This is a genomic window from Streptomyces sp. NPDC102270 (genome assembly GCF_044766405.1).
Taxonomy (GTDB): Bacteria; Actinomycetota; Actinomycetes; order Streptomycetales; family Streptomycetaceae; genus Streptomyces.
Genome location: NZ_JBIWLX010000016.1, coordinates 57,672 through 112,363, shown reverse-complemented (window position 1 = coordinate 112,363; position 54,692 = coordinate 57,672). Strand labels below are relative to the sequence as shown.

Here is a 54,692-nt window from a genome sequence, read left to right as displayed (position 1 = left end):
GGCCGCCTTCTCGGCCGTGGACACCGCTCACTGCTTGGCCTACGCCGGGACGTTCGGTGTACGCCCGCCGCTCAGTACCAGTTCCTTCGCCCTGCGGAACTCGTCCTCGGTGATGTCACCGCGAGAACGGATCTCGGACAGCCGGGCGAGTTCGTCGACGCTGCTGGGCCGGCTGTCGGCACTGCCCGCCGTCTGCCGGATGTAGCTGTCGAAGGACTCCTGCTGAGCCCGCGCCTGCGCGACCTCCCGGCTGCCCATGTGCTTGCCGCGTGCGATCACGTACACGAAGACGCCCAGGAACGGCAGGATGATCACGAACACGAGCCAGCCGGCCTTCGCCCAGCCGCTCATGGCGTCGTCCCGGAAGATGTCGACCACGATGCGGAAGAGCAGGACGAACCACATGATCCACAGGAAGAACAGCAGCATGCTCCAGAAGACGCTCAGGAGCGGGTAATCGTACGCGAGGTACGTCTGGGCGCTCATGTCTCTCCCCTTCTCTGCCGGGCGACCGCCCGGTAGGAGTTGTCTCCTGTCACAGCGTGCGCATGGCGAGAACGGACCTGCCTCACCCGAGGCGGGTGAGCGCGCTCGCCCAGTCGTTCACGGCGCGGGACCGACCGTCTTCACGCCGGGTGACCTGCGGGCGGCGGCTCGCAGTGCGAGGGCGAGAAGGAGCTCGACGACGCCCAGCAGGACGAGCCACAGTCCCAGCAGCCGGGTCAGCGCACGAGCCGATTCGGCGGGCAGGGCCAGCACCACGATCCCGGCGACGACGGCGAGCGCCGCGGCCCCGAGGACCAGGCCGCGGTGCGGCAGATCCTCGGCGACCAGCGCGGTGTAGGCCGTCAGCACGCCGGAGAGCAGCCAGACGACGCCGACGATCAGGGACAGCGCCGTGATCGTCTGGAGCGGATTTCGCAGGCACAGCACTCCGGCCAGCAGGTACAGCACGGCGAGGATGAGCCGCGCGACCCGTTCACCGGGTCCCCCTGCAACGAAGGCCGTGACGAAACGGAACGCCGCGACCGTCAGCAGGTAGAGGCCCACCAGGACCGCCAGGACGTGCAGGGTCTCGTCCGGCCACACCAGCACCAGGATGCCCGGCACCAGGGTGGTGAGCGCCGCCCCCAGGATCCAGGTCCATGAACCGCCGACTCCGGCGAGCAGCTCCCCCGGCTCCCGCCCGGTGGCGGGGGCCGGCCCGTCGGACATCCGCTCCGGCCCGAACGGCCGTGCGGGGTCATGCGGTGCGGTCATGACGCCTCCTCGCGTGATCACGCTTCCTCGCGTGATCGCTTCACCGCGTCACCGTCCCCCGTGGCCGCAGGCCGCCGCGTCACCCATGACGGGTGATCCATACGCACGGCGGCGGGGATGAGGTGAGGTCGGACGTCACCGACGGACCCGGAGGCCGGACCATGACCGTATTCAGCGAGTTCACGGCCTCCCTGTCGGCCACCGAGAGAGCGGCCCACGGCCGCCACGCCCGTACGCACACGCCACGCTCGCTCCACGGCGGCTTCGAGGCCGGGCCGGACCGGGAGGACCCCGTGGAGGTGCTGGTGCGCCAGTCGGACACCCGGGTGCCCGAACTGGTACCGATCCGCTACGGCCGGATGCTGGAGTCGCCGTTCCGCTTCTACCGCGGGGCGGCCGGCCTCATGGCGGCGGACCTGGGTCCCCTGCCCCGGACCGGGCTTCGGGTCCAGCTGTGCGGTGACGCGCATCTGCTGAACTTCCGGCTCCTCGCCTCACCCGAACGGCACCTGGTATTCGACATCAACGGCTTCGACGAGACGCTGGCCGGACCCTTCGAGTGGGACGTCAAGCGGCTGGCGGCCGGCTTCGCCATCGCGGCCCGGGCCAACGGCTTCTCGGTCGAGGAGCAGGACGACGCCGTACGCCACTGCGTGAAGGCCTACCGCAAGCGCATGCGGAAGTTCTCCGGCATGCGGACCCTCGACATCTGGTACGCCCAGGACGACGCGGACCGGATGCGGGAACTGCTGGCGTCCTCCATGGACCGCGAGGCCAGACGCCGTACCGCCCGTGCGACGGCACAGGCGCGCACGCGCACCCACCTCCTGGCGTTCGGCAAGCTCACCCGGCAGACGGACGAGGGCCGCCGGATCGCACCGGACGCGCCGCTCATCACCCCGCTCGCCGACCTGCTGGCCGACCCGGCCGAGCAGGGCAGGGAGAAGGAGGTCCAGGCCGTCGTGGACGAGTACGCGCGGACCCTGCCCGCCGAACGCGCACAGTTGCTGAGCCGGTTCACCCTGGTGGACATGGCACGCAAGGTGGTGGGCGTCGGCAGTGTCGGCACGCGCTGCTGGATCCTGCTCCTGCTCGGCCGCGACGACGACGATCCCCTGCTGCTCCAGGCCAAGGAGGCGCAGGAGTCGGTGCTCTCCGCCCACGTGGGCGGAGATCCGTACGACAACCAGGGCCACCGTGTCGTCGCGGGACAGCATCTGATCCAGACGACCAGTGACATCTTCCTGGGCTGGACGCACGTCGTGGGTCTCGACGGCAGGGCCGGGACTTCTACGTACGTCAACTGCGGGACTGGAAGGGAATCGCACAGCCCGAGAGCATGGAGCCCCGCCTACTCTCGTTCTTCGGGCGGTTGTGCGGGGCCTCCCTGGCCCGCGCCCACGCCCGCTCGGGCGACCCGGTCGCGATCTCCGCCTACCTGGGCAGCGGCGACCGCTTCGACCGAGCGCTCACGGAGTTCGCCCAGTCCTACGCCGACCAGAACCAGCGCGACTTCGAAGCCCTGGGAGCCGCCGCCCGGTCCGGCAGGATCACCGCACTACGGCTCTGACGGCACCGGCGGGTGAACCGTCCGGGTCGGCGCGCCGGGTCAGTGCGTCAGCAGGATCTTGAACAGGACGATCAGCAGACCCAGCAGCAGATTGACGAAGGCGGTGACCGCCATCAGGCGCCGGCTGGCGCCCGCGCGATGTGCCGCGAGGGTCGACCAGCCGACCTGTCCCGCCACGGCGACGACGAGCGCGAGCCAGAGACCGCCTTGTACGCCGATGCCGAGCAACGGGCTCACGGCCACGGCGACGGCGGGCGGCACGGCGGCCTTGACGATCGGCCATTCGTCCCGGCACACCTGCATCACGACCCGGCGGTCGAGGGCTTGCCGGGCCAGCCGTGCCCCGAACAGCTGGGCGTGCACATGGGCGATCCAGAACACCAGCCCGGTGAGCAGAAGCAGCAGGACCAGTTCCAGGCGTGGAAACTCGCCGAGTGTGCCCGCGCCGATCACCACGGAGGCGGCCAGCATGGACCCGTAGACACCGCCGGTGTAGTCGGTGTGCCGAGGATCCCGGACGCCGCTCTCGGGTCGTCCCGTATCGATCTCGCTCCTGGGCATGCTCACCTCCCTCCGCACGGTGTCCGCTCCGTGCCGACCGGCCCATCGCAGCCGATGGGAAGCGCCGTCCGCCTCACCCGCCGCGGGCGAGCCGGACGGCGCGCGGTTCACAGCAGCCCGAGCTCTCGCGCCCGGCGCACCGCGTCGTTGCGCCGGTTCACCGCCAGTTTTCGGTAGACGCTCTTGAGATGGGTCTTCACCGTGTTCACGGAGACGAACAGCTCGGCGGCGATCTCCTCGGTCGACATCATCAGGGCCAGACGCTGCAGCACGTCACTCTCCCGCCCGCTCAGCTCCTCCACCACCAAGGGCGGGGACGGGTCCAGGAACTGGGGATGGCTGCCCGGACGCGGTGGTGGCCCGGCTGTCAGCCAGCCTGCCGCCAGGCCCTGGCAGGGCTCCGTGGTCAGCAGGCGACGCATCCAGGGGCCGGCCTCGAGGAAGGGCCGCCGCAGCCGCTCGTGCCGGGCTGCGGTGAGTGCCTGGACGACGAGCCCGCGGGCGGTGACGCGGTCTCCGCTGTCCTCCGCCGCCTGCGCCCGCACCAACAGGGCCCCGACGGTCACCGCGGGGCCGCTGGGGCCTTTGGCGCGCAGCCCGTTCAGCGTGTCGATGGCGGCACGGGCATTCCCCGTGGCGAGCTGAGCCCGAGCGGCTTGCACGGCACAGACCTGCTGGTCCTCGGGGGCGTCCAGCAGCACCTTCGCGGCCGTGTCCGGCCGTCCCTCGGCCAGATGCACGGCCGCGGTGGCGAGGGCCGACTGCCCGCGTGCCCAGGGCGAGACCTCGACGGCGGGGACGAGGTGGTCCAACGCCGCCGCGGCCGCGGCCGGTTCGCCCTTGGCGAGCAGCAGACGCGCGGTGGCCACCGACCGGCCGGCCAGCGTCACCGGATCCCGCAGCGCCCCGGCCGAGTGAGCCGCCTGGTCCAGATAGGCCTGCGACTCGGTCAGTTCGTTGCGGTCGGCGGCCACGGCGGCCAGGACCAACTGCTCGATACCGGAACCGGACGGCGTGGCCAGGCCGTACCGCGCCGTCTCGGTCATCGCCGCCAGAGCTTTGCGCTCCGCCCGGCCGAGCCAGCCGTTCAAGTAGTCGATCAGCGCCAGATGCCCCAGGGACTCCTCCCGCAGCGGCGCCGTCAAGGCTCCGCCGGCGGAGTCGGCCACGGTACGCAGCGCGGCGCGCGCCTCCTCGAACCGTCCGGCCCACAGCCGTGTGGAGCCCAGGTGGGTGAGCAGGAGAGCGGTGAGTTCGGGATGCTTGTCCAGAAGGTGGGCGGGCACCTCCTGCCGCAGTTCCTCCGCGGCCTCCGCCGCCTTCTCCGCCTCGCACGGCGAACCGGTCAGCCGGGCCGCCAGGGTTTCCAGCAGGGCACAGCTGAGCCGGCCCGTCGCGGGCTCGGACTCTTCCGCGGCCAGCCCCGCCTCGGCATGGCGCAGGTGGGCCAGGCCGTGGTCGATGTCGGACCGGGACAGGTCCCGGGCCGCGCGGACCAGGTCCGTCGTGGGGCTCGACGACTCGGGACCCATCCGGGAGAACAGTTCGGTGATGTCGTCGGCGCCCCGTCCGGTGAAGAGCCGGCCGATCGCGAGATCCTCCACGAAGGCGCGCGTGGTGAACTCCCAGTCGCCCGCGGCGGCTCCGTGCACCAGGGTCTCGGCGAGTGATCCGGAACTGCGCAGCCAGTGTGCGGCCCGCCGGTGCAGCTCCGGCTCCAGGCCGGGAGAGCGCAACCGCAGACGGGCCCGCAGGATTTCGCCCAGCAGCGGATGAAGACGGTGCCATCCGTGCCCGAGATCCTCGACGAACGCGTTCTCGCGCCGCAGCCCTTCCAGAAGGGGTGCGGCGTCGGTGCGGCCGGTCAGGGCGTTCGCCAGGTCGGGGCAGAACCGGTCCAGGACGCTGACGCGCATCAGGAGGTCCTGGGTCTCGGCAGGCTGCCGGCCGAGCACCTCGGCCAGCAGGAAGTCGGCGACCGTGGTCCGGTCCGCCTCGAAGTCCTGCAGATAGGCCTCCGGATCCCCGCTCTCCTGGGCGGCCAGGGCGCAGAGCCTCAGTCCGGCGGCCCAGCCACGGGTGCGGTCCACGACGGCACGCACGGCAGGCGGGGGCAGGCTCAGGCCGTGGAGATCCAGCAGCTCGGCGGCTTCCTCGGGGGTGAAGGCCAGTTCGCCGTCACGGATCTCGGTGATCTCGCCGGCCATCCGGTAGCGGTGCAGTGGCAGCAGTGGTTCGGTGCGGGTGATGAGGACCAGGCGGAGTCCGGATCCCGCGTGGTGCAGAACGAACTGAAGCTGTTCCTGGGTCTGCGAGGCGGTCACCCGGTCGTACTCGTCGAGCACGACGATCGCGGGAAGGGGACGACGGCTGAGGTCGGCGGCCAGTCGGGCCAGCAGCTGGTGGTCGATCCGGTTCGCGTCCAGCGGGCAGCCGACCTCGTCGGACACCAGCAGGCCCGAGGCACGCAGGGCTTCGAGCAGGTACGCCCAGAACATCCCGGGGCCCTGCCGGCCCGCGTTCGCGTCGAGCCAGGCGACGGGCCGGTCCAGGTTCTCGGCCCAGTCGGCGACCAGCAGGGTCTTGCCCGCGCCGGCCGCGCCGTTGACCATCGTCAAGGGAGTCCGGAGTGCCTGGTCGAGGTGCCTGGCCAGGCGCTCGCGCCGCAGGAAGGTGGGCGGTCTGGTCGGCACGGCGAACCGCATGCGCAGATAGGGTTCTCCCAGGGGATCGAGACAGGGAGCCGTCGGTTCCCGGGCCTTGTCGTCCCTCGTACTCATGGCGCTCACTCCCAGTGTCCTTGGGTGGCGCTCCCCCTCAGCAGCTCTCAGCATTACCGTACATATGCTTTCTGCATAGGGCCTCCCGGGAAGGGATCGGCTCATCCCCTCACCCGTGACGGATGATGTCCTCGCGGCGCCGTGCTGGTGCGATGGCGGGGTGACCGGAAACAACGGTGTGGGACTGGCGAGGGCGCTGGCGCGGCTGCCGCTTCGCGTGCTGGGTGTCCTCGCCGGGGGCACGGATGTGTTGACGCGCAGGCTAGTGACCGCCGTCGTGGACCGGATCGACCTGGACGACGTGGTCTCCCGGGTGGACGTGAACAAGGTGGCCGACCGAGTGGACATCGCGCGGGTCGCGGACCGGGTGGACGTGAACCGGATCGCGGCCCGGATCGACGTGGACGACATCGCCGGCCGGATGGACGTCGACCGGATCGCGGCCCGGATCGACCTCGACGGCATCGCCGGCCGGATGGACGTGAACCGCATCGCCGACCGGATCGACGTGGACCGGGTCGCCCGGCGGCTGGACGTCGACGCGGTCGCCGGGCGTATCGACGTCGATGCCGTGATCGCCCGCGTCGATCTGATCCCGCTGACCTTGGGAGTGCTGACGCAGATCGATCTGGGGCGAATCGTCAAGGACACCGGCGGCGGAATGGCCCAGGAGACGATCGACGCCGTCCGTGTCCGCGGTCTTCGTGGCGACCGGCTGGTGAACCGGGTGACGGACCGGCTGCTGCGCAGGACGGGGCTGCCCGAGGTGCCGACCGAGATGCCGACGCCGCCGTGACGTCTGCCGGGCGGGCGCGGCCACAGGGGCTCCTGGGGTATCCGGCCGGACTGGTCTCCCGTGCGGTCGCGGCCGGTGTCGACGCGGTCGTGGTGGCCGGACTCGGACTCGTCGCCCAGCTGTGCGTCGGGGCCGCCAGGCTGCTGGTCACCGGACCGCCGTTCCGGTACCCCGACCCGCCGGACTGGCTCACCGCGACGGGCGGCACGCTGATCGCCGTCCTGTATCTCACCGGCAGTTGGGTGTCGTCCGGGCGTACCGTCGGAGACCGGTTGATGGGCCTGCGCGTGACCGCCCGTACGGGACGGGAACTCGGTGTCCCGCGCGCCTTGTCGCGTGCGCTGCTGTGCCTGGTGTTCCCGCTGGGACTGCTGTGGGTCCCGGTCAGCGCAACCCGTTCGTCGGTGCAGGATCTCCTCGTCTCCAGCGCGGTCCGCCACGACTGGCGCTGAGCGCTCGCCCACCGCCTCACCCGCGCCGGGTGGTGCGGTCACTTCCCGCCCACCGCAGCCTGATCCTGGCGACCCCGACGAAGGAGTGACGGTGAACACCTATCCGAACATCGCAGACCACGGAATGGTCGGCGATCTCCAGACCGCCGCCCTGGTGTCCTCGGCGGGGACGATCGACTGGTGGTGCACGCCCAGGTTCGACTCGCCCAGCGTGTTCGCCGCTCTCCTGGACGGCGAGCGTGGCGGCCACTGCCGGCTCACGGCTGATGTGGCCGACGACGGCCGGGCGACCGTCCGCCAGCTCTACCTGTCGGACACGGCCGTGCTCGTCACCCGCTACATGGCGCCTGAGGGCGTCGGTGAGGTCGCGGACTTCATGATCCCGCTGGAGACCACGGTGCCGACCGAGCGGCACCGGCTGGTGCGGGTGGTCAGGGTGGTGCGGGGCCGACTGGACTTCACCCTGGCGTGCCGTCCGCGCTTCGACTACGGCCGCGCCCCGCACGACCTGTCCAGGGTCGACGACCGGTCCGCGGTCTTCCAGGGACCCGGCACGGACCTGCATCTGCAGACCCTCGGCCCGTTCGTGCTCCAGCCCGACGGGAACGACATCACGGCCCACTGCACGCTGTCCGCCGGCGAGGTGGCCGCTGTCGTCCTGACCACCGACGCGAGCGGCGGCCCCGTCCCGGATCCGCTGTCGGCGGACGGCATCCGGGACGAGCTGGAGTCGTGCAGGGGCTTCTGGCACCGATGGCTGCGCTCCTCCACGTACCACGGCCGCTGGCGGGACATGGTCAACCGCTCGACGATCACGCTGAAACTGCTCACCTACGCCCCTACGGGCGCTCCGATCGCCGCCGCCACCATGGGACTCCCCGAACAGATCGGCGGAGAGCGCAACTGGGACTACCGCTACACCTGGGTCCGCGACGCCTCGCTGTCCGTCCGGGCGCTGGCGGGTCTGGGGTTCACCGACGAGGCCGCCGCCTTCCGCCACTGGATGCGCGACCGGCTCGACGCCGGCCGTACCGAGACGGGCGAACCGCTGCAGATCATGTACCGGGTCGACGGCGAACCCCGGCTGACCGAGGAGGTCCTGGACCATCTCGAGGGATACCGGGGCTCCGCGCCGGTGCGGGCCGGCAACGCGGCGGCCGACCAGATACAGCTCGACATCTACGGCGAGGCGGCGGACGCCCTGGCGCAGGGTGGTGACATCGGGGCCATCCAGGGCTGGAAGTCTCTCGCGACCCTGCTGGACTGGCTGGCCGACCACTGGGACCGCCCCGACGAGGGGATCTGGGAGACCCGGGGCGGCCGGCAGGAGTTCACGTACAGCCGCCTCATGACCTGGGTCGCCTTCGACCGTGGTGTCCGGCTGGCCGCCGAGCACTCCAGGCCCGCGGACATCGACCGCTGGCGGACGGCGCGCGACACCGTGTTCGAGCAGATTCTGCAGCGTGGCTGGAGCACCAAGCGGCAGGCTTTCGTCCAGCACTACGCCACCGACGTCCTGGACGCCTCGCTGCTGCTCATGCCCCAGGTCGGCTTCCTCTCGCCGAAGGATCCCGCGTGGCTCAGCACGCTGGACGCCATGGACGAGGAGCTGGTCACCGACAGCCTGGTCTACCGCTACGACCCGGAGGCCTCGCCGGACGGGCTGCGCGGCTCGGAGGGCACCTTCAGTCTGTGCAGCTTCCTCTACGTCGAGTCACTGGCCCGGGCCGGCCGGTTGCAACAGGCGCGGTACGCCTTCGACAAGATGCTCACCTACGCCAACCATGTCGGTCTTTTCGCCGAGGAGATCGGCCCCTCGGGTGAGCAACTGGGCAACTTCCCGCAGGCGTTCACCCATCTCGCGCTGGTCGAGGCGGCCCTGGCGCTCGATGAGGAACTCGACCGGGCGCAGCGGTAGGACCTTGCGAAGGAGCTCGCGAAAGCGGGGCGTACGGTCAGCGAGGGGGCCCGGTCCGCGGCAGCTTCGCCGCCGCGACGAGCCCCCCGCACCCGATCACGATCAGCACGATCAGTGCCGCCGCGTACGCCCCGAAGGCGGGGTCGGCGACGAGGATCGTGCCGGCGATCGCGGTGCCGAAGGACGATCCCAGGTTGGACACGCTGCGCGAGAGGCCCGAGATCTCGCCCTGCTGCTGCTCTCCGAAGCTGGACTGCACCACGTTGACCGACGGGGTCAGCATGACGCCCAGTCCCAGCCCGATCAGCAGCAGCCCGGGCACGAAAGCCCAGGCGCTCGTCCAGGCGTTCACCAGGACGATGAGCAGCCCGATCCCGCAGATCGTGACGGCGAAGCCCGTCATGACGAGCGTCCGCTGCGACCACTTTTTCGCGAGGCGCTCGGCGCCGAGCGACGCCGCGAGGAGGCCGGCCGTGGCCGCCGTGAAAACCACGCCGGTCCGGATCGCGTCGTACCCGCGGACGACCTGGAGGTAGGCCGCCGCCACGAACGACACCCCCATGAGCATCAGCCACTGGGCGTTCTGTGTGATGAGGCCGAGATTGGACGTGCGGTCGCGGAACAGGCTCGTCGACAGCAGCGGCTCCGCGCCGGAGCGTTCCCTGGCGCGTATCCACCGGTAGAACCAGACGAGCACGAGCGCGCCGAGGACGAACAGACCGGCCGCCAGCCAGCCGTTGTCGTCGGTGGCCAGGATGCCCATGACGACGAGGACGAGCCCGACGGCCGACAGGACGGCACCGCCGGTGTCGAAGACCCGCGTCGGGTCGGGCGGCAGCGGATCCGTGATCCGCCGGCTCAGCAGGATGATCACCACGATGACCAGGGCCTGAAAGAGAAAGGCGGCCCGCCAGCTGAGTGCCGAGGTGATGAGCCCGCCGATCAGCGGTCCGGCGGCGGCACCTATGCCGGCGAATGCCATGACTGTTCCGAACGCGCGGGCCCGGGCCACCACGTCCACGAACAGGAGTGTGGTCAGGATGTAGACGGGCGGGATGAGCAGGGCCGTACCGACGCCCTCCAGCAGGGAGTTGCCGAGGATGAGGACACCGAGGTTGGGCGCGGCCGCGCTGAGGAGGGCTCCGACGCCGTAGACGGTGAGACCGATCAGGAGGCACCGCTTGCGGCCGAGGCGGTCGGTCAGTTTGCCGCCGGGGATCATGAGGGCCGCCATGACCAGCAGGAAGAGCGTGATCGCGAGTTGTACGCCCTGCACGGTGGTGTCGAGGTCCTCGCTGATGTCGTTGATCATCACGTTCATGTTGGAGCCGGCGAAGCTGCACACGAACTGGGCGAGCGCGAGCGGCGCCAGCACCGCGCGCGCGGTGGCCGGTGACCGGCCCGCCGTACCGCCTCCGGTGGGGCTGTGCTGTACCCGCATGTGTTGCCTCCGGCTGCTGGGTTCGCCTCATCGTCGCCAGTCGGCGGCCCACCGGTCGTCACCCCCCGGGGGTGAGGACAGGGGCGCCCCACCTGGAGCGACACTCGTGGGCGTAGCGCTGCAACCAGTGCCGGAACCGAAGACGGAGGTATCTTCCATGGCCACTACGACCGCTTCGCACCACCGTTCGGCAACCACCGTTTCCGCCGCCGGCGGCTTGACGGTCTTCGCCGCCGTGATGCTGTTCCTGACCGGCGTCCTCGGCATCTTCCGGGGGATCATGGCGATCGCCGAGGACGAGGTCTTCCTGAACACCCGCAACTACGTCTTCAAGTTCGACCTGACGAGCTGGGGTTGGATCCACCTCGCCCTCGGGGTGATCGCGGTGGCGGTGAGCCTGGGCCTGTTCTCGGGGGCCACCTGGGCCAGGGTGTGCGGGGTGGGCATCGGCGGGCTGGTGATCATCGCCAACTTCCTGTCCCTGCCGTACTACCCGTTCTGGTCGCTCACGCTGATCACGATCAGCGGATTCATCATCTGGGCGCTGTGCGTGGTGAGGCCGGACGACCTGCACGACTAGCGGTCCGGCTGCGGTCCGGTGGTCCACGACCCGGGGGGAGGTGGTGAGCGTGCGCGACTTCGTGCCGGGGCTGCGGACGTTCTCGGCCTACCGGCGGGAGTGGCTCCTCAAGGACGCCGTCGCCGGGGTCGTCCTCACCACACTGCTGGTGCCGCAGGGAATGGCGTACGCGGAGCTGGCGGGGCTGCCGCCGATCACCGGTCTGTACACCTCCGTGCTGTGCCTGCTGGCCTACGCGGTGTTCGGCCCGTCGCGGTTCCTGGTGCTCGGTCCCGACTCCTCCCTCGGGCCGATGATCGCCGCGACGGTCCTGCCCCTGATCGCCGCCGGCGGGGACCCGGGGCGGGCGGTCGCGCTCGCCTCGGTGCTGTCCCTCATGGTCGGCGCGATCACCCTCCTGGCCGGTGTCGCCAAGCTCGGCTTCATCGCCGACCTGATCTCCAAGCCGACCATGATCGGTTACATGAACGGCCTGGCTCTGACCATCCTGATCGGCCAGTTGCCGAAGCTGTTCGGCTTCAGCACGGACGCCGACGGGCTGGTGCACGAGCTGGACGCCTTCGTGCGGGGCGTGGCCGACGGTGACACCGTGCCCGCCGCGCTGGCGGTCGGTGGCACCGGCATCGTGCTGATCCTGCTGCTGCAACGCGTGCTGCCGAAGGTGCCGGCGGTGCTCGTCATGGTCGTGGCGGCCATCGGGGCGACGGTGTTCTTCGACCTGGGCGAGCGCGGGGTCGACCTGGTCGGCACCCTGCCCGAGGGGCTGCCGCCGCTCACGATCCCCCACGTCGGCCTGGACGACCTGGGGCCGCTGTGCGTCGGCGCCCTGGGCATCGCCCTGGTGTCCCTGGCCGACGGCATCTCCAACGCGACGGCGTTCGCGGCCCGCACCGGGCAGGAGGTCCACGGCAACCAGGAGATGATCGCGATCGGTACGGCGAACGCGGCGGCCGGTCTCTTCCAGGGCTTCCCGGTCAGTACCAGCGGATCACGTACGGCCGTGGCCGAACGGGCGGGCGCCAGAACGCAGTTGACCGGTGTGATCGGGGCGGGGTTGATCGTCCTCATGCTCGTGCTGGTCCCCGGTCTGTTCCGCAACCTGCCGCAGCCCGCGCTCGCGGCGGTCGTCATCACGGCGTCCCTGTCGCTGGCCGACCTCCCGGGCGCGGCCCGGCTGTGGCGGCAGCGCAAGGCGGAGTTCCTGCTGTCGACGGCGGCCTTTCTCGGGGTGGCGCTGCTCGGTGTACTGCCCGGGATAGCGGTCGCGGTGGGCCTGTCCATCCTCAATGTCTTCCGGCGGGCCTGGTGGCCCTACAGCACGGTCCTGGGGCGGGTGTCGGGTCTGGAGGGCTACCACGACATGCGCTCCCACCCGGACGCCCAACACCTGCCCGGCCTGGTGATGCATCGCTTCGACGGCCCCTTGTTCTTCGCCAACGCCAAGGCCTTCCGCAACGGTGTCGTTGGGCTGACCCGCTGCACGCCACCGCCCCGGTGGGTGCTGCTCGCCGCCGAGCCCGTGACCGACGTGGACACCACCGCTTCCGACGTGCTGGAGGATCTCGACGAGGCGCTCGACGAGCGCGGCATCAGCCTGGTCTTCGCCGAGCTGAAGGATCCGGTGCGGCGCAAGATCGAACGCTACGGGCTGACCCGCACCATCGACGCGGACCGCTTCTATCCCACCGTCGAGGCCGCCGTCGCCGCGTTCCGGGAGCAGACGGGCGCCGAGTGGGCACCGGCCCCGCCGTCGCCCGAGGAGCTGAGGGACCAGGACCCGAACACGGGCGAGCCGACACCCGGCAGGTCGCGGGCCGCGTGGTAGCTCCTCGCCCCGGCGGCCAGGCACGCGAGCGGGCGTGGTCGTGCCGTCCCCGCAGCCCCGATGGGCCCGGCCGCCTCCTCACGCGCTTTCCTCACCCTCCGCGGGCGCTGCGGTCCGGCGTGCCACGTGGGTGACTGTGGCCTCGTACGACGCCGGTAGCGCCGCCACCACGAGCAGACCGGTCCACGAGGACGTCAGCAGCGCACTCAGGGCCACGACGGCGATCCCCGTTTCCCTGGTACCGACGAGGTAGGTCACCGCGGCGAACGGCCGTCGGTGCCCGGCATCGGGACGCAGGTCCTCGACCTCGGCGCGCCTGGTCGGATGATCCACGGCGGGTTTGCTCACCTGTCGCGGGTGACGGGAGGGCGGGCGCGCTGCTGCTGGATGAGGGGGATGGTTCCGCCGAAGGGAGTTGTCGTGAACAGCATCGGACCGGTCCAGCTGTTGACCGTCGAGTTCGGCCCCGACGCGAAGTTCGAGCGCCGTATCGTCGAGGAGCTGGACATTCTGGAGGCGAACGGGCAGATCTGCGTCCTGGACATGCTCTTCGTGGGGAAGGAGCCCGGAGGCGCTCTGTTCGCCCTGGACTACCAGGCCGAGGGCATGGGCGACACCGTGGCCGCGCTGCTCGGACTTCCCAGCGAACGCATCCGGTCCACCGTGGGCACCTACCCGTCGCCGGCCGAGGGCAACGCCTTCAAACTCACCCCCGACGAGATCAGGCAGACGGCCGAGGCCCTGGACCCCGGGAGCTCGGCGGGGTTCATCCTGCTCGAACACGTCTGGGCGAAGTACCTGAGGAGGGCGATCCGCGACGCGGGTGGCGTGCCGGTGGCCGAGGGGTTCCTCACCGAGGAGGCGCTGCGACCGGTGACCGCGGAACTCGTCGCCTCGGCCCGACGGCTGGACTGACCCGCTCGCCGGGTGATCCGGCAGCCGGTCCGGTCAGGGCCGTCGGTGATGCCCGCCGGCGGACCGGGCCAGTCCGAGCCCGGCGACCCGGCGCCAGTCGAGCGGCGGCCGGACCCGGCGCAGGCCCGGCCGCTGTCGGGGCACGATCACCCGCAGCGCCCGGGGCCGCAACTCACAGCGCACCGGCACGGGCAGCCGTACCGCCTCTCCGTCGATGCCGACCGGGATCCACGCCTGGTCGGCATCGACGACGACGTCCCGGGCCGCGGCCCGCGTCAGTTCGGTGGACTTCCGTGTCCGCAGCAGCCCTACGACCCTGACCGCACCGGTCACATGGACACCGACCACGCCCAGCTCGCCGCCGTCAAGCCGTCCCCGGCGGCCGAGGCCGGCGAAGTCGCCGGTGCCGTAGGGATTGTTGCTCACCAGCAGGGCCTGCGGGTCGGCGATGGTGAGCTCGCCGACCCGGGCGCTGAGGTGTGCGCCCTGATGACCCGTGAGGAGGTCGGGGAGCAGTCCCAGGGTGGTGCGGGTCTTGTCGTCACGGTAGGAAGGGCTCTGGACCACCTCCGCGTAGGCACCGAGCGACACGTTGTTGACGAAGGGGCGGCCGCCCGCGCGACCGAGGTCGACGTGGAGTTCCACGCCGTCGTGCAGGGCGTCCAGCGCCTTTGCGGGGTCCTCGCGGTCCAGGCCGAGGTCGAGGGCGAAGTGGTTGCGGGTGCCGGCCGGGATCACCAGGAAGGGCACGCCGAGCGCGGCGGCGACGTCGGCGACCAGCGCCTGGGTCCCGTCCCCGCCGGCGACGCCGAGCAGGTCGGCGCCCTCCGCGACGGCCGTGCGGGCCAGCGCGGCCACATCGGTGTCGCCGCCCCGCTCCAGGATCAGCACCTGTGCTCCGAGCGCCTCGGCCCGCTCCTGTAGGGCGAACCGGCCTACTTTCCCGCCGCCCGAACGCGGATTCATGATCAGCACGGGGTGACGGATTCCCGGCGCGGGGAGTTCGGGCATCGGGGCGGCCACGTCGTCCCGCGCGAGGGCGGCCCGCCCCGCTCCGACCGCGACCAGCCACAGTGCTGCCGAAAGAGCGACGACCCAGGCCAGATGGGCCCTGGTGAACATCACCAGCACCCACGCGGGCGCGGTCAGGGCCAACAGGGCGGCAAGCGTCCGCAACAGCCCCCGCCTGGTCAGAGCCCACCAGATCGCGGCTCCCGTCATGACGAGGCCCGCGATCGCGACGCCCACGAGGGCGAAGGTGCGCAGCCCCGCGAAGACACCCAGTGTCAGCACGGCCGCCGCAGCCGCGGCCAGCGAGACACGAGCCTGCCACGGCCGGCTCCGTACGGTCGGTTCCATGGCGCCACCGTGTCGTGCCGGGCCGGGGCGGTCCTCACCCCCGAAGGGCGATTCCGGTGCCGTCCGAGGAGGCCGGGGCGTCCTCGCGCAGGCCCGGTGTCCGGGCGGCCGCGGCGCGATACCAGCGGCCGTAGCGCCCGGCCAGGACTCCGGCGCTGACACCGTGGGCGTACACGCTGATCGTCACGGTCAGTGCCACGACCGCCGAGACCTGCTCGGTGCCGGGTATCCGCTCCTCGAGGACCAGCAGCCCGAGCACGATGGAGGCAAGACCCCGGGGCCCGAACCAGGCGACGTAGGCCACCGTGGGCGGACGGAGCCCCGAGCGGGCCAGGCTCAGCGCGACGGGCAGCCCGCGGATCACGGTGAGACTCAGCACCGCGTAGACCGCCATCCGCCAGGTGAGCTCGCTCAGCGCCGGGGCGAGAAGGAGCGCGCCGAACGCGAAGAAGCTCAGCATCGCGAGCAACGCGCCGAGCCGTTCGGTCAGTTCGCACTCCGGGTCCGGTGTCCCTCGCTCGGTGGGGTGGCGCCGTACGGCGTTGCCGTAGGCCAGGCCGGCGACCCAGGCGGCGATGAACCCGCTGCCCTCCAGCGCGGCGGCCGCCGCGAACGAGGCGAACGCGACCATCGCGGGCAGGAGCTGCCGCCACTCGCCTGCCGCCCAGCCGCGGCGCCGCGACCGCACCAGAGCCCACCCGGCGGGCAGACCGAGCCCGATGCCGCACACCGTGGACAGAAGCAGGGCCCGGACCACTACCTCACCGGCGCCCGGTGTCCCCGCCCGTCCCGCCTCCTGGCCCGCGGCGGCGAGGAAGAGGACGAAGAAGGGCACGCACAGACCGTCGTTGAGTCCGCTCTCGACATTGAGTCCCTGGCGGACGAGCGCCGGGACCCGGCGGTCGGTGATCGCGGGTTGCCCGAGGGCGGCGTCGGTGGGCGCCAGGATCGTGCCGACCAGAGCGAGCCCCCAGACACCGAGGCCCGGCAGCAGCGGCCATGCCGCCAGCCAGCCGAGGCCGATGGTCAGCGGCAGCCCGATGCCGAGCAGCCGTACGGGCAGGAAGTCGTCGCGGCGCAGCTCCCGCGAGTGCACGCCGGCGGCGTCGGTGAACAGCACCAGTGCGAGGGCGGCTTCGAGCAGCGCCCGCACGGGTTCCACGTCGTGCGCGGGACTGACCAGGCCGAGCCCGGGCTCGCCCAGAGCCGTGCCGGTCGCCACGAAGATCATGGGGCCGGACACCGCCCAGGCGGCTGCTCGGGCCGACACCAGGGCATATCCCGCGACGACCGCCGCGACGACGAACACCGCCCAAGCCGACATGAGCCGCTCCGCTCCGCCCTCCGTGGCCTCCGTGGCCTCCGTGTCCGAAGGCCGAGGCCATCCTGCGGGCCGGGGGCGTCACGGGGCCTCACTCGCGGAAGGTGAACCGGGCCACCGCCCCGGCCCATGCGGCGGCTGGAATGCACCGGTCGGCGGCTCAGCAAGCGCAGGTCCGGCACTTCCGCTCACCCGAACACCCTTGCCCACAATCGAGCACACGCCTACCCTGACTTTGTGCCGCTGATAAACAAAATGCGTACGCGCATCGCCGTGCCGGACAACTCCCTCACCCGACTCCGTATCGCCCTCACCGTCTTCTTCGCCGTCGACGGCTTCATCTTCGCCGGGTGGGTCGTCCGGATTCCCGCGATCAAGGAGCAGACCGGCGCCTCCGCCAGCGCCCTCGGCCTCGCCCTCCTCGGTGTCTCGGCCGGCGCGGTGATCACCATGACGCTCACGGGACGCCTGTGCCGCCGCTACGGCACCCACCGGGTCACCGTCGTCTGCGCTGTCCTGCTCTCCCTCAGCGTCGCCCTGCCGCCGCTCACCCACTCCGCGCCGGCACTCGGCGCCGTCCTGCTCGTCTTCGGCGCCGCGTACGGCAGCATCAACGTGGCGTTCAACAGCGCCGCGGTCGATCTGGTGGCCGCGCTGCGGCGGCCGATCATGCCCAGCTTCCACGCGGCCTTCAGCCTGGGCGGAATGCTCGGTGCCGGGCTCGGCGGGCTGGTCGCCGGGGGCCTGTCACCCACGCGGCACCTGCTCGGTCTCACCGTGATCGGTCTGCTCGTCACCGCCGTCGCGGGCCGGACCCTGCTGCGCATCCAGCCCCCGACACCCGAGCAGGACACGCCGCGGCACAAGTCCGCACCGCGTCCGCCGGGCACCCGCACCCGCACCCGCGGCCTCGTCATCACCTTCGGCCTGATCGCCCTGTGCACGGCCTACGGCGAGGGTGCCCTGGCCGACTGGAGCGCCCTGCATCTGGAGCACGACCTGGACGCCACGCCCGGCGTCGCGGCGGTCGGTTACTCGTGTTTCGCGCTCGCCATGACCATCGGCCGGCTGACCGGCACCAGACTGCTCGAACGGCTCGGCCAGACCCGCACGCTGGTGGGCGGCGGCACGGTCGCCGCGCTCGGCATGGTGCTCGGCGCTCTCGCCCCGTCCGTCTGGGCGGCACTGCTCGGCTTCATGATCACGGGGCTCGGTCTGGCCAACCTCTTCCCCGTCGCCGTCGAGCGGGCGGGCAGGCTGGCCGGGCCGGACGGGGTCGCCATCGCCTCCACCCTCGGCTACGGCGGCATGCTCCTCGGCCCGCCCGCCATCGGTTTCATGGCCGACTGGTTCTCCCTCCCCGTCGCCCTCACCAGCGTCGCGGCACTCGCCGCCACCGCCGCGGCGATCGCCGCGCTGACCCGACGCGCGGCAACAGCCTGACCGGGCTCCCCGCCAGCCCGTCACCACCGCGAGGAACAATCCGGCAGCCGGTCGACAGGTCGACAAACTCCGTCAGCCCCGTGGACGGCGAGGGTACGTCGTCCACCGGAGGCCCTTCACGCCATACGACGAGGGCGGCGGGGGCGCCCTCCAGCGGCCACCCCGGCTCCGATCACCACCGGACCCCGAAACGCACCCCAACCTCCGCCAACCCCCGCGTCATCGCACCGCACACCTGACGCACGACACCAACCTGACCACACCCCCGCCAGCCCATCACCACCGCGAGAAACAATCCGGCGCGCCCCTCCGATCACTGCCCGAGTGCGAAAGCGCCGCGCCCTCCACCGACCCCCACCACCACCAAGAAGCTCCAAGACGCCGCGGCCACCCCGCGCTCCCCGGCCTCCACGCGACGAATGGCTCATCCGGATCACTCCGGATGAGCCACCGCATCCTTCTGCAGCTGCACGGCCGCCAACAGGCTCAGCTTCGGCTCCGCCTTGCGCAGGGCCCGTACCGCCGCGACCGAGGTGATGTCGCCCGTGAAGCCGACGGCGGCCAGCCGGAAGCGGACCCAGCGGGCGCGCAGCACCGTCTCGGTGGCGGCGGCGCTGGACTCGACGAGGGCCACGGCGCGTTCCAGCCCGGGGCGTTCTTCCGGCGGGGCCTCGGCCAGCGCCTGGCGCAGGGCCGCCGCCACGACGTCCGTGTCCCGGACGAGCAGCACGAAGTTGTGTTTCTTGTTCAGTCCCGCGATTGCCGACATGCGGTCATCGTGACGGTCATGTTCCGCGCCCGCCAAGCGACTTGAGGAGCCTCAGAGGCTCAGCCCAGCTTTTTCAGCAGTTCGACGGCGAGCGGCGCGGAGGACGCCGGGTTCTGCCCGGTCACCAGGTTGCCGTCGACGATCACATGCGGAGCCCACGGCTCGGCCACCTCGACCTGCACGCCGGCCTCGGTGAGCCGGTCCTGGAGCAGCCACTTGGCCTTGTCGGCGAGGCCCGCCTGGGTCTCCTCGGCGTTGGTGAAGGCGGCCACGCGGCGCCCGGCGAACGCGTTGGAACCGTCGGCCTTCGTGGCGGCGAGCAGCGCGGCCGGGGCGTGGCAGACGACCCCGAGGGGTTTGCCGCTCTCCAGGGCGCTGCTGAGCAGTCGGCCCGAGACCGCGTCGACCGCGAGGTCCTCCATCGGCCCGTGGCCGCCGGGGTAGAACACGGCCGCGTAGTCGTCGAGGTTCACCTCGTCCAGCCGCAGCGGGGCCTGGAGTTCGGGGGCCGAGGCGAGCACCCCGGCGATACGGTCGGCGTTCTCCTGCCCACCGTTGACCTCGGCCGCGAGGCTGCCCTTGTCCACGGTCGGCACGACACCGCCCGGCGTGGCCACGACGATCTCGTGTCCCGCGGCCTTGAACGCCTCGTACGGGGCGACGGCCTCCTCGGCCCAGAAGCCGGTCGGGTGCTGGGTGCCGTCGGCCAGGGTCCAGTGGTCGGCACCGGTCATTACAAAGAGGATCTTCGACATGGTGAAACCGTAGTCCTCTCGTGTCATAGAAATCCAATAGGCTCACGCATATGAGGGATAGGAACACCAATGGCTCCGAGGATGCGCGCCAGACCGTCGGCACTCCGCCCGACCTGAACCTGCTGCGGACCTTCCTCACCGTGTACCGCACCGGCTCCTTCACCGCCGCGGCCCGTCTCCTCGGCCTGTCCCAGCCCACCGTCACCACCCAGATCCGTACCCTGGAACGGCAGTGGGGCCGCGAGCTGTTCGAGCGCCGGGCGCGGGGCGTGACCCCGGCACCGTACGCGGACGAGCTCGCCGCCCGGATCGTGCACCCCCTGGACTCGCTCGCCGCGGTGGCGGGACCCGCCGGGGACACGGAGGACGCCCCGGCCGAGCCGGTGCATCTGGCCGGCCCGGCCGAGCTGCTGTCCCGCAGCGTCCTGCCCGGCGTCGCGCCCTTGGTGGACAAAGGGGTACGGCTGCGCATCACACCGGGTCTGACCGAACCGCTCCTGGACGACCTGCGCACGGGGCGGCACGACCTGGTGATCGCCACGTTCCGGCCGCGCGGCCGTGCGCTCACCGCCCTGCCGCTCAACGACGAGGAGTTCGTGCTGGTCGCCTCCCCCGCCCGGGCCCAGCGGCTCGGCGCACCGGAACACCTAGCGGCCGCGCTGCACGGCGTGCCGCTCGTCGCCTATGCCGAGGACCTGCCCATCGTGCGCCGCTACTGGCGGCACGTCTTCGGGCGGCGCCTGGTGCAGCAGCCGGCCGTGACCATGCCCGACCTGAACGCGGTCAAGGCCGCGGTGGTCGGCGGCGCCGGATTCACCGTGCTCCCCCGTTATCTGTGCGCCGAGGAACTGGCGTCGGGGGCACTGGTCCTGCTCCAGGACCCCGACGACCCGCCCATCAACACGGCCTACCTGGTACAGCGCCCCGGCACCTCGGGCAATCCGCACGTGGCACTGGTCCGCGACCACCTGCTGCAGGCCGCCCGCGACTGGTAGCCCGGCGGGTCGGGTGTCGTCAGGCACACTCCTCCCATGGAGACAGCCGAGTTCATCCGGATCCTGGACCGCGAAGGCCAGTTGCTCGCGTCGGCCGCCGAGGAGGCAGGTCCCGACGCCAAGGTACCGACCTGCCCGGAGTGGCAGGTGCGCGATCTGCTGCGGCACACGGGCACGGTGCATCGCTGGGCCACGGCGTTCGTGGCCGAGGAGCAGACCGCCTTCCGCCCCTTCGGTGACGAACCCACTCTGGACGGGGAGGAGTTGCTGGCCTGGTTCCGCACCGGCCACCGCACTCTGGTCGACACGCTGGGCTCCGCCGCGCCCGACCTGCGATGCTGGCATTTCCTTCCCGCCCCCTCACCCCTCGCCTTCTGGGCCCGGCGGCAGGCGCACGAGACGGCCGTGCACCGCTTCGACGCGGAGGCGGCGCGAGGCGGAACTCCCGAAGAATTCGGGCGGGACTTCGCGGCCGACGGCATCGACGAGTTGCTCCGCGGCTTCCACGCCCGCGACAAGAGCCGGGTCCGCAGCGCCGAGCCCCGGGTGCTGCGGGTGCGGGCGAGCGACACGGACGGCGCCGTGTGGACCGTACGACTGACCGACGAGCCGCCGGCGACCTCGTACGGCGAGTCGGGGGACGCCGACTGCGAGGTGTCCGGGCCCGCCGCGCGGTTGTATCCGGCCCTGTGGAACCGGCTGCCGCTCCCGCGGGTGACGGGGGACGTGTCGGTCGCCGAGCTGTGGCGGGAGAAGTCCGGCGTGATCTAGGAGGATGCCAACATCCGCGTGAGGACCGCGCGTTGCACCGGCAGGGCGTCACGGTGCAGCGCGCGCCCCTTGGAAGTGAGTGAGACGCGTACGCCCCGCCGGTCCTCCGCGCACATCCCGCGCTCGACGAGCCCCTCCTTCTCCAGCCGGGCGATCAGCCGCGACAGCGCGCTCTGGCTCAGGTGGACCCGCTCGGAGATCTCCTGCACGCGGTAGTCGCAGCCGCCGTGGGCCAGGACGTCCAGCACCTCGAAGTCGCTTGCGCACAGGCCGTGTTGATGAAGAGCGCGGTCCAGTTCGCACTGCGTGCGCGCGTGCAGCGCCAGGATGTCCCGCCATTGCTCCGCGAGTGCCTGCTCGGGCTTCTTCGCCACCATGCGCGGCACCGTAGCAGAGAAGAGGAATTATTGCACCGGAATTAAATGCGTTTGCATTTGATGCATGCGCATGTAGTGTCTTCGCCATGACCTCTCCGCTCACCACCCCCGTGGACCCGTCCTCAGGGGTCCGCTGGACACCCAGGCTCTGGGGCACCCTGCTGGTGCTGTGCGCCGCGATGTTCCTGGACGCCCTGGACGTTTCCATGGTCGGCGTGGCGCTCCCGTCCATCGGCGCCGACCTGGGCCTTTCCACCTCGACGCTGCAGTGGATCGTCAGCGGCTACATCCTCGGCTACGGCGGCCTGCTGCTCCTGGGCGGCCGCGCCGCCGACCTGCTGGGCCGGCGCCAGGTATTCCTGGTGGCCCTCGGTGTCTTCGCGGTCGCCTCTCTCCTGGGCGGCCTCGTCGACTCGGGTCCGCTGCTGATCGCCAGCCGCTTCATCAAGGGCCTGAGCGCGGCCTTCACCGCGCCCGCGGGCCTGTCCATCATCACCACGACGTTCCCGGAGGGCCCGCTGCGCAATCGCGCGCTCTCCATCTACACCACCTGCGCCGCCACCGGCTTCTCCATGGGCCTGGTGCTCTCCGGCCTGCTCACCGAGGCCAGTTGGCGGCTGACCATGCTGCTGCCCGCGCCCATCGCCCTGATCGCGCTCGTCGCCGGTCTCAGGCTGCTGCCGCGCAGCGCCCGCGAGAAGGACCACAACGGCTACGACATCCCCGGCGCCGTTCTCGGCACCGCCTCGATGCTGCTGCTGGTCTTCACCGTCGTCCAGGCTCCGGAGTCCGGCTGGGCCTCGGCCCGCACCCTGCTGTCCTTCCTCGCCGTGGCCGTACTGCTGACGGTGTTCGTCCTGGTCGAGCGGCGTTCGCCGGGCCCGCTGGTCCGGCTCGGCGTGCTGCGCTCCGGCACCCAGATCCGCGCCCAGCTGGGCGCCATGGCCTTCTTCGGCTCGTACGTGGGCTTCCAGTTCCTCGTGACCCTGTACATGCAGTCGCTGCTCGGCTGGTCGGCGCTGCACACCGCGCTCGCCTTCCTGCCCGCGGGCGCACTGGTGGCGGTGTCCTCGACGAAGGTCGGCTCGATCGTCGACCGGTTCGGCACCCAGCGGTTGATCCCGGCGGGCTTCGCCCTGATGGTCGTCGGATACGCACTGTTCCTGGGGGTCGATCTGAACCCCGGTTACGCCGCCGCGATCCTGCCGTCGATGCTGCTCATCGGCGCCGCCTGCGCACTGGTCTTCCCCTCGCTCAACATCCAGGCCACCAACGGCGTCGAGGACCACGAGCAGGGCATGGTCTCCGGACTGCTCAACACCTCGGTCCAGGTCGGCGGTGCGATCTTCCTGGCCGTCGTGACCGCCGTGGTGACCGCGGGCGCCCCCGAGAACGCAACCCCGCAGGCCGTCCTCGACAGCTACCGCCCCGGCCTCGTCGTGGTCACGGCCATCGCCGCGGCCGGGCTGCTGATCACCCTCACGGGACTGCGCACCCCGCGCCGCCCGCAGCGGTCCGTCGTGGTCGCCAAGTCCACTGTCCAGGAGGCGGAACGCGTCACCGTACGCGACTAGGGGGACGCCTCCGACACCGTGTGCCCGGCCGAGCTGCTTGCTCCGCCGGGCACACGGCTGTGAGACTCGGGGCGTGGAGACTTACGGGGGACGCCGGAACCAGGCGGAGCGGGACGCCATCACCGTCGAGATCGGATACGCACTGTGCAGCGCGCTGTTCGCGGCAGCGGTGCTGTTCGGGGCGATGGCCGGACCGGCGCTGCTGTTCGAACTGCCGGGAACCGTGGAGAAGTTGCTGCTGCGCGTCGGGCTCACGATCGCGCCCGTGGTCTTCGTCGCCCGGGTGATCAGTGTGCTCGTGCGCTTCCGGCAGCAGCGCCCTCAGCCAAGCCAGCCCGGCCGCACCAAGCCCGACTCGTAGGCCAGCACCACCAGTTGGGCGCGGTCGCGGGCGCCGAGCTTGACCATCGTGCGGCTGACGTGGGTCTTGGCGGTGAGCGGGCTGACGACCAGGCGGCGGGCGATCTCCTCGTTGGACAGGCCGATCCCGACCAGGGCCATCACCTCCCGTTCCCGCTCGGTGAGCCCGGCGAGGGCGCCTTCGGCCGCGGGCTCCTTGGAGCGGGCCGCGAACTCGGCGATGAGACGGCGGGTCACGCCGGGCGAGAGGAGCGCGTCGCCGTCGACCACCGCTCGTACCGCGCGCAGGAGTTCCTCCGGTTCGGTGTCCTTGACCAGGAAGCCGGAGGCGCCGGAACGGATCGCCTCGAAGACGTACTCGTCGAGTTCGAAGGTGGTGAGCATGACCACCTTCACGTCCCTCAGCGCGGTGTCCTCGGTGATGCGCCGGGTCGCGGCGAGACCGTCGAGCAGCGGCATCCGGATGTCCATCAGGACGATGTCAGGCCGCAGTTCGCGCACCTTGCGCAGCGCCTCCTCACCGTCCGGGGCCTCACCGGCCACCTCGATGTCCGGCTGCGCGTCGAGCAGGGCCCGGAAACCGGCCCGCACGAGTGACTGGTCGTCGGCGAGCAGTACGCGGATCACCGGTCGTCCTCCTTGGCCTTCGCCTCGCGCGGCAGTACGGCGAGCACCCGGAACCCTCCGTCGGGACGCGGGCCCGCCTCGATCGTGCCACCGAGTGCGGCGGCCCGCTCCCGCATTCCGGCCAGACCGTTGCCGCTGCCGCCCGCGTCGGTGCCGGTCGCGGGCCCGTCGTCGTCGATACGCAGCCGTAGCGCGCCCCCGCCGTGATCGAGCCGCACGCGTGCGTGCCGCGATCCCGAGTGCCGTACGACATTGGTGAGCGCCTCCTGGACGATACGGAAGGCGGCGAGGTCCGCGCCGGGCGGCAGGGCCGGCGCGGACCCCTCGACCTCGACGGTGAGGCCCGCGTCGGCCGCCTGGGACACCAGCTCGGGCAGGCGGTCGAGGCCCGGTGCGGGGGCGCGCGGCGCGTCACCGGGGGTGCGCAGCGTGTCGAGCACTTGGCGCACCTCGCCGAGCGCCTCCTTGCTGGCGGCCTTGATGGTGGTGAGGGCGGTGCGGGCCTGTTCGGGGTCGGTGTCCAGGAGGGCGAGGCCGACGCCGGCCTGGACGTTGATGACGGAGATGCTGTGCGCGAGGACGTCGTGCAGTTCGCGGGCCATCCGCAGCCGCTCCTCGTCGGCGCGGCGCCGAGCGGCCCGGGCGCGCTCGGCCCGCTCCCGGGCCCACTGTTCACGGCGGGTCCGGGCCAGCTCCGAGACGGCGACGATGGTGACGACCCAGGCGGCGATCACGCCCTCCTGCCCCCAGGGCGCGGCCGGGTCCCCGGACGGAGGCAGCCACCGGTAGAGCCAGTGAGCCACCAGGACGTGCCCGGCCCACAGCATGCCGAGCGCGGTCCAGGCGGCCTTGCGGTGTCCGGCCACGACCGCGCTGAAGCAGGCGAGGGCGACGGTGAGGAACACCGGCCCGTACGGATACCCGGCCCCGAGGTACAGCATCGCCGCGGCCGCCGTACCGAAGACGACGAGCACCGGATTCCGATGCCGCCACAGCAGCAGCCCGGAGCCGGTCAACAGCAGCACCCGTGCGAACAGATCGAGCGCGGCCCGGTCACCGACCTGCTGGTGGGCCGCGTAGTTCGACCCTCCGAGCACGAAGAAGGTGAGCAGCAGAGTGGACGGCCACGGCCACCGGGCGCCCTGCCCGTCACCGCCGGCTCCGCGCCACCACGGCGGCCCGTGCCGCCACCACCGCGGCGAACCGCCCCCGCGTACGCCCTGCTCACCGTCCATGACAGCCACGCTAGACGCCACCGCCCGGCCGGGGCGTCAGCCGACCGTGGTGATCACGCGTACTCCCGGCGGCGTACGCCCGCTCCCGTCCCGGCCGGTCATCGGAGGCCCACTTCCCGTCCGAGCCGGGTGACGGCGTGCCGGAAGAACGTCTCCCGGTCCGCCACGATCCGGTTGAACTGACCGAACAGCTCGAATCCGACCAGGCCGAACAGCTGGGCCCAGGCGGCCACCAGCGCGGTCACCGCCTCGGCCGGGAGGTCGGGGGCGATGTCGGCGTTCATGCGCTCGGCCTCGGAGCGCAGCTCCGGGGGCAGTGCGAGCAACGACAGACCGGGGCCCGTGTGCGCGTCGCGTGCGATGCCGATGAGGAGCAGGCCCACGCGGGACGCGGCGGGAATGGTCGTGGCGGGGGCGGTGTAGCCGGGGACCGGGGATCCGTAGATCAGCGCGTACTCGTGGCTGTTCTCCAGCGCCCACCGACGCACCGCCTCGCACACCGCCACCCAGCGCTCCACGGGGGCCGCGTCACGGACCGCGTCGTGCGCCCGCTCCGCGCTCTCGCCCAGCGAGTCGTAGGCGTCGATGATGAGAGCGGTCAGGAGGTCGTCGCGGCTGGCGAAGTAGCGGTACAGCGCGGAGGAGACCATGCCGAGCTCACGGGCCACGGCCCGCAGCGAGAGCTTGGCGGCGCCCTCGGCGGCGAGCTGTCTGCGCGCCTCGTCCTTGATGGTGGCGGTGACCTCGATCCGGGCTCGGGCGCGGGCGCCTTGTGCGGTACTCATGGGCCTCAGTCTCCCATGTAATGAGAGCGGTGCACACAAACGAGAGCACCGCTCTTGCTCTGAGGGTCCGCCCGTGCCAGACTGAACACCGGAAGAGAGCAGTGCTCACAAAAGAGAGCGACGCTCTCCCGAATCCTGGGGGTCACATGTCCACGCACGTGCAGAAGCCCGGCTGGTTCACGGTCAACATCCTCAACCGCTCGGTGGCCTTTCTGACCCGCCGCGGCTTCAGCGTCTGGGGCTCACGGGTCCTGGCCGTCCGGGGGCGCAAGAGCGGCGAGTGGCGCACCACCCCGGTGAACCTGCTCACGGTGGACGGCGAACAGTACCTGGTCGCCCCGCGCGGCCACGTCCAGTGGACCCACAACATGCGTGCGGCCGGCGGCGGCGAACTGCACCTGGGCAAGAAGGCGGAGGCCTTCACCGCCACCGAGGTGACCGACGAGGAGAAGGTCCCGCTCCTGCGCGCCTACCTCAAGCGCTGGAAGGCCGAGGTCGGCGTGTTCTTCAAGGGTGTCGGTCCCGACTCCCCCGACGCCGACCTGCTGCGCATCGCCCCCGACCACCCCGTCTTCCGCGTCACGCTCACGAAGTGACTCCGTCGTCCGCGGCGCGCTCGGCCGGACGCGGGTCCAGCGCGGCCAGCGCCCGCTGGGCCATCGGCCGGCCCCGGACCAGCTCGCCCAGTGAGGTCGCACCCTGGGTGATGTCCTTGAACGCGTTCCACGCGGGCCGGAAACCCGTCAGCGCCGCGTGGAACAGTCCGGGCCGGCGCTCGAACGCGGTCAGCATCCGCTTGCCGACGCTCATCTCGACGCCGAGGCCCGCCTTGACGGCGAACGCGTAGTTCAGCGCCTGGCGCCGGGCATCCACCGCGTCGTGGGCCTCGGCGATCCTGACCGCCCACTCCCCCGCGAGCCGCCCGGAGCGCAGCGCGAAGGAGATGCCCTCGCGGGTCCACGGCTCCAGGAGCCCCGCCGCGTCACCGCACACCAGCACCCGCCCGCGCGAGAGCGGCGAGTCGTCGGCCCGGCAGCGGGTCAGGTGGCCGGAGGAGATGCTCGGTTCGAACCCGGCGAGGCCGAGCCGCCCGATGAAGTCCTCAAAGTACCGCTTGGTGGCCGCACCTTCGCCGCGCGCGGAGATCACGCCGACCGTCAGGGTGTCCCCCTTGGGGAAGACCCAGCCGTAACTGCCGGGCATCGGGCCCCAGTCGATGAGCACCCGCCCCTTCCAGTCCTCGGCGACGGTCTCCGGCACCGGGATCTCCGCCTCCAGGCCGAGGTCCACCTGGTCGAGCTTCACCCCGACATGCGCGCCTATCCGGCTGGCGCTGCCGTCGGCCCCGACGACCGCCCGGGCGAGGAGCGTCTCGCCGCCCTGGAGGACCACGGCGACGGTACGCCGGTCGGGCACCGCCGAGCCGTGCTGCTCGACGCGCTGGACGGTGACGCCCGTGCGCAGCTCGGCGCCCGCCTTCTGCGCGTGCTCGACGAGCTGGTGGTCGAACTCGGGCCGGTTGATCAGGCCGAACAGCATCTGCTTGGAGCGCCGGGTCCGCGTGAAGCGGCCGTTGTTCGAGAACGTGACCGCGTGCACCCGGTCCCGGAACGGCAGCTCGAACCCGGGCGGCAGCGAGTCCCGCGAGGGGCCGATGATCCCGCCGCCGCACGTCTTGTACCGCGGCAGTTCGGCCTTCTCCAGCAACAGCACGCGCCGCCCTGCCACCGCCGCCGCGTAGGCGGCCGAGGCCCCCGCGGGTCCCGCGCCCACGACGACGACGTCCCACACCCGCCGTCCGTCGTCCCGCACGCCGTCCGCCGAAGAGTCGTCCGCCGGGGAGTCGTCCGCCGAGGGGTCGTCCGCCGAAGGCTCGCCCGCCGAAGTGTTCTCGCTGCTCACGATGGTCTGCTGCTCCCGATCAAGCCATTGCCGCACCTGTCTCCCGCATCCTACGGCGGGCCCGCCCACAGACCACTGTGGGAGGATCTACGGCACTCACAGGTACAACGTCGCACCCACAAGGAGCGTGCCCATGTCGTCCAATCCGGTCGCCGAGACCGTCGCCTCACTGATGCCCAGGGCGCGGGCGGAGCTCAGCGAACTGGTGGCGTTCAAGTCGGTGGCGGACTTCGACCAGTTCCCGAAGAGCGAGAGCGAGGCCGCCGCCCGCTGGGTCGCGGACGCGCTCACCGCCGAGGGATTCCAGGACGTGGCACTGCTCGACACCCCGGACGGGACCCAGTCCGTCTACGGTTACCTGCCCGGCCCGGCGGGAGCGAGGACCGTTCTCCTGTACGCCCACTACGACGTGCAGCCGCCGCTGGACGAGGCCGGCTGGACGACCCCGCCCTTCGAACTGACCGAGCGCGACGGCCGCTGGTACGGGCGCGGGGCCGCCGACTGCAAGGGCGGCGTGCTCATGCACCTGCTCGCGCTGCGCGCCCTGAAGGCCAACGGCGGGGTCCCGGTCCACGTCAAGTTCATCGCCGAGGGCTCGGAGGAGCAGGGCACGGGCGGCCTGGAGCGGTACGCCGAGGAACATCCCGCGCTCCTGGAGGCGGACACCATCGTCATCGGCGACGCGGGCAACTTCCGCGTCGGTCTGCCGACGGTCACCGCCACCCTGCGCGGCATGACCATGATGCGCGTCCGGGTCGACACTTTGGAGGGCAACCTGCACTCGGGCCAGTTCGGCGGCGCCGCCCCTGACGCGCTGGCCGCGCTGATCCGCGTACTGGACTCGCTGCGCGGGAAGGACGGCACGACGAGGATCGACGGGCTCACGCCGGACGCGTCCTGGGACGGCCTGCAGTACGACGAGGAGCAGTTCCGGGCGGACGCCAAGGTCCTGGACGGCGTCGAGCTGATCGGTGACGGCACGGTCGCCGACCGCCTCTGGGCGCGCCCGGCCGTGACGGTCCTCGGCATCGACTGCCCGCCGGTCGTCGGCGCCACTCCGTCGGTGCAGGCGAGCGCCCGCGCCCTGGTCAGCCTGCGGGTGCCACCGGGCATCGACACGGACGAGGCGACCAGGCTGCTCGAGGCCCACCTGGAGGCGCACACCCCGTGGGGCGCGCGGGTGAGCACCGAGCGGATCGGCCACGGCCAGCCGTTCAGCGCGGACACCACCAGCCCGGCGTACGCGGCGATGGCCGAGGCGATGGCGGTGGCCTACCCGGGCCAGGAGATGCAGTACGCCGGTCAGGGCGGCTCCATCCCCCTGTGCAACACCCTCGCGGCGCTCTACCCGCACGCCGAGATCCTGCTCATCGGCCTGAGCGAGCCGGAGGCCCAGATCCACGCCGTGAACGAGAGCGTCTCCCCCGAGGAGCTGGAGCGCCTGTCGGTGGCGGAGGCCCTGTTCCTGCGCAACTACGCGGCGAGCTGATCCGACGGCTCTGCTGTCGGCAGAAGGCCCTCGTCCACGGACGGGGGCCCTTCTACGGTCGTCCCATGGACGTCGTCGAGCTGCTCCCGCACCTCCACCTCCTGCGCTTCCCCGTCGGCCAGGCCTACCTCTGGCACGACGGCGACGAGTCGACGCTGATCGACGCCGGTCCCGCGGGTTCCGCCGCGCCGATCGCCGCCCGCGTCCAAGGACCCCTACGACGGATCGTGCTCACCCACTTCCACGAGGACCATGTGGGCGGGGCGGCCGAGTTGGCCGCGGTGACCGGCGCCGAGGTACTGGCGCACCGGCTCGACGCCCCCGCCGTGCGGGGTGAAGTGCCGGGCCCGCCACCGGCGTTCGAGGACTGGGAGCGCCCCCTGCACGCGGAAGCTCTACGGCACCTGCCGCAGGGCGGGTTCGCGAGGCCGCCGAAGCTCACCGAGCTGTCCGAGGGCGATGTCCTCGACTTCGGCGGTGGAGCCCGCGTCGTCCACGTCCCCGGTCACACCCCCGGCAGCATCGCGCTCCATCTCCCTGCGCACCGGGTGCTGTTCACCGGGGACGCGGTGGCCGCGTCCCCCTTCGACGGAAAGGTGATGCTCGGCGTGTTCAACGTCGACCGGGCCCAAGCCGTGCACTCCTTCGCGAAGTTGGCGGCACTCGACCCGAACATCGCCTGCTTCGGCCACGGGGACCCGATCATGGGGCCATGGACACCCTCCCCCGTCTCCGCACCCACGCCGACACCGCCAACTCCCTCGCCCTCCTGAGCGACCGGGAGCTCGCCGGCCTCGTGGCGTCGGGCACCCCCGCGGGCACCGGGATCGGTGGCCGGGCGACCCTGCTGGAGGTGAACGGCGTACGGGTCTTCGTGAAACAGGTGCCACTCACCGACACCGAGCTCCACCCGGACCACGTCCGCTCCACCGCGAACCTCTTCGGCCTGCCCGCCCACTGCCACTACGGCATCGGCGCGATCGGCAGCCCCGGCTTCGGTGCCTGGCGCGAGCTGGCCGTGCACGAGACGACGACCAACTGGGTGCGCTCGGACCGCTTCCCGGGCTTTCCCTTGCTGCACCACTGGCGGGTGCTGCCCGACATCCCACAGCCGCTGCCCGAGGGGCTCGCCGACGTGGAGCGGGCCGTGACCTACTGGGGCGGTTCACCAGGCCTCAGGGAGCGCATCGAGGCCCTGCGCACCGCGTCCGCGAGCCTGACCCTGTTCCTTGAGTACGTGCCGCACACGGTCCACGACTGGCTCTCCGCCCAACTGCGCACACAGGACGCCGACTCGGCCTGCGCCGTCGTGGAGCAGGGCCTGGAGGACGTCACCGGTTTCCTCCGCGAACAGCAACTCGTCCACTTCGACGCCCACTTCGGCAACTTCCTCACCGACGGGAACCGGCTCTACCTCACCGACTACGGTCTGTCCCTGTCCAGCCGCTTCCAACTCACCGCCCAGGAACGCGAATTCCAGGTCCGCCACAGCGGCTACGACCGCGCCTACGCCCTCTCCTACCTGGTGCACTGGCTCGTCGTGGACCAGTACGGCCTCCCCAGGGACGAACGTGAGGACTTCATCCGCGCCTGCGCCGACGGCCACCGCCCCGAGGGCATCCCCGGGGCCGCCGCCGCGCTCGTCCCACGCCATGCCCGACTGGCGGCCGTGGTCGGCGACTTCAACCGGCGGCTGGAACAGCAGAGCAGGCTCACCCCCTACCCTCACGACGAAGTCGACGCGCTGTCCCCCGACGCGGTCAGCGCCGGGTCGAGCACGATGTCCTCGTCCCGGGCCTCGACGCTCGGTTCCTCCGGGAAGTGACAGGCGGTCAGGTGGTCCTCGGCGTTGCCCGTCAGGCGCACCAGGGGCGGCTCCTCCGTCGCGCACCGGTCCTGTGCCTTCCAGCACCGGGTACGGAAGCGGCAGGAATCGAACGTGCCTCGAACATGACGAAGCCCCGTCGGCGGTGCGCACCGACGGGGCTCATCCGGAGGTCAGCCGACCGGCACCCCGGCTTCCAGGTACAGCGCCGCCCCGCGCTCCCGGGCCCGCAGCGCCCACCTGAGCCGCTCGTAGCGCACCGGCGGCAGCAGCTCCGCGGCCTCCTCCTCGCTGGCGAAACACCAGCCGCGCAGTTCGGGACCCGGCAGCAGAACACCTCGCGCCCGGGTGGAGTCGAGCCGCCCGCCGTCGAAGAGGAGGCGCAGTCCGCCGTATCCGGGAGGGACGGGCGGTTCCCAGTCGACGACCAGAAGACGCGGTACGTCGTCCAGTCGGATGCCGGTCTCCTCGGCGACCTCGCGCATCCCGGCCCGAGCGGGCGCCTCGCCGGGCTCGACGACGCCGCCGGGGAACTCCCAGCCGGCCTTGTAGGTGGGGTCGACGAGCAGCACCCGGTCCCGCTCGTCGAAGAGGAGGACCCCGGCGGCCACGGTCTCGGCGGTGGGCTCGGGGGTCTGCACGATGTCGCACACGGGCACGGTCCCGGCGCCGAGGTCCTCGGTGATGCGGGCGGCCGTCTCGTACGGGGTGAGTGCGCTGGTGTCGATCGGATGAGCGTCGGCGGCGAGCCAGGAGGCGAGGGCGGCCCGATAGGGCCCGATGTGGTCGTACGCCCAGTGCCCCTGCCCCACCCCGCCGAGCGGAAGGGTCGGCGGGGTCTCCCGCCCGGCTATTCGTTCACGCAGGATCGTTTCCGCCGGAGCGAGGAGAATGTGGTGGACAGCGATCCGGCGGGCGGCGAGACCGCCGAAGATCTCGTCGCGGTACTCCTGGCGCAGCAGGGTCATCGGGACCACGAGGGTCCCGCCGAGTTCGGCGAGCATCGCGGCCGCCGTGTCGATCACCAGTCGTCGCCAGATCGGCAGGTCCTGGAAGTCGCCGACCTCGGCGAGGTGCTTGGGCGGCAGCAGCCGCACGACCGCCGCACCGATGTCCTCGGGGTCGAAGAGCGTGCTGTTCGGGATCAGTTCGATCAGTTCCCGTGCGGTGGTGGTCTTCCCCGCACCGAACGCGCCGTTGATCCAGACGATCACGGACTCCCCCTCTTCTGTTTGGCCCCCTGAGGCTTGCCCGTTCCACCCTGCCACGGAAACCAGCCGCAGATGAGGGCGCACAAACGCGGCACCGGGGCCCTCGTGCCGAGAGCCCCGGTGCCGCGGTCCGTGCGGTCGCCCGCCGCCGTTGTCAGCCGCTCTGCCCGAGCGCGGTCTCGTCCAGGCCGTCCAGGCTCTCGGCGGCGACGGTGTGATCGAGGGTGCTGAGGGTCTTGTCGACGTCGAGGTGATCGAGTCCCTCGCCCAGGGCGTGCGAGGGACTGACCGCCGCGACGACGAAGCCGGTGGCGAGGGAGGCGATGGCGAGCATGCTGCGCTTCTTCATGGCCTGATCAACGGCACCGGACGGAATGAGTCACGCTGCCGTACGCCGCGCCGCTCCCTTCCACCACAGTCCAACACGTCCTAACGTAAACGCCCACAACATGACGCGTACATGCCGTCATGACACCTTCCGCTGGTTCGGAGGAACGTAACGATGCGTCACCTTCACACCCGCACGACCCGCCGAAGGATGGTCACCGCGCTCACGGTGCTGCTGTTCGCGGCGTCCGGGGCGACTCCCGCCGTCGCGGCCGAGGAGGGCACGGGCTCCCCCGCCCTGGCCGACGGCCTCGCCCTCACCCCGCCCATGGGCTTCAACAACTGGAACTCCACCCACTGCCGGGCCGAGTTCAACGAGTCCATGGTCAAGGGGATCGCGGACATCTTCGTCGACAAGGGCCTCAAGGACGCCGGGTACCAGTACGTCAACCTCGACGACTGCTGGGCCCTGCCGGACCGGAACGCCGACGGCAAACTCGTCCCGGACCCGGCCCGCTTCCCGAACGGCATCAAGGCCGTCGCCGACTACGTGCACTCCAAGGGGCTCAAGCTCGGCATCTACACCAGCGCGGGCACGAAGACGTGCAGCGGCTCCGGTTTCCCGGGCGCGCTGGGCCACGAGTACAGCGACGCCCAGCAGTTCGCCGACTGGGGCGTCGACTACCTGAAGTACGACAACTGCAACAACCAGGGCGTGGACGCCAAACTGCGCTACACGACCATGCGCGACGCCCTGAAGGCGACCGGCAGACCGATCGTCTACAGCATCTGCGAATGGGGCCAGAACAAGCCCTGGGAGTGGGCGGCGGACGTCGGCCACCTGTGGCGCACCACCGGCGACATCAGCGACACCTGGGGCTCGATGCTGTCGATCCTCAAGCAGAACCTGCCCCTGGCGCCCTACGCCGGCCCCGGGCACTGGAACGACCCCGACATGCTGGAGGTCGGCAACGGCGGCATGACGGCCACCGAGTACCGCTCGCACTTCTCGATGTGGTCGGTCATGGCCGCGCCCCTGCTCATCGGCAGCGACCTGCGCTCGGCCTCCGCGGAGACCTTCGAGATCCTCGGCAACAAGGAGGTCATCGCCGTCGACCAGGACCCGCTGGGCAAGCAGGGCGGCGTGGTCTCCTCCGGGGGCGGGCGCTGGGTCGTCGCCAAGGAGATGAAGGACGGCAGCCGTACGGTCGCCCTGTTCAACGAGTCGGGCAGCCCCCAGCGCATCGCCACGACCGCTGCGGCCGTCGGCCTGCCCGCCGCCGACGCATACACCCTGCGCGACCTGTGGCAGCACCGGAGCTACAACACCGCGGGCACCATCTCGGCGACCGTCCCCGCGCACGGGACGGTTCTCGTACGGGCCTTCGCCGACCGCAGGTGGCACCAGCACCCGCCCGCCGTCGAACTCGGCCTGGACGGCGACACCTTGGTCCAGGCCGGCACGCCCGCCGCCCTGACGACGACGGTCACCGACCTGGGACGCACCCCGGCCACGCGGGTCTCCGTACGACTGTCCGGTCCGGAGGGCTGGGCCGTGCAGGCCACGTCACCGACCTCCGCCACCGCCCTGCCCACGGGCCGTTCGCTGCGCACGAAGTGGTCGGTCACCGCTCCGCCGGGGACGCCGACGGGGTCGTACGACCTGACGCTCAGGGCGAGTTACCGCTCACCGACCGGCGTCCGGGCCGACAGCACCCTGTCCTTCGCCGCGACCGTGGTGGTCCCGCCGCCCCCGGGCACCTCGGGGCTCGGTGATCTGCCCTGGCTGTCGGCCGCCAACGGCTACGGTCCCGTCGAACGCAACACCAGCAACGGGGAGAGCGCCGCGGGCGACGGTCATCCGATCACCATCGGCGGGGCGGTGTACGCCAAGGGGCTCGGGGTGCACGCGGAAAGCTCCGTCGAGTACTACACGGGCGCGGCCTGCGAGACGGTCACCGCGCAGGTCGGCGTGGACGACGAGAAGGGCGCGAACGGCACGGTCGCCTTCGAGGTGTGGGCGGACGGCACCAAGGTGGCGTCCACCGGCGTCCTGACCAACGCCATGCCGGCCCAGCCGCTCACCGCGGACGTCACCGGGGCCCGGCTGGTCCGGCTGGTCGTCACCGACGGCGGCGACGGCATCGACTCCGACCACGCCGACTGGGCCGACGCGCAGCTGAGCTGCTGAGAGCTGCCGTACGCACTTGGCGGCCGGGCCCGTGTCCGGACCCGGCCGCCAAGTGAACGTTTCTCCGACCCTGTCGGCCCGGACCACCCGATGTCAGACCACGGCGGCCGTGTCGGTCCGCTTCGCCAGCGCCGCCGCGGCCGCCCCGACCAACCCCGCGTCCGTGCCCATCTGCGCGGGCACGATCGTCAGGCGCTGCACGAAGGACAGGGTCGCGTAGTCGCTCAGCGCCTTGCGCAGCGGTTCGAACAGGACGTCGCCCGCCTTGCCGACCCCGCCGCCGATGACCGCGATGTCGATCTCCACAAGGGTCGCGGTGGCCGCGATGCCGGCGGCCAGCGCCTGGGCCGCCCGGGCGAACGAGGCCACGGCGACCGGATCGCCGCCCTGGGCCGCGTCGGCCACCGCGGCGGCGGAGGTGTCCCCGTCGGGACCGGGCCGCCAGCCGTTCTCCAGCGCGCGCCGGGCGATGTTCGGGCCGCTGGCTATGCGTTCCACACAGCCGCGCGCGCCGCACGGACACGGGTCACCGTCGAGATCGACACTGATGTGCCCGATGTGACCGGCGTTCCCGGTGGGTCCGGCGTGCAGTTGGCCGTTCAGCACCAGACCGCCTCCCACCCCGGTCGACACGACCATGCACAGCGCGTTGTCGTGACCGCGCGCGGCCCCCTGCCAGTGTTCCGCCGCCGTGATGGCCACACCGTCGCCGATCAGCTCGACGGGAAGCCCGCCGGCCGCCTCCCGGACCCTGCGGACCAGCGGATAGTCGCGCCAGCCCGGCACGTTCACCGGGCTCACGGTGCCGGTGGAGGCGTCCACCGGGCCCGCGCTGCCGATGCCGAGAGCGCCTGCGCGCCCCCACAGCGGCGAGTCGGTGAGCTCGCCGAGAGTCTCCTCGACGGCCCGCATCACGCTCTCGCCGTCCTCCTGCGCGGGCGTGGCCCGCTGTGCGCGGAGCAGGATCCGGCCGTGGCCGTCCACCAGCGCTCCGGCGATCTTGGTGCCGCCGATGTCGAGCGCAGCCACGAGGTCGGTGTGCATCAGTGTCAGTTCTCCCCGGTCAACCTTGAGGGATGGACAGGCCGGTCTCGCGGTGGGGGCGCCGGCCGACAGATTGCGGTGGACAGTGTCTCCCGCATCTGACAACGTTGTCCAGGCTCTATGCTCGACGCCACATCCTCATACAAAATCATGGACCAGCGCATCCCCGTCGACGACAGGACAGGACGCCGTATCGTGCCCGACACCCACAGCCGAGCAGACCGCCTCGCCACGACCCGGTACGGCAACCGGCCGACCATGAAGGACGTGGCCGCGCGAGCCGGCGTCGGACTCAAGACGGTCTCGCGTGTGGTGAACGGCGAAGCGGGTGTCACACCGGAGACGGAACACCGGGTCCGGGAGGCCATCGAGGCCCTCGGCTTCCGTCGCAACGACAGCGCGCGCGTGCTGCGCAAGGGCCGTACCGCCAGCATCGGCCTGGTCCTGGAGGACCTCGCCGACCCGTTCTACGGCCCGCTCAGCCGCGCGGTGGAGGAGATCGCCCGGGCCAACGGTGCCCTGCTCATCAACGGTTCCAGCGCCGAGGACCCGGAGCGCGAGCAGGAGCTGGTGCTGGCGCTGTGCGCTCGGCGGGTGGACGGCCTGGTGGTCATTCCGGCCGGTGACGACCACCGTTATCTGGAGCCGGAGCTCAAGGCGGGCGTCGCCACGGTGTTCGTGGACCGTCCGGCGGGCCGGATCGACGCCGACGTCGTCCTCTCCGACAACTTCGGCGGCGCCCGCGACGCCGTGGCCCACCTCATCGCCCACGGCCACCGGCGGATCGGCTTCATCGGCGACATGCCCCGCATCCACACGGCCGCCGAGCGGCTGCGCGGATACCGGGCCGCCATGGAGGACGCGGGTATCGAGGTGGCGGACGCCTGGACGTCGCTGGGCGTCACCGACCCGCAACGGGTGCGCCGGGCGGCCGAGGGGATGCTCACCGGCCCCTCCCCCGTCACCGCGATCTTCACCGGCAACAACCGGGTGACGGTCACCGTGATCCGGGTCCTCGCCGAACACACCCGCCGGGTCGCCCTCGTCGGCTTCGACGACATCGAACTCGCCGATCTGCTGCAGCCGGGCGTCACGGTGGTCGCCCAGGACGCGGCGACGCTCGGGCGCACGGCCGCGGAGCGGCTGTTCCGCCAGCTGGACGGCACGCTGCTGACGCCGGAGCGGATCGAACTGCCGACCCGACTGATCACCCGGGGCTCGGGCGAGCTGCCGCCGGCGGACTGAGCGACCGATGGAGAACTTCACCCTTGAGGCACTCGGCCTGGCCGAGGCTCCCCGCGATCATCCGCTCCTCTATCCCGGCGCCTGGCCGGCGGACTCCGCGCTGCTCGACGGTGGCCGGTTGGTTCCTCTTCCCCGTGACGGCAGGTGGCACGAGGAGCGCGCCCCCGTCCTCGCGGTCGGCTCCAACGCCAGTCCGGCACAACTGCGGCACAAGATGGCCGAGTTCGGGATCACCTCGCCGATCCCGATGGTGAAGGCACGGGTGACCGGCGTCGACGTGGGCGTCTCCGCGCACGTGAGCCGCATGGGATACGTGTCCGCGTCGCCCTTCGAAGCGCCGGACGCGGTGCGGGAGTTGTTCGTCCTCTGGCTGGACGCCGAGCAACTGGCGATCATCGACGCGAGCGAGGGAGTGCCCCTGGCGCACGGCAACTACGCGCGGGCCTGGCTGCCCGCGCCCGAAGTGCGCATCGAGCTGCCCGGCGGCGTCACGCTCCCGGGCGTCCACGCGTACGTCAACCGCCACGGCGTCCTGCACGACGGCACCGGCGTCCCGCGCACCCACCCCGGCCAGCGGGAGCTGCTGACCGAACTCCTCGTGGGATCGGCCCGGTTGCGGGAGCTGTTCGGGGTCACCCCGGAGGAGTTCGTGGCACGGGCCCGCGCAGACCGGCAGCTGTGTGCGGCGGGCACCCGGTTGTTCGCCGACGAGAAGCGGGTCACGGAGTCCGGCCTGGAGCAGTACGTGACGGCTCAGCAGACCGGGAGTCCGGGCACCGGCTCGTCGTTGTTCCCGCCCTTGAGGTAGACGTCGCTGACGTAGACGCCGGTGTTGCCGCTGTCGTCGTCCGTCTTCGCCCACCACACGTTGGTCCACTGGCCGGACGTCTCACGGCGCCCCAGGTTCGACTGGCAGAAGAAATAGTTGGTGCCCGCGTAGAGGACGCCGACCTCGGCGCCGGAGGCGGTGTAGGACTTGGCGGTCTTCCAGACGGTGCAGTTGTACTTGCCGCCGCCTATGGCCGTGCAGGCCGGTGCCGGGGCCGGGGTGCCGGTGTCGTCGTCGCCGGTCGTACCGCCGTCCCCGGAGCCGCTGCCGCCGGCATCGTCGCCGGCCGAGCCACCGCCCGAATGGTGCCCTGGGGAGGACGCGGAGGCACGGCTCGTGGGTTCGGCGCTGTCGTCCTCGCCCGACGTCTTCTTCGCGCCCGGGGTCTTCTTGGCCTGCCCGTCCGTCAGCGCGGCGCTGCCTGCATGGTCACGGTCGGTCCGCGCGGAGGCGGAGGCCGAGGCCGACTCACTCGTGCCGGAGGCGGTCGGCCGGGCGCCGGCCTCGGCCTTGCCCGAGTTGTTCATCAACGCGACGGCCGTGCCGGCCACCGCGAGAACGACCACGACGGCCGCGGCGGCGAGCAGGGCGCGCCGGTTGCGACGGGGCGCGCGGGAGGGGTCCATGGGGCGCGTGTCGCGAAGGACGGGCGTCTCGTGGCTGTGCGCCAAGGGTGCCGGCGGTCCCGGAACAGGGCCCTGGGGTACGGCGGATGTCGCCGAACCAGGTGCCGGAGCACCGCCTTGGGAGGCGGGTCCGAAGCCCTGCTCCGGCGGTCCGGCCTGTCCCCCGGCATCGCCCTGAGCAGCGGACCCCACCCACCAAGGCGCCGGGGCCTCGGCCTGGCCCGTGGCACCCACGGCAGGAGTTCCGGGCCCGGTCGGCCGGGTGCCCGCCGGTCCCGGTGCCGCTGCGGGTCCCGCCGTTTCGTGCCGCGCGTCCGGCTCGGCCTCATCCCTCGCCGGCGATCCGGATCCCGGCGCCGCCGGGACGTCGGGTGCCGTCCCTGCCTGCCCCGCCGAGGCCGTCGTACTCCGCAGGGTCGTCGTGGCACTGTCCGCCCGGGCCTCGGCGCCGTCCGCCACCGCCTGCAGCAGCACGCGCGCCTCCTCGGCCCCGGGGCGGGCCTCGGGCCGCTTGTCCAGCAACCGCTGGAGGACGGGGCCGAGGGGGCCGGCACGGTGGGACTCGGGGAGCGGTTCGCCGACGATCGCGGTGAGCGTGGAGAACGTCGACGTACGACGGAACGGCGAGGCCCCCTCGATCGCCGCGTACAGCGTGGCGCCCAGACCCCACACGTCGGAGGCCGGTCCCGGATCGGCGCCCTGGGCGCGCTCGGGGGCCATGTAGTCCAGGGAACCGACGAGATGCCCGGTGCGGGTCAGGCTGGTGGCCGAGCCGTCGCCCGGTTCTTCCATGGTGGCGATGCCGAAGTCGGTGAGCAGGACACGCCCGGAGCGGTCGAGCAGGATGTTGCCGGGCTTGACGTCCCGGTGCAGTACGCCGACCGCGTGGGCGGCGGCCAGCGCGTCCATGACCTTGGCGCCGATCGCGGCCGCCTCACGCGGGTCGAGGGGGCCGCGGCTGCGCAGCACGGCGTCCAGGGACGGCCCGTCGACCAGCTCCATGACGATCAGGGGGCGCCCGTCGACCTCGGCCACGTCGTGCACCGCGACGACGCCGGGGTGCCGGACCCGGGCGGCCGCTCGGGCCTCGCGCTGCATCCGCAGCCGCAAATCGGCGAGTTCGGGGCCGTCGGCGTCGGTGTAGGTGCGCAGTTCCTTGACGGCGACCTCGCGGCCGAGGACCTCGTCGACGGCCCGCCAGACCACGCCCATACCGCCGCGCCCGAGCTGGGCCACGACACGATAACGCCCGGCCAGGAGCCGACCTGCCTCGTCCTGGCCCTTTCCGTTGGTCTCCCCCGATGACACCGCTGCCCCGTTTCTGTGACACGTCAATGCGTGCGAGACAGCCTACGGGGCAGGAGTGACAACTCCAGTCGCTGGTTGCGTCTGTGACAGGGCCGCTACGTCTTCCCCTACTTCGTGGAGACCGTCAGATCACCGCGCCGGGGCGCCGCGTAGCCCTGCAGGTCGGCCCGGGTCAGGCCGGTCAGCCGCGCGACCTCGCCGATGTCGAGGGCGCCGCAGTCGAGACCGCGCAGCAGGTAGCCGCTGAGCGCCTTGGCGGTGGCGGGCTCGTCCATGACGTCACCGCCGACCCGGCCCGCGTACCGGGCGAGACGGCCGGCGGCCTGCTCGAAGCCCTCGCGGTAGAAGGCGAACACGGCCGCGTACCGGGTGGGGAGGTGGCCGGGGTGCATGTCCCAGCCCTGGTAGTAGGCGCGGGCCAGGGCGCGGCGCGTCAGGCCGTAGTGCAGCCGCCAGGCATCGTGGACCTTCGCGGTCGGTCCGACCGGCAGGACGTTGGTGGAGCCGTCCGAGACGCGTACGCCGGTGCCTGCGGCCGCGACCTGCATGACGGCCTTGGCGTGGTCGGCGGCGGGGTGGTCGCCGGCCTGGTGGGCGGCGGAGACGCCGAGGCAGGCGCTGTAGTCGAAGGTGCCGTAGTGCAGTCCGGTGGCGCGGCCCTCGGCGGCCTGGATCATCCGGGCGACCGTGGCGGTGCCGTCGGTGGCGAGGATGGACTGGCTGGTCTCGATCTGGATCTCGAAGCCGATTCGGCCGCGGTCAAGGCCGTGCGCCTTCTCGAAGGCCTCCAGGAGCCGGGCGAACGCGCTGACCTGCTCGGCGTACGTCACCTTCGGCAGGGTGAGCACCAGCCCCTCGGGCAGGCCGCCCGCCGCCATCAGGCCGGTGAGGAAGACGTCGAGGGTGCGGATGCCCCGGTCCCGGACGGCCGCCTCCATGCACTTCATGCGGATGCCCATGTACGGCGCCGCCGTGCCGTTCTCGTACGCCTCGGCGATCAGCCGGGCCGCGCGGGCCGCCGTCTCGTCCTCCTCGGCGTCCGGGCGCGGGCCGTAGCCGTCCTCGAAGTCGACGCGCAGATCCTCGATCGGCTCGTGCTCCAGCTTCGCGCGTACGCGCGCGTGGACGGGCTCGGCGAGTTCCTCGGACAACCCGAGAACGGCGGCGAAGGACGTGGCGTCCGGGGCGTGTTCGTCGAGGGCGGCGAGGGCCTTGTCGCCCCAGGAACGGACGGTGTCGGCGGTGAAGGCGTCAGCGGGGACGTAGACGGTGTGCACGGGCTGGCGGGTGCCGGGGTCTCCGGGGTAGCGGCGATCCAGTTCGGCGTCGACCGGCGCGAGGGAGGCGCTGATCTCCTCGCTGACGGCACCCGCGAGGCTCGTCGCCACCTGCTCCTGCTGGCCCTGACCCATCCCACAGCCTCCTTTTTTTCCGCGATACGGAATCAACAATCCGTAGAACGAAGTTATCCGCGAAGCTTCCCGGCGGTCAACACCCCGTCCACAGCATGAGCCACCCGGTTCATTCAAGGTGCCGAGAACCTCTACGCCCTCTACCGCACTCCGGTTCGAACATTCATCCTGTCCCGTCGGGAGGGAACAACATGTCGGACACCCACAGAATGACGCGTCGCATGGGCCTCAGAACCGCCCTGGCCGCCGCCGTCACCGTGCCGCTGATGGGCACGCTGCCGGCCTCCGCCGCCAGGCCGTACCACCGCCGACTCGATGTCATGACGTTCAATCTGCGCTTCGCCAGCACCTCCGAACCCAACAGCTGGGCCGCCCGCCGCCCGGTGATGCGCCGCCTGCTGCGCCAGGAGGCCCCCACCCTGATGGGCACCCAGGAAGGCCTCTACCAGCAACTGCTCGACATCCACGCCGACCTCGGAGCGCACTACGACTGGATCGGCACCGGCCGCGAGGGCGGCAGCCACGACGAGTCCACGGCGGTCTTCTACGACACCCGGCGCCTGGCCCCCGTCGAGCACGACACGTACTGGCTCTCCGACACGCCCAGGGTCATCGGCTCGAACACCTGGGGCGCCGCGCTCCCCCGGATCGTCACGTGGGTCCGCTTTCGCGACCGGGCAGCCGGCGGACGGGAGTTCCACGTCCTCAACACCCATTTCGACCATGTCGGCCAGTACGCGCGTGAGCGGTCCGCACGGTTCCTCGCCCAGAAGATCGCCGCGTTCGACCCAGCCCTGCCGGTCGTCGTGACCGGCGACTTCAACGCCGCAGCCCACGACAACCAGGCGTACGACACCCTGCTCGCCACGGGACTGGTCGACACCTGGGACGCGGCCGCCGAACGCAGCGCGCTGTACGCCACCTTCCACGGCTACAAACCACTGGTCCCCGACGGCGACCGCATCGACTGGATCCTCGCCACGCCCGGCACGACCGTGCACCGGGCCGCCGTCAACACCTATGCCAGGAACGGGCAGTTCCCGAGCGACCACCTGCCGGTGCAGGCCACGCTCACCCTGGGATGAGCCGAGGCCCCCGCGACCGCGTCGGCGGTCACGGGGGCCTCGTACGCCCGGAGCGGGATCAGCCCTTTCGGGTCTTGACCTCCTCGGTGAGGGCGGGGACGACGTCGAAGAGGTCGCCGACGACGCCGTAGTCGACGAGGTCGAAGATCGGGGCCTCGGCGTCCTTGTTGATCGCCACGATCGTCTTCGAGGTCTGCATGCCCGCGCGGTGCTGGATCGCGCCGGAGATGCCGGAGGCGATGTACAGCTGCGGCGAGACGGACTTGCCGGTCTGGCCGACCTGGTTGGTGTGCGGGTACCAGCCCGCGTCCACCGCGGCACGCGAGGCGCCGACGGCCGCGCCGAGGGAGTCGGCGAGGGCCTCGATGATCGCGAAGTTCTCGGCGCCGTTGACACCACGCCCACCGGAGACCACGATCGCGGCCTCGGTCAGCTCCGGACGCCCGGTCGACTCACGCGGGGTACGGCCGGTGACCTTGGTGCCGGTCGCCTGGGCGGAGAAGGTCACGCTCAGCTCCGAGACCTCACCGGCGGCCGGGGCGGCCTCCACGGCGGCGGAGTTGGGCTTGACGGTGATGACCGGGGTGCCCTTGGCGACACGGGACTTGGTGGTGAAGGAGGCGGCGAACACCGACTGGGTGGCCACCGGGCCCTCGTCGCCGGCCTCCAGGTCGACGGCGTCGGTGATGATGCCGGAGCCGATGCGCAGCGCCAGACGGGCGGCGACCTCCTTGGCCTCGGCGGAGGACGGCACCAGCACGGCGGCCGGGGAGACGGCCTCCACGGCGGCCTGGAGGGCGTCGACCTTGGGTACGACCAGGTAGTCGGCGTACTCAGCGGCGTCGTGGGTGAGGACCTTGACGGCGCCGTGCTCGGCGAGGGTGGCGGCGGTGTCGGCGGCACCGGCACCGAGCGCGACGGCGACCGGCTCGCCGATGCGGCGGGCCAGGGTCAGCAGCTCCAGGGTGGGCTTGCGGACGGCGCCGTCCACGTGGTCGACGTAGACGAGAACTTCAGCCATTGCTACTCCTGCGCGAGAATCCCGGACTTCGGCCGGGGGAAGACTTGTTGACTGCTACGCTCACGCCCGTGCCTTTAGGCACCGGGCAGGGCTTGTCCGTCATGAGGCTGTCTCGACAGTCGATTGAGAAGCCCCTTCGGGGGAGGAGTCACGGGAATGCTCTCCTGCGAGGCAGAAGCACTCCGAGAGGCGCGGGTCGTGTTGCAACCGGCCCGCGCCACCATTCCCTTTAGATGAACTTCTGGCTCGCGAGGAACTCGGCGAGCTGCTTGCCGCCCTCGCCCTCGTCCTTGACGATCGTGCCGGCCGTGCGGGCCGGACGCTCCGCGGCGGAGTCGACCGTGGTGTAGGAGCCCTCCAGGCCGACCTGACCGGCCTCCAGGTCCAGGTCGGACAGGTCCCAGGACTCCACCGGCTTCTTCTTGGCCGCCATGATGCCCTTGAAAGAGGGGTAACGCGCCTCGCCCGACTGGTCGGTGACGGAGACGACGGCCGGGAGGGAGGCCTCCAGCTGCTCCGAGGCGGCGTCGCCGTCGCGGCGGCCCTTGACGGTGCCGTCCTCGACGGAGACCTCGGAGAGCAGGGTGACCTGCGGGACGCCCAGGCGCTCGGCCAGCAGGGCCGGGACGACGCCCATGGTGCCGTCGGTGGAGGCCAGGCCGGAGATCACCAGGTCGTAGCCGGCCTTCTCGATGGCCTTGGCCAGCACCAGGGAGGTGCCGATGACGTCGGTGCCGTGCAGGTCGTCGTCCTCGACGTGGATGGCCTTGTCGGCACCCATGGACAGGGCCTTGCGCAGTGCGTCCTTGGCGTCCTCGGGGCCGACGGTCAGGACCGTGACCTCGACGTCGTCGTCGGAGTTCTCCGAGATCTGCAGCGCCTGCTCGACCGCGTACTCATCCAGCTCGGAGAGCAGACCGTCCACGTCGTCACGGTCGACGGTCAGGTCATCGGCGAAGTGCCGGTCGCCGGTGGCGTCGGGCACGTACTTCACAGTGACAACGATCCTCAAGCTCACGCCGGCTCTCCTACTGCATCGTCATTTCTCGGCTGCCTCTTGCAGGCAGCATAGGCGCCCCAAGCGGCCGATCCCGGTCGGGGCGGGCTCTGCTCCGACCGCAATATTACTCACCAGTACATCCAGTTCCTGCCCGCTAAGCAAGCGCTTTGAACTGTGACCTTCGCAACGCAGCGTAATCGGAACTCGACGGCCCCGCACACCGGCGGACGGCGTGGATGAGCCGATCAGTCGCGCAGGCTGTTGAACCGGCCCTGGTGGTAGAGCAGCGGCCGGCCGGCGCCCGCCGGGTCGCCGAGCCGCACCTCCGCCAGCACGATGCGGTGATCACCGGCGGGCACGCGTGCGTGCACCCGGCACACCAGCCAGGCGAGCACGCCGTCGAGGACGGGGACGCCCTCGGGCCCCTCGCGCCAGACGGTGGGGGCGCCGAAGCGGTCGGCGCCGCTGCGGGCGAAGGTGGCGGCCAGCTCCTCCTGATGCTCGCCGAGTATGTGCACGCCGACGTGTTCGGCCCGGGATATCGCCGGCCAGCTGGAGGCGGTGGTGCCGATCCCGAAGGACAGCATGGGGGGCTCGGCGGAGACCGAGGCCAGGGAGGTGGCGGTGAAGCCGACCGGGCCGGCGTCACCGCTCGCGGTGATCACGGCGACTCCGGCCGCGTGCCGCCGGAAGACGGAGCGCAGGAGGTCGGGAGAGGCGAGGCGTGGACTGCCGAGGTCGGGCGTGGCCGTCATGCGGTGTTCCTTCTGCGAGGAGTGTCGAGCTGGACCGTGGCTGCTCAACAGGCCGGACAGCGCGCGCTCGCGGTGCGGGCGAGGTCGACGTGGACCCGCCCGAACAGAAGGAGTTCCGTAGGCATACAGTCAGGCTGACGATAGGTGTGGTGCACAGTCAAGTGGGTCCCGGCATATGGGAGATGCCTCACCGCAGGCGCGTGGGACGTCACACCGCCTCTCCGATCGCCGCGATGACGTCCGCCTTGCGCGGCTGGCCGGTGGCACGCCGTACGACCCTGCCGTCGGCGTCGAGGACCAGCACGGTCGGCGTCTTGAGGATGTCCAGTTCACGGACCAGGTCGAGGTTCTTCTCGGCGTCGATCTCGACGTGAGCCACGCCCGGGACCATGCCGGCGACCTCACCCAGCACCCGGCGGGTCGCCCGGCAGGGGGCGCAGAAGGCGCTGGAGAACTGCACGAGCGTGGCACGCTCGCCGAGGTCCTCTCCCAGCTCGGCCGCACCGATCCTCTTGCCGTCGTCGCGCCCGCGCACCCGCACTCTCCCGCTCCGCCGCCGTTGCAGCACCCCATAGGCGCTCGCCGCCGCGAGCACCACCACGCACACCACCAGTCCGGTCATCACCGGCTAAGCATTCACGAGACTGCAAAGATTCCCGTCTCCCCACAGTCTTTCCGTTTGCGGAATGCTTGATTCATGGACATTGATGCAAGAGGGCCGCGTTTCGGCGCGGCCGTGACGACCGTCGTACTGGCGGCCGTTCTGATCACGGGCAACGTCTGGCTGCTGGCCTGGCAGACGCTGGCGTTCGCGCTGGGCGCGGCGGGCGGGGTGGGCCGCTCGCCGTACGGCTGGCTGTTCCGCGGAGTCGTACGCCCGCGGATCGGGCCGCCGACCGAGTTCGAGGCCCCGGAGCCGCCGCGGTTCGCGCAGGCCGTGGGCCTCGCCTTCGCGGCCCTCGGACTCGTGGGACACGGGCTCGGGCCGGAGTGGCTCGGGCTCGCCGCCACCGGCGCGGCACTCGCCGCGGCCTTCCTCAACGCCACGTTCGGGTACTGCCTGGGATGCGAGATGTACCTGCTCGTGCGGCGGGTGACGGTACGCGCGGAGTAAAGGTGACTCAAAACGCCGAGGTGGATCACCGGACGGACGTGACGAGAATCTCGCGCCGAGCGGGCACCAGGGCTGGCTCCCCGTCCGTTCTTGGGGCACGATCTGCGAGATGCCGTAAACCTACGGCTGCGTAACTTACCGCCGGGATCTCCCTTCCCGGGCAGAGCAGGAAAGGGCCCACCCCGCCCATGGCAGAGCTTGTCTACCGTCCCGTCATCGGATTCGCGCAGGCCTTGTTCAAGGCCTGGGATCTCAAGATCGACCTCAAGGGTTCGGAGAACATCCCGCGCTCGGGCGGCGCCGTGCTGGTGAGCAACCACATCAGCTACCTGGACTTCGTCTTCAACGGCCTGGCAGCTCTCCCGCAGAAGCGTCTTGTGCGGTTCATGGCGAAGGAGTCCGTCTTCCGCCACAAGGTCTCGGGTCCGCTGATGCGCGGGATGAAGCACATCCCGGTCGACCGCAAGCAGGGTGAGACGGCCTACGCGCACGCTCTGGAGTCTCTGCGGTCGGGCGAGATCGTCGGGGTCTTCCCGGAGGCGACGATCTCGCAGTCGTTCACGCTGAAGAGCTTCAAGTCGGGTGCGGCGCGGATGGCTCAGGAGGCGGGTGTCCCCCTGATCCCGATGGCCGTCTGGGGCACGCAGCGGCTGTGGACCAAGGGGCATCCCCGCAACTTCAAGCGCAGCCACATCCCGGTCACGATCCGGGTCGGGGAGGCCATCGAGGCGTCCCGGGACAAGTACGCGGGGGCGATCACCCGACAGGTGCGGGAGCGGGTCAACGAGTTGCTGGAAGCCGCCCAGCGCGCCTACCCGGTGCGCCCCAAGGGGCCGGACGACACGTGGTGGATGCCGGCGCATCTCGGGGGTACGGCGCCCACGCCCGAGCAGGTCCGCGAGGCCGAGGCCCGCTAGCGTTGCTGAACGGCCGTCGTGATCCGCGCTCCCGGACTGAACTTCTCCAGCAGCTCGGCCAGTTCGGCGGCCGCCTTCTGCACGTCCGCCACCGGCATCGGCGCGAGGCTCTCGAGCAGGAAGATCCCCGAGACCGTCTCCTCGGTGAGCCTGGTGCGAGGGCCCTGCCGCCAGTTCCAACGGCGGCAGGTCACGCCTGTGTCGTCGCGCCATACGACCTCCCCCGCGTCGGGATGCTCGACGACCTCCTCGCCACCGGCCACCGTCACGAAGTCCTCGTCGCCGGTGGCCCTGACGAGGCGCATTCCACCCCGGACGTGGTCGAGGTCCTCGCCGCCGACGGGGATGAGGTGCGCGACGCTGATCGCGTTGTAGAGGTCGACCAGGAGGTTGATGCGGGGCAGGCCCGCGTCCGACAGGGCCCTCTTCGCGAGCGCCTCCGCCGAGTTACGGGTGCGTGAGGGCTTCGAGCCGAACGCCGTGTAGACCTCCCGCCAGGCCGCCATGTGCGGGTCCTCGTGCGGGGCGCGCCCGTCCAGCCGTACGGCGAGACGGCGGGCCGCGTCGTCGAGCAGCGCGGAACTGGCCTCCGTACTGGGCCCGTTGACGAGTCCGTGGGCCTCGATGGCGAGGTGCGTGAAGCCGGGCGCGAGAGCGCGCACCTCGTCGGACACGGTCAGGGAGAGGGTCATCGGGTGCCTCAGAGTGCGGTGGGGAGCGTTTTCCAGAGGTACGGCCGGTCGGGGGCGGCCTTGAGGACGCTCAGGACGGCCGGGTGCGGTTCAGCGTACAGCACCGGGTAGTCCATCTCGTTGGACTCCGGATCGGGCGTGAAGGCCAGCCGCTCGCCGTCCAGGGAGAACTGGGCGTCCACACCGGGCTTGTTGCCGCGGGGATCCTGGCGGTGCCAGGCGCCGTTGAACCGCACGGCGACCAGACCGTGCACCACGTCGAACTTCTGGTAGCAGAGCGCGGTCGGGATGTCCTCGGCGCGCAGCAGGGCGGCCAGCGCATGGGCCTTGGCGTAACAGATGCCGGTGCCCTGCTCCAGGACGTCGGAGGCCCGCCAGGTGACTCGGAGGTCGCCGGAGTCCTGGGAGTGCGGGATCGCATCGCGGACGAATGCGAAGGCGAGCCGCGCATAGGCATACGAGTCCTCTGCCTCCCTGGCGATCCGTGCGGCCGTCTCCCTGACGACCGGATGGTCATGATCGATGGCCTCGTCGGCTGCCAAGTACGCGGAAAGGTCGGGGGTGTTCTGGATCAGCTCCATGCCCGCAGAGCATAGGAAGACGATCACTCCACAGTCAATTGTTTTACGTGCCACGGTATATTTATGCGCCACGGCGCTGCACGGTCACAGCGGTGTCGCGCTTCGCGGGACAGGCTGACGTGCCCCGCCACCCGGCCGTCCAGCTCGGCGACCCAGCTGGCCAGCACCGAGGCCTGCAACAGCCAACCGCCGGGCCGGGCAGGCCCGTTCAGTAGATGACCGTCGCTTCCGGCCTAGCGCGCCATCTCCTCCTTGAGCGCCGCCACGAAGGCGTCCACGTCGTCCTCCGTGGTGTCGAAGGCGCACATCCAGCGGACCACGCCCGCGGCCTCGTCCCAGAAGTAGAAACGGAAGCGCTTCTGGAGGCGCTCGCTCACGTCGTGCGGAAGCTTGGCGAAGACGCCGTTGGCCTGGACCGGGTAGAGGATCTCGACACCGTGGACTGCACGGACGCCCTCGGCCAGGCGCTGGGCCATCTCGTTGGAGTGGCGGGCGTTGCGCAGCCACAGGTCCTTGGCGAGCAGGGCCTCCAACTGCACCGACACGAAACGCATCTTGGAGGCGAGCTGCATGGACAGCTTGCGCAGGTGCTTCATGTGGGAGACCGCGTCCTGGTTGATCACCACGACCGCCTCGCCGAACAGCGCGCCGTTCTTCGTCCCGCCGAGCGAGAGGATGTCGACGCCGACCGCGTTGGTGAACGTCCGCATCGGGACGTCCAGGGAAGCGGCCGCGTTGGCTATGCGCGAGCCGTCCAGGTGGACCTTCATGCCGTGCGCGTGGGCGTGCTCGCAGATCGCGCGGATCTCGTCGGGCGTGTAGAGCGTGCCGAGCTCCGTGGACTGGGTGATCGAGACGACCTGAGGCATCGCGCGATGCTCGTCCTCCCAGCCGTAGGCCTGCTGGTCGATCAGCTCGGGGGTGAGCTTCCCGTCGGGGGTGGGGACGGTGAGCAGCTTGAGACCGCCCATCCGCTCCGGGGCGCCGCCCTCGTCCACGTTGATGTGCGCGCTCTCGGCGCAGATCACCGCGCCCCAGCGGTCGGTGACCGCCTGGAGCGCGACGACGTTGGCGCCGGTGCCGTTGAAGACGGGGAACGCCTCGGCCGTGGCCCCGAAGTGGCTGCGGATGATCCTCTGGAGGTTCTCGGTGTAGTCGTCCTCGCCGTACGCGACCTGGTGTCCGCCGTTGGCGAGGGCCAGGGCGGCGAGTACCTCCGGGTGGGCCCCGGCGTAGTTGTCGCTGGCGAAGCCGCGGACCTGCGGGTCGTGGTGGCGAAGAGCGTCGGTCTTCGGGGGGTTCACGGCTTCTCGGTCAGCCACAGACGGTTTCCGTTCACTTCGGCGGCGGGCTTGTCCCAGACACCGGCGATGGCCTCGGCCAGGTCCTTGACGTCGGTGAAGCCCGCGAACTTCGCGTTGGGGCGGTCGGCGCGCATGGCCTCGTGCACCAGCGCCTTGACCACCAGGATCGTAGCCGCGGACGTCGGCCCGTCGGCGCCCCCGGCCTTGCGGAAGGCGTCGGCGAGAGCGAGCGTCCAGGCCTCTGCGGCGGCCTTGGCGGCGGCGTACGCGGCGTTGCTCGCGCTGGGCTTCGTGGCTCCGGAGGCGCTGATCAGCACGTACCGGCCGCGCTCGCTGCGCTGGAGGGCCTCGAAGAAGGCGAGCGAGGTGTGCTGCACGGTCTTGATGAGCAGCAGCTCCAGGAAGTCCCAGTCGTCCAGGCTGGTCTTGATGAACGTCTCGCTGCCCCGCCAGCCGCCGACGAGGTGGACCACGCCGTCGACCCGGCCGAAGTCCTTCTCGACGCGCAGCGCCCAGTCCCGGGTCGAGTTCAGGTCGAGCAGGTCGACGGGCTCACCGATGACGGAAGCGCCGCCTGCCCCGTAGCGGGCCGCGTCGACGGCCTCCGCCAGACGCTCCGGGTCGTTGTCCGCGCCGACGACGGTCGCGCCGGCCTCGGCGAGCCTGAGCAGCGCCGCCCGGCCCGCGGGTCCGCCCGCGCCGGCCACCGCGATCACCGCACCGCTGAGAGCCCCGTTCCCCATGTTCTTCGCCTCCTGAGCAGTGTTCTCGGTACGCGGCTCGCTCACGCGGCGATCCGCTCGGCGCTGTCCGCCGTGATGCCCCTGGTGGAGGCGATCACGTGCTTCAGCTTCTTGGACAGGGCCTCATAGAACATGCTCAGCGGAAACTCGTCCGGAAGCACGTCGTCCACGAGTTTGCGGGGCGGCAGCGACAGGTCGAGGGCGTCGGGGCCCTTGGCCCACTTGGAGCCCGGGTGCGGGGCGAGGTAGGTGGAGACCAGCTCGTAGCCGGCGAACCAGTGGACGAGCTTGGGCCTGTCGATGCCGTCGCGATAGAGCTGCTCGATGTCCGCGCACAGCTGGTTGGTGACCTGGGGGGCGCGCTGCCAGTCGATGAACAGCTTGTTGTCGGTCCAGCGGACGACGTCGTGCTTGTGCAGGTAGGCGAAGAGGAGCTGGCCGCCGAGGCCGTCGTAGTTGCGGACCCGCTCGCCGGTGACCGGGAAGCGGAACATGCGGTCGAAGAGGACCGCGTACTGCACGTCACGGGCCTGCGGGACGCCGTCGGCCTCCAGCTTCACCGCCTCCTTGAAGGCGGTGAGGTCGCAGCGCAGCTCTTCGAGCCCGTACATCCAGAACGGCTGGCGCTGCTTGATCATGAAGGGGTCGAAGGGCAGGTCGCCGTGGCTGTGGGTGCGGTCGTGGACCATGTCCCACAGTACGAAGGCCTCCTCGCAGCGCTTCTGGTCGTGGACCATGGCGGCGATGTCCTCGGGCAGCTCCAGGCCCAGGATGTCGACGGCCGCGTCGGTGACCCGGCGGAAGCGGGCGGCCTCGCGGTCGCAGAAGATCCCGCCCCAAGAGAAACGTTCCGGCGCCTCGCGCACGGCGATCGTCTCGGGGAAGAGAACGGCCGAGTTGGTGTCGTAACCGGCCGTGAAGTCCTCGAACTTGATGCCGCAGAACAGCGGGTTGTCGTAGCGGGTGCGCTCCAGCTCGGACAGCCACTCGGGCCAGACCATGCGCAGCACGACCGCTTCGAGATTGCGGTCCGGGTTGCCGTTCTGCGTGTACATGGGGAAGACGACCAGGTGCTGCAGGCCGTCCGCGCGGTTCGCGGCGGGCTGGAAGGCCAGCAGGGAGTCGAGGAAGTCGGGCACCTCGAAGCCGCCCTCGGACCAGCGCAGGAGGTCCTTGGCGAGGGCCGCGTGGTAGTCGGCGTCGTGCGGCAGCAGCGGCGAGAGCTTCTGCACCGCCTCGACGACACGCCGTACGGCGACCTCGGCGTCGGCGCGCGCGGGGGCGCCCTCGGCCTCGAAGTCGATCGCCCCGTCCTTGGACTGCCATGGCCGGATCCGCTCCACGGCATCCTTGAGCACAGGCCATGCCGGGTGCTCCACCACCCTGGTCACGGGAGGAACCTGGTCCCCCGAAGCCACCTGTTCAAGAATTTCCGTCATGTCCCATCCTCCACGGGAGAAGCTCTCGTACGGAGACCGTATATGTACGAGCTTCCGTCCAGCAAGAGCAGTAACGGGAAGTTATCCCGCCCGACCCCATGGTCACAGAACTTTTTCCTGTCACGGCCCATGAACACCGCGATTCGGGGTAAGAGAGATCACTTCCCCGTACGTCACCGCGTTGCCTCGTGTACGTACGGGTCCATCACGCGGCGTAGCCATTAGGCTGCGGCTCTGCACCGAGCCGCCGTCGACGGAAGCGAGTTGAACCTTGAACTTCCTTACCATCGGTCATCGCGGAGTCATGGGTACCGAACCCGAGAACACCCTCCGTTCCTTCGTCGCCGCCCAGCAGGCCGGCCTCGACGTCATCGAACTCGATCTGCATCTGAGCAAGGACGGCGCCCTCGTCGTCATGCACGACACCGACGTGGACCGCACGACCGACGGAACCGGCCCGATCGCCGAGAAGACCCTCACCGAACTGCGCGCCCTGGACGCGGGCCGCGGAGAACGTGTCCCGGTGTTCGAGGAGGTCCTGGACACCGTACGGTCGCCGCTCCAGGCCGAGATCAAGGACATCGCGGCGGCCCGCGCCCTGGCCGAGGTGATGCTCCGGCGGGACCTGGTCTCCCGGGTCGAGGTGTCGTCGTTCCACGACGAGGCGATCGCCGAGATCGGCCGCCTCGTGCCCGGGGTACGGACCGCGCTGATCGGCAGCCGGTTCGGCCCCGACATCGTGGAGCGCGCCGTCGAGGCCGGGGCGGGGACGGTCTGCCTGAACATCCGCCGGCTGACCCTGGAGGTCGTGGAAGCGGCCCGCAAGGCGGACCTGAAGATCATCGGCTGGGTGGTGAACACCCAGGACCATCTCAAGCTGGTGCGGGCCCTGGAGCTGGACGGCGCGACGACCGACTACCCGCAGATCAAGCGCACCGGCCGCTTCACCGCGTGAGGCGGGGCAGGAACGTCACACCAGCGGCTTGACCAGCAGCTCGAACTGCAGATCGTCACGCTGCGGAACGCCGAAGCGCTCGTCGCCGTACGGGAAGGGCGTCATCTCTCCCGTACGGCGGTAGCCGCGCCGCTCGTACCAGGCGATGAGGTCGTCGCGCACGGAGATCACGGTCATGTGCATCTCGGTCACGCCCCAGGTCTCCCGCGCGATCCGCTCCGCCTCCGCGATGATCACCTTGCCGAGGCCGCCGCCCTGGAGCGTGGGGCTGACCGCGAACATCCCGAAGTAGGCGTGGGTGCCCCGGTGTTCGAGCTGGCAGCAGGCGACCACCTGGCTGTCCCGCTCCACGGTGAGCAGCCGGCTGTCGGGCGACTTGATGACCGCGAGCACACCCTCCGGGTCCGTCCGCTGCCCCTGAAGGATGTCCGCCTCGGTGGTCCACCCGGCCCGGCTGTCGTCTCCGCGGTACGCCGACTCGATCAGCACGACCAGCGCGTCCACATCGGCGTCGGTGGCGTCACGGAAGGTGAGGCCGGCGGTGGTCTCCATGGGGCGCGTCTCCACTTCAGGGGCACGATTCGGGCACGGTCGAGACTAGCGCCCCGGATAGGCTCGCCCGCATGGTGCACGTACTGAGCGGCCGCGTCCTGCTGCGGCCCACGGATCCGGAACGTTCCCGAGTCTTCTACGGCGGCCAGCTGGGCCTCGCGGTGTACCGCGAGTTCGGTACGGGGCCGGAACGGGGCACCGTCTACTTCCTCGGCGGCGGGTTCCTGGAGCTGTCGGGACGCTCCGAGGCCCCACCGGCCGCGGACGTCCGGCTGTGGCTCCAGGTCCCGGACATGACCGCGGCGCACGAGGAACTGCTGGCCAAGGGTGTCGAGATCGTACGTCCGCCGGTGAAGGAGCCGTGGGGGCTGGTCGAGATGTGGGTCGCAGACCCGGACGGCACCCCGATCGTGCTGGTGGAAGTGCCGGCTGACCATCCCATCCGGTACCGGCCAGGCATCTGAGCCCCGCACCACACACGCACGGTGCCGGTCGTTCCGACGACTTGGATATGCTCCGCCGACCGCCGTGGCCCGAGGGCGCCGAGCAGTGGAGGAGCACATGAGCGTGGACCTGAACGCCGCGGCCTGGCGCAGTCAGCGATGGGCTGCCCGGACCTCCCTGGCGGCGGCCGCCCTCGCGGTGCTGCTCCCGCT

Annotated in this window: 54 protein-coding genes and 2 pseudogenes (1 of these 56 only partly in view); 25 read left to right on the top strand and 31 right to left on the bottom strand. The window is 71.2% G+C overall.

What is annotated here, in order from left to right:
• Positions 1 to 39: 39 nt before the first annotated feature.
• Positions 40 to 486, bottom strand: coding sequence for a PLDc N-terminal domain-containing protein (locus ACIRP7_RS31655; protein ID WP_403666141.1), 447 nt, complete (start codon positions 484 to 486; stop codon positions 40 to 42).
• Positions 487 to 603: 117 nt separating this feature from the next.
• Positions 604 to 1,260, bottom strand: a complete 657-nt coding sequence (locus tag ACIRP7_RS31650) for an HdeD family acid-resistance protein (protein ID WP_403666139.1) — start codon at positions 1,258 to 1,260, stop codon at positions 604 to 606.
• 161 nt (positions 1,261 to 1,421) lie between these two features.
• Here ACIRP7_RS31650 and ACIRP7_RS31645 point away from each other — a divergent pair.
• Positions 1,422 to 2,830, top strand: a pseudogene (locus tag ACIRP7_RS31645) (DUF2252 domain-containing protein).
• 39 nt (positions 2,831 to 2,869) lie between these two features.
• Here ACIRP7_RS31645 and ACIRP7_RS31640 read toward each other — a convergent pair.
• Both ACIRP7_RS31640 and ACIRP7_RS31635 read right to left on the bottom strand, forming a co-directional pair.
• The gene (locus ACIRP7_RS31640; protein ID WP_403666137.1) at positions 2,870 to 3,391 is read right to left on the bottom strand and encodes a hypothetical protein; all 522 of its coding nucleotides are present in this window, start codon (positions 3,389 to 3,391) and stop codon (positions 2,870 to 2,872) included.
• Between the two features lie 107 nt (positions 3,392 to 3,498).
• Positions 3,499 to 6,171, bottom strand: coding sequence for a LuxR C-terminal-related transcriptional regulator (locus ACIRP7_RS31635; protein ID WP_403666135.1), 2,673 nt, complete (start codon positions 6,169 to 6,171; stop codon positions 3,499 to 3,501).
• Positions 6,172 to 6,331: 160 nt separating this feature from the next.
• On the opposite strand from ACIRP7_RS31635, the gene ACIRP7_RS31630 reads away from it, so the two are divergent.
• From ACIRP7_RS31630 to ACIRP7_RS31620, 3 genes are all read left to right on the top strand, one after another.
• The gene (locus tag ACIRP7_RS31630) at positions 6,332 to 6,967 is read left to right on the top strand and encodes a hypothetical protein (protein WP_403666133.1); all 636 of its coding nucleotides are present in this window, start codon (positions 6,332 to 6,334) and stop codon (positions 6,965 to 6,967) included.
• On the top strand, positions 6,964 to 7,419 hold the full coding sequence (locus ACIRP7_RS31625; protein WP_403666131.1) for an RDD family protein: 456 nt from the start codon (positions 6,964 to 6,966) through the stop codon (positions 7,417 to 7,419). Before ACIRP7_RS31630 ends, ACIRP7_RS31625 begins: the two co-directional genes overlap by 4 nt.
• Positions 7,420 to 7,510: 91 nt before the next feature.
• Entirely contained in the window at positions 7,511 to 9,337 is a 1,827-nt protein-coding gene (locus ACIRP7_RS31620) for a glycoside hydrolase family 15 protein (RefSeq protein WP_403666129.1), read from the top strand.
• 37 nt (positions 9,338 to 9,374) lie between these two features.
• Here ACIRP7_RS31620 and ACIRP7_RS31615 read toward each other — a convergent pair whose 3' ends face one another.
• Positions 9,375 to 10,778, bottom strand: a complete 1,404-nt coding sequence (locus ACIRP7_RS31615; protein WP_403666127.1) for an MFS transporter — start codon at positions 10,776 to 10,778, stop codon at positions 9,375 to 9,377.
• A 157-nt stretch (positions 10,779 to 10,935) separates the two neighbouring features.
• Here ACIRP7_RS31615 and ACIRP7_RS31610 point away from each other — a divergent pair, with 157 nt between their 5' ends.
• Both ACIRP7_RS31610 and ACIRP7_RS31605 read left to right on the top strand, forming a co-directional pair.
• Positions 10,936 to 11,358 carry a hypothetical protein gene (locus ACIRP7_RS31610; protein ID WP_403666126.1) on the top strand — a complete coding sequence of 141 codons (423 nt, stop codon included), beginning with the start codon at positions 10,936 to 10,938 and terminating at the stop codon, positions 11,356 to 11,358.
• Between the two features lie 49 nt (positions 11,359 to 11,407).
• Positions 11,408 to 13,183, top strand: a complete 1,776-nt coding sequence (locus tag ACIRP7_RS31605; protein ID WP_403666124.1) for a SulP family inorganic anion transporter — start codon at positions 11,408 to 11,410, stop codon at positions 13,181 to 13,183.
• 78 nt (positions 13,184 to 13,261) lie between these two features.
• Here the strand turns inward: ACIRP7_RS31605 and ACIRP7_RS31600 are convergent, their stop codons facing one another.
• Positions 13,262 to 13,531: a hypothetical protein gene (locus ACIRP7_RS31600; protein WP_403666122.1), complete on the bottom strand. Its 270-nt coding sequence runs from the start codon at positions 13,529 to 13,531 to the stop codon at positions 13,262 to 13,264.
• Positions 13,532 to 13,603: 72 nt separating this feature from the next.
• Here ACIRP7_RS31600 and ACIRP7_RS31595 point away from each other — a divergent pair, with 72 nt between their 5' ends.
• Positions 13,604 to 14,098 carry a DUF1269 domain-containing protein gene (locus ACIRP7_RS31595; RefSeq protein WP_403666120.1) on the top strand — a complete coding sequence of 165 codons (495 nt, stop codon included), beginning with the start codon at positions 13,604 to 13,606 and terminating at the stop codon, positions 14,096 to 14,098.
• A 33-nt stretch (positions 14,099 to 14,131) separates the two neighbouring features.
• Here the strand turns inward: ACIRP7_RS31595 and ACIRP7_RS31590 are convergent, their stop codons facing one another.
• Entirely contained in the window at positions 14,132 to 15,457 is a 1,326-nt protein-coding gene (locus ACIRP7_RS31590) for a diacylglycerol/lipid kinase family protein (protein ID WP_403666118.1), read from the bottom strand.
• 34 nt (positions 15,458 to 15,491) lie between these two features.
• Positions 15,492 to 16,781, bottom strand: a complete 1,290-nt coding sequence (locus ACIRP7_RS31585) for a cation:proton antiporter (protein WP_403666116.1) — start codon at positions 16,779 to 16,781, stop codon at positions 15,492 to 15,494.
• 252 nt (positions 16,782 to 17,033) lie between these two features.
• On the opposite strand from ACIRP7_RS31585, the gene ACIRP7_RS31580 reads away from it, so the two are divergent.
• Positions 17,034 to 18,221, top strand: a complete 1,188-nt coding sequence (locus ACIRP7_RS31580; protein WP_403666114.1) for an MFS transporter — start codon at positions 17,034 to 17,036, stop codon at positions 18,219 to 18,221.
• A 433-nt stretch (positions 18,222 to 18,654) separates the two neighbouring features.
• Here the strand turns inward: ACIRP7_RS31580 and ACIRP7_RS31575 are convergent, their stop codons facing one another.
• A complete protein-coding gene (locus ACIRP7_RS31575; RefSeq protein ID WP_403666112.1) occupies positions 18,655 to 18,990 on the bottom strand; it encodes a hypothetical protein in 336 nt (111 codons plus the stop codon).
• A gap of 59 nt (positions 18,991 to 19,049) precedes the next feature.
• Complete coding sequence (locus tag ACIRP7_RS31570; protein WP_393601249.1) at positions 19,050 to 19,745, bottom strand: type 1 glutamine amidotransferase domain-containing protein; 696 nt, start codon at positions 19,743 to 19,745, stop codon at positions 19,050 to 19,052.
• Positions 19,746 to 19,795: 50 nt separating this feature from the next.
• Between ACIRP7_RS31570 and ACIRP7_RS31565 the strand changes: the two genes are divergently transcribed.
• Positions 19,796 to 20,740 carry a LysR family transcriptional regulator gene (locus ACIRP7_RS31565; RefSeq protein ID WP_403666110.1) on the top strand — a complete coding sequence of 315 codons (945 nt, stop codon included), beginning with the start codon at positions 19,796 to 19,798 and terminating at the stop codon, positions 20,738 to 20,740.
• 36 nt (positions 20,741 to 20,776) lie between these two features.
• On the top strand, positions 20,777 to 21,511 hold the full coding sequence (locus ACIRP7_RS31560; protein ID WP_403666108.1) for a maleylpyruvate isomerase family mycothiol-dependent enzyme: 735 nt from the start codon (positions 20,777 to 20,779) through the stop codon (positions 21,509 to 21,511).
• On the opposite strand, the gene ACIRP7_RS31555 is transcribed toward ACIRP7_RS31560, so the two are convergent.
• Entirely contained in the window at positions 21,508 to 21,888 is a 381-nt protein-coding gene (locus ACIRP7_RS31555; protein ID WP_403666106.1) for a MarR family winged helix-turn-helix transcriptional regulator, read from the bottom strand. The genes ACIRP7_RS31560 and ACIRP7_RS31555 overlap by 4 nt on opposite strands.
• An 86-nt stretch (positions 21,889 to 21,974) precedes the next feature.
• On the opposite strand from ACIRP7_RS31555, the gene ACIRP7_RS31550 reads away from it, so the two are divergent.
• Together ACIRP7_RS31550 and ACIRP7_RS31545 are read left to right on the top strand one after the other, a co-directional pair.
• Positions 21,975 to 23,462 (top strand): MFS transporter, encoded by a 1,488-nt coding sequence (locus ACIRP7_RS31550; protein WP_403666104.1) that lies wholly within the window; start codon positions 21,975 to 21,977, stop codon positions 23,460 to 23,462.
• A gap of 73 nt (positions 23,463 to 23,535) precedes the next feature.
• Positions 23,536 to 23,823: a DUF6332 family protein gene (locus ACIRP7_RS31545; RefSeq protein ID WP_403666102.1), complete on the top strand. Its 288-nt coding sequence runs from the start codon at positions 23,536 to 23,538 to the stop codon at positions 23,821 to 23,823.
• Here the strand turns inward: ACIRP7_RS31545 and ACIRP7_RS31540 are convergent.
• The 3 genes from ACIRP7_RS31540 to ACIRP7_RS31530 form a co-directional block, all read right to left on the bottom strand.
• Positions 23,784 to 24,449: a response regulator transcription factor gene (locus ACIRP7_RS31540; protein WP_352386493.1), complete on the bottom strand. Its 666-nt coding sequence runs from the start codon at positions 24,447 to 24,449 to the stop codon at positions 23,784 to 23,786. The two genes, ACIRP7_RS31545 and ACIRP7_RS31540, sit on opposite strands and share 40 nt — an antisense overlap.
• Positions 24,446 to 25,684, bottom strand: coding sequence for a sensor histidine kinase (locus tag ACIRP7_RS31535; RefSeq protein WP_403666100.1), 1,239 nt, complete (start codon positions 25,682 to 25,684; stop codon positions 24,446 to 24,448). Before ACIRP7_RS31535 ends, ACIRP7_RS31540 begins: the two co-directional genes overlap by 4 nt.
• Before the next feature lie 98 nt (positions 25,685 to 25,782).
• Positions 25,783 to 26,469 (bottom strand): TetR/AcrR family transcriptional regulator, encoded by a 687-nt coding sequence (locus tag ACIRP7_RS31530; RefSeq protein WP_403666098.1) that lies wholly within the window; start codon positions 26,467 to 26,469, stop codon positions 25,783 to 25,785.
• A gap of 146 nt (positions 26,470 to 26,615) precedes the next feature.
• Between ACIRP7_RS31530 and ACIRP7_RS31525 the strand changes: the two genes are divergently transcribed.
• On the top strand, positions 26,616 to 27,065 hold the full coding sequence (locus ACIRP7_RS31525; RefSeq protein ID WP_403666096.1) for a nitroreductase family deazaflavin-dependent oxidoreductase: 450 nt from the start codon (positions 26,616 to 26,618) through the stop codon (positions 27,063 to 27,065).
• Here ACIRP7_RS31525 and ACIRP7_RS31520 read toward each other — a convergent pair.
• Entirely contained in the window at positions 27,055 to 28,407 is a 1,353-nt protein-coding gene (locus ACIRP7_RS31520) for a geranylgeranyl reductase family protein (RefSeq protein WP_403666094.1), read from the bottom strand. The two genes, ACIRP7_RS31525 and ACIRP7_RS31520, sit on opposite strands and share 11 nt — an antisense overlap.
• A 97-nt stretch (positions 28,408 to 28,504) precedes the next feature.
• Between ACIRP7_RS31520 and ACIRP7_RS31515 the strand changes: the two genes are divergently transcribed.
• From ACIRP7_RS31515 to ACIRP7_RS31505, 3 genes are all read left to right on the top strand, one after another.
• Positions 28,505 to 29,860, top strand: a complete 1,356-nt coding sequence (locus tag ACIRP7_RS31515) for a dipeptidase (RefSeq protein ID WP_403666092.1) — start codon at positions 28,505 to 28,507, stop codon at positions 29,858 to 29,860.
• A gap of 65 nt (positions 29,861 to 29,925) precedes the next feature.
• Positions 29,926 to 30,633 carry an MBL fold metallo-hydrolase gene (locus tag ACIRP7_RS31510; RefSeq protein WP_403666090.1) on the top strand — a complete coding sequence of 236 codons (708 nt, stop codon included), beginning with the start codon at positions 29,926 to 29,928 and terminating at the stop codon, positions 30,631 to 30,633.
• The gene (locus ACIRP7_RS31505; RefSeq protein ID WP_403666088.1) at positions 30,573 to 31,685 is read left to right on the top strand and encodes a protein kinase family protein; all 1,113 of its coding nucleotides are present in this window, start codon (positions 30,573 to 30,575) and stop codon (positions 31,683 to 31,685) included. Before ACIRP7_RS31510 ends, ACIRP7_RS31505 begins: the two co-directional genes overlap by 61 nt.
• Here ACIRP7_RS31505 and ACIRP7_RS31500 read toward each other — a convergent pair.
• From ACIRP7_RS31500 to ACIRP7_RS31490, 3 genes and pseudogenes are all read right to left on the bottom strand, one after another.
• Positions 31,586 to 31,852 (bottom strand): annotated as a pseudogene (locus ACIRP7_RS31500) (hypothetical protein); the annotation flags it as partial. The gene ACIRP7_RS31505 and the pseudogene ACIRP7_RS31500 overlap by 100 nt on opposite strands.
• Before the next feature lie 6 nt (positions 31,853 to 31,858).
• A complete protein-coding gene (locus ACIRP7_RS31495; protein WP_403666086.1) occupies positions 31,859 to 32,899 on the bottom strand; it encodes an NUDIX domain-containing protein in 1,041 nt (346 codons plus the stop codon).
• A gap of 151 nt (positions 32,900 to 33,050) precedes the next feature.
• Positions 33,051 to 33,245 carry a hypothetical protein gene (locus tag ACIRP7_RS31490; RefSeq protein WP_403666084.1) on the bottom strand — a complete coding sequence of 65 codons (195 nt, stop codon included), beginning with the start codon at positions 33,243 to 33,245 and terminating at the stop codon, positions 33,051 to 33,053.
• Between the two features lie 153 nt (positions 33,246 to 33,398).
• Between ACIRP7_RS31490 and ACIRP7_RS31485 the strand changes: the two genes are divergently transcribed.
• Entirely contained in the window at positions 33,399 to 35,414 is a 2,016-nt protein-coding gene (locus tag ACIRP7_RS31485) for an NPCBM/NEW2 domain-containing protein (RefSeq protein ID WP_403666082.1), read from the top strand.
• Between the two features lie 93 nt (positions 35,415 to 35,507).
• On the opposite strand, the gene ACIRP7_RS31480 is transcribed toward ACIRP7_RS31485, so the two are convergent.
• Positions 35,508 to 36,458, bottom strand: coding sequence for an ROK family protein (locus tag ACIRP7_RS31480; RefSeq protein WP_403666080.1), 951 nt, complete (start codon positions 36,456 to 36,458; stop codon positions 35,508 to 35,510).
• Positions 36,459 to 36,653: 195 nt separating this feature from the next.
• On the opposite strand from ACIRP7_RS31480, the gene ACIRP7_RS31475 reads away from it, so the two are divergent.
• Entirely contained in the window at positions 36,654 to 37,703 is a 1,050-nt protein-coding gene (locus tag ACIRP7_RS31475) for a LacI family DNA-binding transcriptional regulator (RefSeq protein ID WP_403666325.1), read from the top strand.
• A 7-nt stretch (positions 37,704 to 37,710) separates the two neighbouring features.
• Complete coding sequence (locus tag ACIRP7_RS31470; RefSeq protein WP_403666078.1) at positions 37,711 to 38,511, top strand: hypothetical protein; 801 nt, start codon at positions 37,711 to 37,713, stop codon at positions 38,509 to 38,511.
• Here the strand turns inward: ACIRP7_RS31470 and ACIRP7_RS31465 are convergent.
• Positions 38,457 to 40,466, bottom strand: a complete 2,010-nt coding sequence (locus ACIRP7_RS31465; RefSeq protein WP_403666076.1) for a protein kinase — start codon at positions 40,464 to 40,466, stop codon at positions 38,457 to 38,459. The two genes, ACIRP7_RS31470 and ACIRP7_RS31465, sit on opposite strands and share 55 nt — an antisense overlap.
• Before the next feature lie 107 nt (positions 40,467 to 40,573).
• Positions 40,574 to 41,878, bottom strand: coding sequence for a DUF6986 family protein (locus tag ACIRP7_RS31460; RefSeq protein WP_403666074.1), 1,305 nt, complete (start codon positions 41,876 to 41,878; stop codon positions 40,574 to 40,576).
• A gap of 221 nt (positions 41,879 to 42,099) precedes the next feature.
• Here ACIRP7_RS31460 and ACIRP7_RS31455 point away from each other — a divergent pair, with 221 nt between their 5' ends.
• Positions 42,100 to 42,963 carry an endonuclease/exonuclease/phosphatase family protein gene (locus tag ACIRP7_RS31455; protein ID WP_403666072.1) on the top strand — a complete coding sequence of 288 codons (864 nt, stop codon included), beginning with the start codon at positions 42,100 to 42,102 and terminating at the stop codon, positions 42,961 to 42,963.
• Between the two features lie 58 nt (positions 42,964 to 43,021).
• Here ACIRP7_RS31455 and ACIRP7_RS31450 read toward each other — a convergent pair whose 3' ends face one another.
• The 4 genes from ACIRP7_RS31450 to ACIRP7_RS31435 form a co-directional block, all read right to left on the bottom strand.
• Positions 43,022 to 43,984, bottom strand: a complete 963-nt coding sequence (locus ACIRP7_RS31450) for an electron transfer flavoprotein subunit alpha/FixB family protein (protein WP_352386535.1) — start codon at positions 43,982 to 43,984, stop codon at positions 43,022 to 43,024.
• A 229-nt stretch (positions 43,985 to 44,213) separates the two neighbouring features.
• Entirely contained in the window at positions 44,214 to 45,002 is a 789-nt protein-coding gene (locus ACIRP7_RS31445) for an electron transfer flavoprotein subunit beta/FixA family protein (protein ID WP_393601218.1), read from the bottom strand.
• A 227-nt stretch (positions 45,003 to 45,229) separates the two neighbouring features.
• Positions 45,230 to 45,739 carry a flavin reductase family protein gene (locus tag ACIRP7_RS31440; RefSeq protein WP_403666070.1) on the bottom strand — a complete coding sequence of 170 codons (510 nt, stop codon included), beginning with the start codon at positions 45,737 to 45,739 and terminating at the stop codon, positions 45,230 to 45,232.
• A 208-nt stretch (positions 45,740 to 45,947) separates the two neighbouring features.
• Positions 45,948 to 46,361 carry a TlpA family protein disulfide reductase gene (locus ACIRP7_RS31435; protein ID WP_403666322.1) on the bottom strand — a complete coding sequence of 138 codons (414 nt, stop codon included), beginning with the start codon at positions 46,359 to 46,361 and terminating at the stop codon, positions 45,948 to 45,950.
• Positions 46,362 to 46,436: 75 nt separating this feature from the next.
• On the opposite strand from ACIRP7_RS31435, the gene ACIRP7_RS31430 reads away from it, so the two are divergent.
• The gene (locus tag ACIRP7_RS31430; RefSeq protein ID WP_403666068.1) at positions 46,437 to 46,853 is read left to right on the top strand and encodes a DUF4395 domain-containing protein; all 417 of its coding nucleotides are present in this window, start codon (positions 46,437 to 46,439) and stop codon (positions 46,851 to 46,853) included.
• Positions 46,854 to 47,041: 188 nt separating this feature from the next.
• Positions 47,042 to 47,770 carry a lysophospholipid acyltransferase family protein gene (locus ACIRP7_RS31425; RefSeq protein ID WP_403666066.1) on the top strand — a complete coding sequence of 243 codons (729 nt, stop codon included), beginning with the start codon at positions 47,042 to 47,044 and terminating at the stop codon, positions 47,768 to 47,770.
• Here ACIRP7_RS31425 and ACIRP7_RS31420 read toward each other — a convergent pair.
• From ACIRP7_RS31420 to ACIRP7_RS31400, 5 genes are all read right to left on the bottom strand, one after another.
• Positions 47,767 to 48,462 (bottom strand): B3/4 domain-containing protein, encoded by a 696-nt coding sequence (locus ACIRP7_RS31420; protein ID WP_403666064.1) that lies wholly within the window; start codon positions 48,460 to 48,462, stop codon positions 47,767 to 47,769. The two genes, ACIRP7_RS31425 and ACIRP7_RS31420, sit on opposite strands and share 4 nt — an antisense overlap.
• 8 nt (positions 48,463 to 48,470) lie before the next feature.
• Entirely contained in the window at positions 48,471 to 49,043 is a 573-nt protein-coding gene (locus ACIRP7_RS31415) for a transglutaminase domain-containing protein (protein ID WP_403666062.1), read from the bottom strand.
• Positions 49,044 to 49,276: 233 nt separating this feature from the next.
• Positions 49,277 to 50,347 carry a threonine aldolase family protein gene (locus ACIRP7_RS31410; RefSeq protein ID WP_403666060.1) on the bottom strand — a complete coding sequence of 357 codons (1,071 nt, stop codon included), beginning with the start codon at positions 50,345 to 50,347 and terminating at the stop codon, positions 49,277 to 49,279.
• On the bottom strand, positions 50,344 to 51,090 hold the full coding sequence (locus ACIRP7_RS31405) for an SDR family NAD(P)-dependent oxidoreductase (RefSeq protein WP_403666320.1): 747 nt from the start codon (positions 51,088 to 51,090) through the stop codon (positions 50,344 to 50,346). Before ACIRP7_RS31405 ends, ACIRP7_RS31410 begins: the two co-directional genes overlap by 4 nt.
• Before the next feature lie 41 nt (positions 51,091 to 51,131).
• Positions 51,132 to 52,529, bottom strand: coding sequence for a DUF6421 family protein (locus tag ACIRP7_RS31400; protein ID WP_403666058.1), 1,398 nt, complete (start codon positions 52,527 to 52,529; stop codon positions 51,132 to 51,134).
• 271 nt (positions 52,530 to 52,800) lie between these two features.
• Here ACIRP7_RS31400 and ACIRP7_RS31395 point away from each other — a divergent pair, with 271 nt between their 5' ends.
• Positions 52,801 to 53,484, top strand: coding sequence for a glycerophosphodiester phosphodiesterase (locus ACIRP7_RS31395; protein ID WP_403666056.1), 684 nt, complete (start codon positions 52,801 to 52,803; stop codon positions 53,482 to 53,484).
• A 15-nt stretch (positions 53,485 to 53,499) separates the two neighbouring features.
• Here ACIRP7_RS31395 and ACIRP7_RS31390 read toward each other — a convergent pair whose 3' ends face one another.
• Entirely contained in the window at positions 53,500 to 54,036 is a 537-nt protein-coding gene (locus ACIRP7_RS31390; protein ID WP_403666054.1) for a GNAT family N-acetyltransferase, read from the bottom strand.
• A gap of 71 nt (positions 54,037 to 54,107) precedes the next feature.
• Between ACIRP7_RS31390 and ACIRP7_RS31385 the strand changes: the two genes are divergently transcribed.
• Together ACIRP7_RS31385 and ACIRP7_RS31380 are read left to right on the top strand one after the other, a co-directional pair.
• On the top strand, positions 54,108 to 54,500 hold the full coding sequence (locus tag ACIRP7_RS31385; RefSeq protein ID WP_403666052.1) for a VOC family protein: 393 nt from the start codon (positions 54,108 to 54,110) through the stop codon (positions 54,498 to 54,500).
• Between the two features lie 97 nt (positions 54,501 to 54,597).
• On the top strand, positions 54,598 to 54,692 hold the 5' portion of the coding sequence (locus ACIRP7_RS31380) for a diacylglycerol/lipid kinase family protein (RefSeq protein WP_403666050.1). The gene runs 1,228 nt beyond the window's last position; the window shows 95 of its 1,323 coding nt (coding positions 1-95); it begins with the start codon at positions 54,598 to 54,600; the stop codon falls past the right edge of the window.

What these genes read in the sequence shown, in the direction of transcription:
- ACIRP7_RS31525 (WP_403666096.1), top strand. Translation starts at nt 26,616, where the DNA reads ATGTCCACGCACGTGCAGAAGCCCGGCTGGTTCACGGTCAACATCCTC.
- ACIRP7_RS31430 (WP_403666068.1), top strand. Translation starts at nt 46,437, where the DNA reads ATGGACATTGATGCAAGAGGGCCGCGTTTCGGCGCGGCCGTGACGACC.
- ACIRP7_RS31435 (WP_403666322.1), bottom strand. Translation starts at nt 46,361, where the DNA reads ATGACCGGACTGGTGGTGTGCGTGGTGGTGCTCGCGGCGGCGAGCGCC.
- ACIRP7_RS31460 (WP_403666074.1), bottom strand. Translation starts at nt 41,878, where the DNA reads ATGGGTCAGGGCCAGCAGGAGCAGGTGGCGACGAGCCTCGCGGGTGCC.
- ACIRP7_RS31635 (WP_403666135.1), bottom strand. Translation starts at nt 6,171, where the DNA reads ATGAGTACGAGGGACGACAAGGCCCGGGAACCGACGGCTCCCTGTCTC.
- ACIRP7_RS31455 (WP_403666072.1), top strand. Translation starts at nt 42,100, where the DNA reads ATGGGCCTCAGAACCGCCCTGGCCGCCGCCGTCACCGTGCCGCTGATG.
- ACIRP7_RS31440 (WP_403666070.1), bottom strand. Translation starts at nt 45,739, where the DNA reads ATGACGGCCACGCCCGACCTCGGCAGTCCACGCCTCGCCTCTCCCGAC.
- ACIRP7_RS31480 (WP_403666080.1), bottom strand. Translation starts at nt 36,458, where the DNA reads ATGCACACCGACCTCGTGGCTGCGCTCGACATCGGCGGCACCAAGATC.
- ACIRP7_RS31425 (WP_403666066.1), top strand. Translation starts at nt 47,042, where the DNA reads ATGGCAGAGCTTGTCTACCGTCCCGTCATCGGATTCGCGCAGGCCTTG.
- ACIRP7_RS31640 (WP_403666137.1), bottom strand. Translation starts at nt 3,391, where the DNA reads ATGCCCAGGAGCGAGATCGATACGGGACGACCCGAGAGCGGCGTCCGG.
- ACIRP7_RS31560 (WP_403666108.1), top strand. Translation starts at nt 20,777, where the DNA reads ATGGAGACAGCCGAGTTCATCCGGATCCTGGACCGCGAAGGCCAGTTG.
- ACIRP7_RS31485 (WP_403666082.1), top strand. Translation starts at nt 33,399, where the DNA reads ATGCGTCACCTTCACACCCGCACGACCCGCCGAAGGATGGTCACCGCG.
- ACIRP7_RS31550 (WP_403666104.1), top strand. Translation starts at nt 21,975, where the DNA reads ATGACCTCTCCGCTCACCACCCCCGTGGACCCGTCCTCAGGGGTCCGC.
- ACIRP7_RS31490 (WP_403666084.1), bottom strand. Translation starts at nt 33,245, where the DNA reads ATGAAGAAGCGCAGCATGCTCGCCATCGCCTCCCTCGCCACCGGCTTC.
- ACIRP7_RS31610 (WP_403666126.1), top strand. Translation starts at nt 10,936, where the DNA reads ATGGCCACTACGACCGCTTCGCACCACCGTTCGGCAACCACCGTTTCC.
- ACIRP7_RS31530 (WP_403666098.1), bottom strand. Translation starts at nt 26,469, where the DNA reads ATGAGTACCGCACAAGGCGCCCGCGCCCGAGCCCGGATCGAGGTCACC.
- ACIRP7_RS31650 (WP_403666139.1), bottom strand. Translation starts at nt 1,260, where the DNA reads ATGACCGCACCGCATGACCCCGCACGGCCGTTCGGGCCGGAGCGGATG.
- ACIRP7_RS31515 (WP_403666092.1), top strand. Translation starts at nt 28,505, where the DNA reads ATGTCGTCCAATCCGGTCGCCGAGACCGTCGCCTCACTGATGCCCAGG.
- ACIRP7_RS31510 (WP_403666090.1), top strand. Translation starts at nt 29,926, where the DNA reads ATGGACGTCGTCGAGCTGCTCCCGCACCTCCACCTCCTGCGCTTCCCC.
- ACIRP7_RS31420 (WP_403666064.1), bottom strand. Translation starts at nt 48,462, where the DNA reads ATGACCCTCTCCCTGACCGTGTCCGACGAGGTGCGCGCTCTCGCGCCC.
- ACIRP7_RS31405 (WP_403666320.1), bottom strand. Translation starts at nt 51,090, where the DNA reads ATGGGGAACGGGGCTCTCAGCGGTGCGGTGATCGCGGTGGCCGGCGCG.
- ACIRP7_RS31470 (WP_403666078.1), top strand. Translation starts at nt 37,711, where the DNA reads ATGGAGAACTTCACCCTTGAGGCACTCGGCCTGGCCGAGGCTCCCCGC.
- ACIRP7_RS31655 (WP_403666141.1), bottom strand. Translation starts at nt 486, where the DNA reads ATGAGCGCCCAGACGTACCTCGCGTACGATTACCCGCTCCTGAGCGTC.
- ACIRP7_RS31565 (WP_403666110.1), top strand. Translation starts at nt 19,796, where the DNA reads ATGAGGGATAGGAACACCAATGGCTCCGAGGATGCGCGCCAGACCGTC.
- ACIRP7_RS31590 (WP_403666118.1), bottom strand. Translation starts at nt 15,457, where the DNA reads ATGGAACCGACCGTACGGAGCCGGCCGTGGCAGGCTCGTGTCTCGCTG.
- ACIRP7_RS31615 (WP_403666127.1), bottom strand. Translation starts at nt 10,778, where the DNA reads ATGCGGGTACAGCACAGCCCCACCGGAGGCGGTACGGCGGGCCGGTCA.
- ACIRP7_RS31580 (WP_403666114.1), top strand. Translation starts at nt 17,034, where the DNA reads ATGCGTACGCGCATCGCCGTGCCGGACAACTCCCTCACCCGACTCCGT.
- ACIRP7_RS31585 (WP_403666116.1), bottom strand. Translation starts at nt 16,781, where the DNA reads ATGTCGGCTTGGGCGGTGTTCGTCGTCGCGGCGGTCGTCGCGGGATAT.
- ACIRP7_RS31570 (WP_393601249.1), bottom strand. Translation starts at nt 19,745, where the DNA reads ATGTCGAAGATCCTCTTTGTAATGACCGGTGCCGACCACTGGACCCTG.
- ACIRP7_RS31385 (WP_403666052.1), top strand. Translation starts at nt 54,108, where the DNA reads ATGGTGCACGTACTGAGCGGCCGCGTCCTGCTGCGGCCCACGGATCCG.
- ACIRP7_RS31390 (WP_403666054.1), bottom strand. Translation starts at nt 54,036, where the DNA reads ATGGAGACCACCGCCGGCCTCACCTTCCGTGACGCCACCGACGCCGAT.
- ACIRP7_RS31505 (WP_403666088.1), top strand. Translation starts at nt 30,573, where the DNA reads ATGGACACCCTCCCCCGTCTCCGCACCCACGCCGACACCGCCAACTCC.
- ACIRP7_RS31535 (WP_403666100.1), bottom strand. Translation starts at nt 25,684, where the DNA reads ATGGACGGTGAGCAGGGCGTACGCGGGGGCGGTTCGCCGCGGTGGTGG.
- ACIRP7_RS31400 (WP_403666058.1), bottom strand. Translation starts at nt 52,529, where the DNA reads ATGACGGAAATTCTTGAACAGGTGGCTTCGGGGGACCAGGTTCCTCCC.
- ACIRP7_RS31575 (WP_403666112.1), bottom strand. Translation starts at nt 18,990, where the DNA reads ATGTCGGCAATCGCGGGACTGAACAAGAAACACAACTTCGTGCTGCTC.
- ACIRP7_RS31415 (WP_403666062.1), bottom strand. Translation starts at nt 49,043, where the DNA reads ATGGAGCTGATCCAGAACACCCCCGACCTTTCCGCGTACTTGGCAGCC.
- ACIRP7_RS31555 (WP_403666106.1), bottom strand. Translation starts at nt 21,888, where the DNA reads ATGGTGGCGAAGAAGCCCGAGCAGGCACTCGCGGAGCAATGGCGGGAC.
- ACIRP7_RS31450 (WP_352386535.1), bottom strand. Translation starts at nt 43,984, where the DNA reads ATGGCTGAAGTTCTCGTCTACGTCGACCACGTGGACGGCGCCGTCCGC.